Here is a 57,671-nt window from a genome sequence, read left to right on the forward strand (position 1 = left end):
GGTTCACAGATCAGGGCGCGGGCGATGGCCACCCGCTGCTGTTCCCCACCCGACAGTTCGGCCGGAAAGCGGTCGGCGGCACTGGCGGGCAGCGCCACCTTGGCCAGGGTCGCCGCCACGCGCGCCGCCGCCTGCCGCCGGTCCAGGGGGAAGAAATGCCGGGCCACCGCGCCCAGGATATCCCCCACCTTCTGACGCGGGTTCAGGGCGCGGGACGGGTTCTGGAAGATATACTGGATACGCCGCCGCTGCGCGGCATCGCGCAGGCCGCCGCGCAAGGATTGTTCCACCCCATCCAGCCGCAAGCTGCCGCCGATATCGTCCCCCAGCCCCATGATGGCGCGGGCCAGCGTGGTCTTTCCCGACCCCGACGCCCCGACCAGGGCCGTGCATTCACCGGCATGAAGATCAAGATCCACACCCGACAGCACCACCTGCCCGCCATAGCGGGCCGTGGCACCGCGCACCGACAGCAGCGGCGCCCGGTCATCGCTTGCGGATGCGGTACCGGACTGTTCGACGGCGACGGCCAATGGACCGGACACGGGGTGATGGCAGGCCACCCCATGGCCCCGCCCCTGTTCCTGCCATACCGACCTGTCCAGGCAGCGGCCGGTGGAGACCGCGCAGCGGGAACGGAAGGGGCACCCCTCCCCCCGTGCAGACGGGGCGGCGGCGTGGCCGGGCACGGCGATCAGATGGCGCCTCACCGCCACATCGGGCATGGCCGCCAGCAGGCCGCGCGTATAGGGATGGCGCGGTTGGGCGAACAGCGTGTTGCTGGCCGCCGCCTCCACCACCCGACCGGCATACAGCACGATCAGACGGTCGACCAGATCGCGCACCACGGTCAGATCATGGGAAACATACAGCGCCGCCACCCCCTGCCGCCGGCAGAGATTGCGCACGGTTTCCAGCACCTGCGCCTTGGTGACCACATCCAGGGCGGTGGTCGGCTCGTCCAGCACCACCAGGCGCGGGCGCAGCAGGAAGGCCAGGGCCAGCAGGACGCGCTGCTGCTGACCGCCGGAAAGCTGATGCGGGAAACGCTGGCGGAAGACGGGATCGGTGGGCAGGCCGACATCGGCCATCACGGCGGCAATACGCTCCGCCCGCCCATCCGCCTTCAGGGCGGGCGCATGCACATCCAGCAATTCCTCCAGATGCGCGCCGATCCGCAGCATGGGGTTGAGGGCGGCACCGGGGTCCTGCGGCACATGCGCCACCCTGGCCCCCCGCAGGTCGCGCAGGGCGACGGGGTCGGCGGACAGGATGTCCAGATCATCCAGCCGCACAAGGCCACCGCTAATCACCGCCCCCTTGCGGGTATGGCCCAGCAGGGCGGCGGCGATGGTGCTCTTGCCCGACCCGCTTTCCCCCACCAGCCCCACAATCTCCCCAGGGCGCAGGGTGAAGCTGATATCGCTGACGATATCGGCGCCACCGCCGGCCAGACTGACCCGCAGCCCCTCCACCCGCAGCAGCGGCGCGGGTTCAGGCACGATGGCGAATTCGGCGGCGAATTCGACGGCGAATTCAGCCGGCATGGCCGTTCCCCCTGGTCTGTGTACCGATACGGGCATTCAGGCGGGACACGCCCTCGGCCACCAGATTGGCGCCCAGCGCGAACAGGCCGATCAGGACCACGGGCGCCAGGGCAGCCCAGGGATGCAGCACCAGTCCCGCCCGGTTCTCATTGATCATCAGGCCCCGATCGGCGGCGGGCGGCGCAACGCCGTAGCCCAGTAAACTGAGCCCCGCTAGCATCGAAATGGCCCAGGTCAGCATGATGCCGAAATGCACCAGCAGCGGCGTGGCGATGTTGGGCAGGATTTCCCGGAACAGGATGCGCGGCGCCGGATAGCCCAGCAGACGCGCCGCCTCCACAAATTCCAGCTTCGCCACGCCCATCGTGACGCCACGCGCCAGCCGCACCACGCCCGGCACAAAGGCGATGGCCACCGTTAGCACGATCAATCCCGGCTCCCGGCCCAGCATGGACACGACCAGCAGCACCAGGATCAGGTCGGGAAAGGCCAGCAGCACATCAGTGCCCCAGACAATCGCCTGATCCGTGCGCCGGCCCGCGAACCCGGCCAGGATGCCGATGGCGGCGCCCACCAGCAGGGCGGCCAGCGCCGAGGCCAAACTCATCCACAGCACGGTCCAGCCGCCATGCAGCAGACGCGACACCACATCGCGGCCCAGATAATCATAGCCCAGCCATGCTGCCCCCGATGGCGGCGCATAGGGCTGGCCGACCAGCGCATCCTGCGCATGCGGGGCCAGGACGGGACCGGCCAGGGCGAACAGCAGAACGCCCAGCAGCAGCGCCAGGCCCAGGCGCAGTTGTCGTTCGCGCGGCAGGGCGGGCAGCGTAAAACTCATGTCCCACCCCCGCTCAGCTTCCAGGCGGCGCGCGACCCGGGCTTCAATGTCGGCCTTGCCGCCGTGCGCAGGCGCGGGGTCAGCAACACCGTGACGATATCGGCCAGCAGATTGACCAGAACGACCAGTCCCGCCTGCAGCAGGGTGATGGCCTGGATGACGGGGATGTCCCGCATCTCGATGGCGGAATTGAGCGCACTGCCCAGACCGGGATAGGAGAAGACCACCTCCACGATCACCGCCCCGCCCAGCAGGACACGCGCCGTCATGGCGATGCCCTGTACCGTGGGCACCAGGGCGTTGGGCACGGCATGCCGCCACAGCAGACGGCGTTCAGACAGTCCGCGCAGCCGGGCGGCGGCCACATAATCGGCCTCCAGCACCTCGATCACGCCCGCCCGTACCAGCCGCACCAGGAAGGGCAGGATGGACAGGACCAGCGTCACCGTGGGCAGCACGAGATAGGCGGGCTGTGCCAACGGTGACCGCGACGGGTCCAGCAGCGACACGGCCGGCAGCACGGGCAGGATATTGGTGGCGAAGATCAGGATCAGGCCGATGGCCAGGATGAAACCGGGCAGCGCCTTGAACAGGATCAGCCCCGCCATGGCGACCCTGTCCAGCCTTCCATCCCGCCGTACGGCCAGGGCCACCCCCAGCAGCAGCGACAGCGGAATGGTGACCGCCAGCACCAGCAGCATCAGGACCAGCGAATTGCCGAACCGGTCGCGCACGATGCTGACCGCTTCCACGTCGCTGTCCAGCGAGCGGCCGAAATCGAACCGCAAGGCATCGCCCAGCCAATGGGCGTACTGAACCGGCAGGGGCCGGTCCAGCCCCAATTGCCCGCGCAGCACCGCCACCGCCTGTTCCGTCGCCTCCGGTCCCAGGATCACGCGGGCCGGGTCGGACGGCAGGGCCTGGGTGGCGGCAAAGACGATGATGGTGATGGCGAACACCGTCGCCACCCCGACCAGCAGCCGGCGCAGAAGCCAGGGCAACCAGGACGGGACCGTCAGGGCGACGCGGCCCTCCAGGTCCTCCCCGATCAGCAGGCCACGGCGGGTGAAAGGCTGGCTTGTCATGCGACCAGGGCCTCCTTGGCGCCGGCCGCCGCCTTGGGTCTGGCCTGCACCTCTCCCGTGGGCTGTTTCACCCGTAGCGACGCGATGTCGAACCCATGGTCAAGGTCCAGCAGCGGGAACAGCAGGTCGGCCACCCTTTGCGCCTCCCCCACCAGCGGGAAGCCGGACAGGATGAAGGCATCGGTCCCCTGGTCGGCATATTCGCGCAGGCGGGCGGCCACATTCTGGGCACTGCCGACCAGCGTCGTGCCGGATGCGGGGCCCAGTATGTCGAAGCCGAACCAGGCCGGGCCCACCCAGACATTGGGATAGATTTCCAGATCACGGGCGCTGGGCAGCCGCCCCGCACGCAGCGTTTCAAGGTTGCGCTGCACCTGTGGATCGTCGCTGACATAGGTCTCAAATGTCTGGCCCGGTGGCAGACGCTGTTCCACCGACCGGCGGGCATGGGCGACAGACGAGCGTTGCAGCAGCCATTCGGCGTGCGCCCAGGCCTCCTCCTCCGTCTCCCGCACGATGATCTGCAGACGGGTGCCGTATTGCAGGGTCCGCCCGATCTTCAAAGCTTCCGCGCCGACACGCCGGAACTTGTCACCCAGCTTGGGCGGGGTGTTGGCGAAGGACAGATAGACATCCAGCAGCTTGACCGAATGCGCCACACCGGGGTCCGATGTGCCGGCACCCCAGAGCGGCACACCCGCCGGCTGATAGGGGCCGGCCCAGACACTCATGGGGGCGGCCCCTTCCGGGCGGGGCGACAGTTTCACGAACTGCCCGTCATAGCCGCTGCGGTCCCCCGCATAGGCGCGGCGGAACGCGTCCCAATATTCGAAGCTGAACTGATAACGCTCGTCATGGGGATAATGCACGCCCAGCGCCGCCAGACCCGCATCATTGCCGTTCACGACATTGAACAGCAGACGGCCGTTGGAGAAATGGTCGAAGGTCTGCGCATATTTGGCCAGAACGGCGGGCGACACCTCGCCCGGATGCTGGGCCACCAGGAATTTCATCCGCTCCGTGGCCGGGATCAGGGCGGCGGCCACCGCCAGGCTCTCATAGGCGCTGGTGCCCAGCAGCGCACCATAGAAGCCCAGCCGGTCGATGGTGACGGCCAGTTGCTGGAGATGGTCCAGGCCCGTGTGCCACCGCCCCTCCGGCTGCCACGGATAGGGGCCATCGGGGGCGGTCAGGTACCAGAGCAGCTTGATCGGTCGGGTCATGGATCGGGTTCCGTCGATGGGGCAAGCCCCTGAACGTGTATTATCACGCAAGGATCATGCCAATTTCACACATGATGAAATGGTAATGCAGCGCAACGATTGGACAGATCATCTGTGTTGAACTGTTGCTTTACGCGCAGGGACCGCGCACGGGACTGTTGAAATCCGTGCAGCCCGGCCCCGTCCTGTCCAACGCCGATCACACCCACAGCTTGTCGAAGCGCCAGGTGGGGAAATGGGAGTTTTCCGCCTCCGCCCCGCCCACCCGGTCGGAAATGCCGTCAAGGGTGTTGGAGAAGCCCCAGATGATCATCCCGCCCCTTTCATGCTGGATGCGCTGTGCGGCATGGACCAGCGCCTTGCGCTTTTCCAGGTCGGGCTGGGCCAGGGCCGCTGTAAACAGGCGCGCGAATTCGGGATCGCGGAAATGGGTCTTGTTGCCGGCCGATGTGGGGGCGTCGGTGTGCAGACCCGTGGGTATCCAGGACAGGCCCAGCATGCCGCTGCCCATGGCCCCGCCGCTGGAAAAACCCCAATCCAGCCGCTGTGGGCCGGTGAAGGTGGGATTGTCCACCTTGCGCACGGTGATTTCCACGCCCGCCTTCTTGGCCTGCTCCGCAAAGACCAGGGCCGCACTGGCCGCCGCCGGGCTGGCCACCAGTTCCACCTTCAGGACACCGTGCCCCGCCTCGTCCAGCAGACGTCTGGCAGCGGCGGGGTCATAGGTACGCTGCGGGATGGAACGGTCAAAGGTCGGGTCGTGGGGGGAATAGAGGTCGTTGGCAATCCGCCCCTGGCCCAGCAGGGCGCGGTCGACCAGATCCTGACGGTCGACAAGCAAGCGGAAGGCCTGGCGCACACGCACATCGTCGAACGGGGCGACCGATGTATTCATGTCAAACGATTGCCAGCCATTGGTCTGCGACACCAGAACCCGTGCACCGCTGCCCGGCTTGATCAGGCCCACCTGCTCGGGCAGCAGGGCATTGGCCAGATCAATCTGTCCGGACAGCAGTGCCGCGATGCGGCTGGTCTGGTCCTTGAACTCGATGATCTCCAACTCGTCGGCATAGGGCTTGCCGTCCTTGAAGTAATTCTCGAACCGGGTGAACAGTGCCCGCTGACCCGGCACATAATCGCCCGGATTCTTCAGCTTGTACGGCCCGGCACCGACCGGGTTGGTGACAGGGTGGTAATCCGCCGGCACGATGCCGCCGAAATTGGTCCAGGTGTCGGGCAGCGCGATGAAGCCCTGGCCGTCACGCACCGGGATGCGCACAGTCCGGCCGTCCAGCCGCTGCAGATTGTCCCGGTCGATCTGGTTGACCAGGGACCCGTAGGGAGAGGCCAGTTGCGGATCGGTCAGGCGGCGGATGGAAAAGATCACGTCATCGGCCGTGATGCTTTTGCCATTGTGGAATTCCAGGCCGGGTTTCAGACGGATGGTCCAGAGGGTGGCGTCGTCATTCACCTCCGCAAACTCGGCCAGGGCCAGATCCGGCGTCATCACCGGCGACCATTCCCACAGCTTGGCATAAAGGGCGAAGCCCCGGATGGTGCTGCCCAGGCCTACGGGCTTGTGCGCGTCCAGATTGCCCGACCGGTCGCCGTCGACGATACCCAGACGCAGGCGCCCGCCCCGGCGCGGCACCAGACCCGGTCCCGTGGCCTTGTCCTGCGACGGGCCGCAGCCCGTCAGGGCCAGCAAGCCGCCCGCACCGGCGGCGGCCAGCAGATGGCGGCGTGAAAGCTCGATCATCGTCCCTGCCCTCCGCTCAACGACCGCCGCCGGCCCGCAGGCCCAGGCGGGGAATGTCGAAACCATGGTCGATATCCAGCAGCGGGAAGACCAGATCGGCGAAACGCTGCGCCTCGCTGATCAACGGGAAGCCGGACAGGATGAAGGCCCCGCATCCTTGTGCTTCATACTCACGCAGGCGGGTCGCCACATTCTCCGCGCTGCCCACCAGGGCGGTACCGGCCAGCGGCGACAGGATGTTGAAGCCGAACAGCGATGGCCCCACCCAGACATTGGGGTAGATCTCCAGGTCCTTCGCACGCGGCAGCTTGCCCTGGCGGACAAGGTTCAGATTGTGCTGAACCCGTGGATCGGGGCTGACAAAGCTGTCGATGCTCTGTCCGCGCGGCAACTGCATCTCGATCGACTGCCGGGCATAGTCGATATGGGTGTGATCCAGCAGCCATTGCGCGTATTCCCAGGCCTCTTCCTCCGTCTCGCGCACGATGATCTGCAGGCGGGTGCCGTAATTCAGGGTACGGCCGACCTTTGCCGCCTCCGCCGCCACACCCCGGAACTTGTCGCCCAGCCTGGGCGGGGTGTCGGCAAAGCTGAGATAGGTGTCCAACAGCTTCACCGAATGCGCCACACCGGCGGGGGACGTGCCGGCACCCCACAGCGGCACGCCATCGGGCTGCACCGCCTTCAACGGTGCCTCCCGCACCCCGCGCCGGCCAAGCCCATATTCCGGCGGGGCCGGGGCCAGCTTCACATATTTGCCGGCATAGCCGTCGCGCTGCCCCTTATAGAAGCGCTGGAACGCATCCCAATATTCGAAGCTGAAATCATACCGCTCGTCATGTTCGTAATTGACGCCGAACACGGGCAGCACCGTGTCATTGCCATTCACGACATTATAGGCCATGCGCCCGCCGGAGAACCGGTCCTGGGTCAGCGCGATCTGCGCCAGCTTCACAGGGGATAGCAGCCCCGGATGGATGGCGGCCAGGAAGCGCATGCGCTTCGTCACCCCGATCATGGCGGATGAAACCGTCAGCACCTCATCCCCAAGACCAGTGCCAAGCAAGGCCCCGTAATAGCCCAGCCTGTCGATGGTGACCGCCAGTTGCTGCATATGCCGGAAATCAGTGTTCCAGCGCCCCTGCGGTTCCCAGGGAAACGGGCCGTCGGGGGCCGTAAGGTACCAGAGGATCTTGACCGCCATGATGGAGGCTCCCTTGAGAGTTCATACCAGCGGCATGGCTGATACCGCTGGAGGCCGGCGACCGCCGGTCCGGCGCCCATGCGCCGTCAGCCAAGCCGCCGGATGGCGGCGCCCGGCGTTGAGGGCACCCGCTGTTATCAGAAGCGTACGGTGAAGGTGGCCTGGAACGACCGTGGCTGCAGGGGCTGGAGGAATTCACCGCCCGTCAGCGCATTCAGGAAATTGTGCTGGTTGGTCAGGTTGATGACCCGGACCGCGACGTCATAGTCCGGCTGGCGGTAGGAAAGCGTCAGGTTCGCCTGATACCCGTCCGGCACCTCCACGCTCTGGCTCAGGTTCGTGTAGAACTTGCCCGTGTACCAAAGGGCCAGTTCCGCCCCCAGGCCGTTTTCCAGCCGGTAATCGACAAAGCCGTTCAGCGAGTATTCGGGCACGCCCGGCAAGCCGTAGCGTCCGCCGGTGCGGCCGATCAGGCGGTTGCTGTCACCGAACACGGTGGCGTTGTCGGCCACGAAACCGAAGGGGGAGAAGCCGGCCGGAATAATGAAGGTGTTGACCGCGTCCAGCTTGGTGAAGTTCAGCCCGCCCGACAGATTGGACGAATGCTGGTACCGCACCGACGCCTCGATACCCTTGATGCGCACCCGCGCCATATTGCCATTGGTGTCGGGCGACAGGTCGCGATACTGCACAAAGCCGGAGGCGGATGTGGCCAGCTTGCCGGGGATCGCGTCCCACTTCACCCCACCCTCATACAGTTCCGACAGGCTCTTGAAGGCCAGCGGGTTCAGCTTGTTGCCCGCACCCCAGGTCAGGAAGCTGCCGAACACCCCCGTATTGACGGCCTTGGACCGGTCATAGGTGGCATAGATCGTCGTCTCCGGCACCGGCTTCACGAACAGGCTGGCCTGATAGCTGGGCAGGGTATAGCTGTCCTTGTCGCTATATTGCGCGGCCGCCGTGCGATAGACGGGGTTCTGGATGAAGGCGTCGATGCGGGTGACGTTCACGCCCAGGTTAAGGCCCACGACATCGGCGAAGCGGAAATTCTGCTGGGTGAAGGCACTATATTGCCGGATATAGCCGCTGGAGGTATAGACCGCCCCCGCCGGCGGGAACCCGCCCGGTTCGGCATAGAAGCCACCCTCGACCGGTACCATCACGGGCAGGTTCAGATAGCCGAAATAGGGCGAAAGCTGGGGCACGCCGGGCGTGCCGATCCACGACCCCGAACCCTCCCCGGTCTGGCGCAGACCATAGAGAGAGGCCGGGGTGATGTTGGACGGGTCCAGCGTCAGGTCATAGGGATTGTAGTTGAAATTATTGTTGGCCGACAAAGCCTTGTAATTCAGGTTGCGGAAGGCGGCGCCGCTGTTGTTCTGCAATTCCACGGGCACGCCGAACAGGCTGAAATCGAACTTGCCACGTGCTTCCAGGCGCTGGTCGATCAGGCTGCTGCGGTTGCGATAGATGAAGGAACCGACACTGTCATTGGTGTTCACCGAATGCTGGAAGTAGGTGGATGACAGGAAGTTCCAGTTCTCCGACGCATCGAACCCGACCTGAAGCTGCGCGATCTCACGCGTGGCGGTGTTCTTGTCCTCCGCCCGACCGGAGCCGGTGGAACCGTCGATCTTGGTCAGGCCATTGCCGGGGATCGTGGGGTCATAGACCCAGCCGACAATGGTCCCCGCCGCGCCGGCCGTGGCGTTGGGCAGCGCGCCCAGGATGGTGGGGCCGGCAATATACTGCGCCTGGGCATTGCGGGTGCGCACCTGATAGCCGACGGGAGCCGATGTCGGGTTGGATGAGGTGAAGACGGGCGAGATGATGCGCCCGTCGGTCAGGCGGATCAGCGGGGTTGCGCGGCCGCCATAATAGCTGCCGAAATTGTCCACCAGTTCCTGCGTCGGCCGGTTCCAGCCGCGCGTGACGTTGAAATCATAATAATCGTCATAAGACGCATTGAAATCGACCGTCACCCGGTCCGTCGGGCGCCAGGCCAGCGCACCATAGGCGCTGTTATAATTGTTCTCGACATTGTCGTAATAGGTACCGCCGCGCTTGCCCTTCAGGCTGACGCGATAGGCCAGTTCCTCGGAAATCGGGCCGCCCGTGTCGGCGGTCAGGCTGAAATCGGAAAAGCTCTCATTCGTGCCCGGCACCCAGGTGCCCAACTCGCCGCTGACAAAGCTGCGCTGCCGGTCGAAGAAGGGCTTCTTGGTTTCGTAATTGACATAGCCGCCCGTGGCGTTGGACGGGCCGAACACCACCGATGACGGGCCGGCCACGATGTCCGCCGCCTCGAACGCGTTCAGGTTCAGCGGATGGTCGTTGCCTTCCTTGTAGATGCGCTGGCCATTCTGGAACACCTCTGACGCCAGACCGCGCAAGGTGGGGGCGGCACTGTTGCCCTGGCCGCCGCCACGGGTGATGCCGGGGGCATATTTCACGTAATCGTCCGTGCTGCGGATCGGGTCGCGCAGCAACTGTTCGGCCGACACTTCGGAGACGACACGCGGTGTATCCAGCACGCTGGCCTCGATCCCATAGATCGACCGGGGCGGGCGTTCGGGCAGGACCGAAGACTTTAGGCGCTCCCCCGTCACGACGACGGCATCCTCGGCGAGCAGGCTGGCGGTCTGGGTCGGCGGCTCCTGTGCGACGGCCGGAAACAGACCGGCCAGCAGGCTGCCGCCGAGCAGGGCGTTGCGGAAGGAATTGGGATGAAAATTCATAATATTGAGGCCCCTTTTTTGCGCCCCCTGTCGCGCGGCAACAGGGAGGCGTTCGCCGCCGGGCATGGCCCAGGGCGTGATTGGATTGGATGGTGATGGCCCGGCATTGCCAGATGCAGGGCCTTGTGGGATCAGGTGGGTTGCAGGAAGCGGCTGCGCGCCTCCGGTGCCACCGGGAAATCGATGGGCGCTACGTCGTTCAACGCATGGTCGCCGATGGCATGAAGGCGCCAGCGTATGGGATCATGCGTCGTATGGGCCCGCGCATTGCGCCAGAACCGGTCCAGATTGAACTTCTCCTGCACGGCACTGGCACCCAGCAGATCGAACAGGCCGCTTCCGACCTTCAGCGACGCCTGGTCCGACGCCACCCGGGCATGCGCCACGGCCAGAATGGCGTCGGTCGTCAGCGCCTCGTCCGCCGGGTCGGCCAGGGCGCGGTCATACAGATCCGCCGCATTGCGCAGCAGGATTTCCGCGGCGTAGACGGCAGATGTGAACTCCCCGATCTGCTTGATGACATGGGGTTCCCGGGTGATGTGATCGACGCCGCTTTCGATCCAGGCGCGGGAATGGTGGCGCAGATAATCGATGGCGGCATCCAGGGCGCTGCGTGCGATGCCCGTATCGATGGCGGCATGCAAAATCTGCGGCCGGGTCAGAACGGCCCGGTTCGCACCCCGGCTGCGCTGCGGCGCGTGATGGGGGGGAACGTAGACATCCTCAAAAATGACCGTCCCGCTCATGGTCGTGCGCTGACCGAAGGCCCGCCAGTCATCCAGCACCGTGACGCCCGGCGCATCCCGTTCCACAACGGCGAAGGCAGGCACCCCGTCGGGCGACACACAGCCGACCGACAGCCAGTCCGCCAGATAGGACCCCGTGGAATAGAATTTCCGCCCGTTCAGCAGGAAGCCGCCACCGGGCTTCGGGGCCAGCGTTGTCTTCAGGGCAAGCTTGTTCTTGCCCCCCACCTCCGCCAGGGCGTTGGCGAAGCGCTGCCCGTCCAGGATGCGCGGCGCGAAATAGTCCCGCGTCTCGGCCAGCGGTGCATTCACCAGCCCCGCGATCATCACATTATGCAGTTGCAGCACCTGACCGATGCTGCCATCCGCATGGCTGATGATGCGCACGGTTTCCACGATGGTCCGGATCGATGCGCCGATACCGCCCAGGTCACGCGGCACCGCGATGGCCGGAACACCGCTGGCGAACAGGATATCCAACTGTTCACGCGGCAGGTCGCCTTCGCGTGCCTTGTCCCGCGTGATGGGCCGGATACGATCGGCCACTTCCTGTGCGGCGGCAATCGCGGCGGCCTCATCGGTCAGGCGGGTGGCGGGTTTCCTGTCGGTCATGGCGGGCGCCTTCAATTATTGCCGCGCGCTTCCAGGCCAACGACCAGCGGTAGCGGCTGCTGATCATTGGCACCGGTGGCGGCGGCGGCGCGCTGGCGGAACCGGGGCAGCACATGCTCGCCCAGCCGGTAAATCTCCTCCAGATGCGGATAGCCATTGATGAAGAACCAGGACAGGCCCAAGGCCGCGAACTGGCGAATCTTGGCCTCCACCGCGTCATAGGACCCGACAAAGGCGAAGCCCGGTGGAATGCCGACATAACCGAAGCCGCCCCACAGGTTCGGCTCGATGAACAGATCCTCGAACCCGTTCACCTCCTTGTTGTTGTAGCGCTTGTAACGGGCCTTGTTGGCGTCCGACAATTGTTCGGAACGCTGGGCCGTGGCCTGCACGGTTCCGGCCTTCACCCCCTCGTCGAAGAAACGCTTGGCCTCACGGAACGCCTCCTCATCCGTTTCGCGGACGATGACATCCACGGACAGGCCGAAACGGATTTCGTCCGTGCGGCCATATTCGCGGGCCAGGGCCTTCACCTCGGCGATGTGGCCGGCGACGATGGCGGGGTCTTCGGCCAGCAGCAGATAATAATCCGCGTGGCGCGCGGCCAGCCGCTTGGCGGCGGGCGAGGTGCCGGCCGAGCAGATGACCGGAATGGGAGAGCGTTTCAGCGGACCGCGCAGGCCCAGCCCGTTGGCCTGATAATACCTGCCCTGGTAATGGAAACTCTCCTGCGCCCAGAAGCCCTTGACCACGTCCAGGAACTCGATGGCCCGATCATACCGGTCATCATGGGCCAGCGGATCACCCAGCGCGCGCTGCACCGTGTCCGACCCGCCCTGAATGATGTTCCAGACCAGACGCCCGCCGCTGGCGCGCTGAAAACTGGCAGCCATCTGCGTGGCTTGCCAGGGGCTGAAATGGAACGGGTGGAAGGCGTCGACGAAACGCAGCCGCTTGGTCTCCCGCGCCAGGATGGCCGAGGTGATCCACGGCTCATCCCCGAAGGGCGCATTGACCAGCAAGGCGCCGCTGAACCCGTTCAGCTCCGCCGCGCGCGCCACCTGGGACAGGTAATCGATATAGGTGAAATCATCCCCGACCCGGAAGTGGGAGACGGCACCCGTGCTGTCCGCCGGTGACCGGTTCCAGTCGCCCCGGTTCCGGTTGTCGCCCGGAATGTACTGCGTCTCCCCATGCAGGGGCAGCCGGGAAAAGAACTCAATCGCCATGTTAAATCCCCATGTTTTTAATGGGAATTAAGCAACAAGCGTGCCACATCATGGTGTGTAATGCTTACGCTTTTATGCAGGCACCGATGTTGATGATTTCCAAACAGCAATCTGTTGAAATTTCAGCATCCTGCACAGATTTGCGCAGAGGGAGCTTCACGCGGACATCCGCGTCTGGGCCAACCCGCCACGGCGTTCGTCCCGTCGGGCACAGGTGACAGGCTTTGCTTTCCCATTGCAAGTTCCGCAAAAAAGCATATGTTCTTCTTTTGTTCTATGGACGATGCCCATGTTCGAACGGAAAAACCAGGCTGCCAAGGGTCGCGGGGCCGTCAGCAACAATGATTCCCGTTTTGAAATCGAGAAGCGGGTTCTTGTCGATGATGGCTGGAGTGACGGGACAGAGCTTCCGGAGCCGATCCGAACACAGATCAATGTGGATACCGCGCGCAGCATCATCAGCCGAAACGAATCGCCCGACGTCCCCTTCAGCCAATCAGTGAATCCGTTTCGCGGATGCGAGCATGGGTGTGTTTATTGTTTTGCCCGCCCCACCCACGCCTATCTCGGCCTGTCTCCGGGACTGGACTTCGAGACCAAACTGTTTGCCAAGCGCGATGGTGCCGCGTTATTGGCCAAACAGCTCCGCGCGAAGAATTATGTTTGCGAGCCGCTGGCCCTTGGCGCCAACACCGACCCCTATCAGCCGATCGAGCGGACCGAACGGATCACACGGGCCATCCTGGAAGTCTGTCGCGATTTTAACCAGCCGGTGGGGATCATCACCAAGTCGGCCCTGGTGACGCGCGACATCGATATACTGGCCCCCATGGCCGCCGACGGGATTGCCAGGGTTGCCATTTCCATCACCACACTGGACCGCGACCTTGCCCGCAGGATGGAACCGCGCGCCAGTACGCCAGGCAAAAGGCTGGAGGCGGTGCGGGCGCTCACCATGGCGGGGATACCCGTCTCCGTCCTGGCCAGCCCGATGATCCCGGCCCTCAACGACCATGAGTTGGAAGATATCCTGGAGGCGGCGCAGGCGGCCGGCGCCGAGGGGGCCAGCTATATTCTGCTGCGCCTGCCGCTTGAGATCGGGCCGCTGTTCGAGGAATGGCTGCATGAACATTATCCCGACCGGGCCGGCCGGGTACTGTCTCTGATCCGGCAGACACGCGACGGTGCCCTTTACCGGTCCGCGTTCGGTTCACGCATGAAGGGAACCGGCCCCTATGCCGATCTGTTGCGGCAGCGGTTCCAGCTCAGCATCCGGAAATTGGGGCTGAACAAACGCAGTTGGGAAATGGATTGCAGCAAGTTTCGCGTCCCCCCATCATCCGGAGACCAGTTACGCCTGTTCTGACGACGGCAGGTCTCAGGATGGCTCGCAAAAGGTTGGGTGGATTGCAGCCGGCCAATCCCCGGCTTCCAAGACCTGCAACTGGCGAAAGCCGGTTTCCGTCAACCTGACGATCATCCGGTTTGCGTCCAGATCGATCTGATGACGCGGGACTGCGCGCAGACTTTCACCGCCGCCGCCCGGATCGTTTGTGGCAACCACCACGTAGCTGACGATACCGGAGACGCATTCGATCAGTGCCTCCACGGCCTTGCCCAGGGAGACACCGTTGACATCCTGAACGGGAGTGCCCGCGATACCGCCCGCTGTCAGCAGGGTCGGGTCCGCAGAGCGGCGGCTGGCCCGGATCGCGGACCTGGCGCCATCCTCATAGGCTGTTTGGCGCCCCAGCCACCGCCAGATACCCACCATGTTGACGGCTGTCAGAAACAGATTGGTCAACAGCAGATCATTCTGGTCAGAGGCGAAGCCGATCCATGTCCAGCAGACGGAGCCGACCGCGAACACGACAAAGCCCCAGCCCGTGACACGGGCACCAAGATTGGAAGCAGTCATCATGGCGGCGATCATGGTGCCTGCCGGCGCGATCACCCGGGCAATGGATTCAAGATCCACCGGTCCCCCCGATCCCGGTCAGCAAGCGGCTTCCACCGTCGCCCCCCGGATGGACCGGTAGCTCGGGCGTCCCTTGCCACCCCGGCCCATCGCACGGGTCCGGGTAGCTTCGGGCTTTGTACAGCCTGCGGTTTTCAGGACGGTGACAATTTCAGAGACGGAGCTTTCCAGGATTTCAGCAACCTCACGATTGGAAAACCCTTCCATCAGGATCAGCAACAAGATCTGCCGGGCACGTGCCTGGGCGGGATCTTCGCGGGTGAAAAGATTGGCATAGAGCCGGGTATAAAGCTTGAAAAGGCTGGTCTTGGCGCTGGAGGCGGCCGGCAGCACGGCGGCGTCCAAGGCCAGGATGTCCGCCATCGCCGCCATATAGGCGTCGGCGGATTCCCGACTGCCCGTCATCGCCTCGGCATGACGGCGCAAGGACGGCAAATGGGCTTTCATGACGCCGACGTCGGAACGCAGGTGCTGGAAGGGGTTCATGAGTGCAGTGCGCATGTTCCGTACTTCCCTGTGATCGGTTGAGCGCGGGCAGTGCAACCCGCCGACCCCCATCAGGACGGAAAATGACGGAAACGACAAGGAAACTTCCTGACTACGGCGTCCTTAGCCCTATCGGAATATTACCGATAGGCCGGCGTGCCTTTGGCGATAGAAAGGCGGATTGCCGGCGTTTACGCCAATACCTCAGGCCGATCCCGTTTGAAGGAACCAGACATTGGCGGCCGGCCGGCAGGTGCTGCAGCCCCGCACCATCACGCCGGGGCGTAATCACCGGCAAAGGCCCTCGCGCGTTCCAGCAGGCCCGTGCGCTTCCATTGCAGGTCGAGCGCACCGGGTGTGTAGACTTGTGCCCCGCCGATCTGGGCGGCGATGGCCTGCAGCCGGGCGCTTTCCTCGATCAGCAGGATAAGCTGCGCGGTCCTGAGGATGCCCTTGCCCCAGAAATTCGCCCCACCATTGCTTTCCAGCAGAGCCGGCGGCGGGGCCAGTTCGGGATGCTTGTCCAGCCGTTCCCGCACCACATCCAGGACAGTGCGCGTCCGTTCCAGATGGTTGGGGATTTCGCGCGCCAGCAGGTGGCGTTGGGCAGCAACATAAAGGATTGGAAACGGCTTGTGCGCCAACGACCAGGCGGCCAGATGCGGCGTGTGCGCATGGATCAGCGTATCGCTGTCCAACCGCTCCTCCGACAGGATATGGTCCTTATGGTCGGAGAATTTGGAGATGCTGATCTTCACCTCCTTGTCGCGTGTCCAGGGCGACGGGAACCGTACCGACAGCAGTGTGTCATGACCCGGAATGCGGTGGGCGATATTGAAGATCAGGCTGGCGGTCAGCGTGCCGCTCTCCTTCAGGAACTCGAACGCGAAGGTGGCGTCGGTCTTGGCCTGGGCCACATATTCGGACAGTTCGACATCAGTCAGGGCATTGGTCATTTCAATCTCCTTTCGCAGGGATGACGTAGGGGGACCCGATCAGAAACGGGCGGTGACGGTGGCCAGGACGCTGCGCGGCTTGCCGTAAAGCTGCGAGCTGTAGCCGCTGGTCACGGGCAGGGCGTGGTTCTTGTAGACCTTGTCGGTCAGGTTATTGACCGACAGGTCGAAGGACAGCGTGTCCTCGTCATTGACCGACCAGCCGACATGGGCGTTGAACAGGGCGAAAGCCTTCTGGTTCAACAGCGGGTCAGGTGCCGTGATCTGCGAGGCGATGGTCGGGTAGAAGAAATAGCGCGACCGCCAATTGCCATCGACACCATATGTCAGCGCGCCGCCACCGGGCAGGCCATGGGTATAGCTGGCGATGAAGCTGGCCGTGTATTTGGAGGTGCGCGGCGTCCGCGCACCCAGGATCGTGGCCGTCTGACCGAAATCCTCGGTATATTCGCTGTCCAGGATGCCGGCGGAACCCGACAGTTGGAAGCCCGGAAACGGCACCGAATTGAAACGCAGCTCAATCCCCTTGATCTCCGCCGCGCCGGCATTACGGAACAGAACCGTGGCATTGTTGGGCAGCGGATCGATCTGTGTCGGCACATTCACGACCAGATTCTTATAGTCGTAGTAGAAACCGGTCAGGTCAACGGACAGACGCTTGTCGAAGAAATTGCTTTTCAGACCCAGTTCATAGCTGTCGATCTTTTCCGGGTTCAGCACATAGATCTGGTTGACGCGCAGGCTGGCGGGCCGGGCGCCCGTCGCGGCCAGCGGCAGGGTCAGCGTGCCCTGGCTGGTGGCAGGGATCAGCACATTACCCGTGGTCGTGTACCCGCCCGGCAGCACGCCATGGGCGAAGCGGAAATAGGTGCGGAACTGGTCATCGAACACATATTCGGGCGTGACGTCATAGGTCCAGGAACTGGTCTTCTGCGTCGCCCGCTCCGCAAAGATCAGATCGCGGGGGAGATAGCTGGTGTAATTGACCTGCGGCAGGTTGGCGATGAAGGTCGCCTGGGTGCCCGCGATGTTGGCGGCGCTGTAGTCCCAATCGAAACTGCTGGTTTCCCGCGACCAGCGCACACCACCCGACAGCTTCAGCGCGTCCGTGAAGCTGTAACCGATATTGCCGAACCCGGCGACATTCTTGGTTTCCTGGCGATAGGTGCTGTCGGTGAATTGCGGTCCCGCCCCCCAGGCATTGCCGGTGGAGGTGGCCGATCCCGGATTGCCGCGCACGTAATAGGCCTGGACGGTCCGGTTATCCAACACGCCCTTGAAGGCATAAAGCCCGCCCAGCCAGGTCAGCGGCCCGTCATCGGTGGAGGTGACCCGCAATTCCTCGCTGATCTGCCAGCTATCATAGTCGGTATCCGCCAGGCTGAACGGAACGCCGTTATTGTAAAAGGGACTGGTGGACGGAATCGGGGCGGCACCCGTCTCCACCTTCTGCTTGTTATCTTCATAGGCGGTGATGGAGGTGATGGAGAAACCCTGGCCATCCCAGACGATCTTGGCATTCGTGCCGCGCGCCTTCAGGGTTTCCGGCGAGGTGTCGGCCCAATGCGTCTCATCCTCCTGCCCCACCACATAACCGGTGGGATAGACCGAACGCCAGGCGGGCGTGGTGGCCGTGGTGAAGGTGGACGGCGCATAACGGTAGCCCTGCTGCGTGCCGGAAAAGTCGCGGCCATGGGCATTCAGTTGGATCGACAGATCTTCCGTCGGCTTGAACAGCACTTGCACGCGGCCGGCCACATCGCGGCCGCCCGGATGGTGACCGCCGGTGAAGCTGTTCTTCTGCCAGCCATCCCAGTCATTATAATAGAAGGCGGCACGGGCCGCGACCTTGTCCCCCACCACGGGACCACCGACAGCACCTTCCAACTGCTTCTCATTGAAGCTGCCAAGGCCCAGCTTGGCATAGCCGTCCTTGTTGAAGCCGGGCGCCTTGGAGACATAATTGACGGCGCCGGAATTGGAATTCTTGCCCCACAGCGTGCCCTGCGGCCCGTTCAGAACCTCTACACGCTCCAGGTCGAACAGCGGATAACCCTGATTGGCAATGTCGGCGATATAGACGTCGTCGTAATAGATGCCCAGCGGGTTGACGGTATTGTTGCCGGTATTGTTGGTGCCGATGCCGCGCACGAACCAGCGGGCGCGTGACGGCCCGTGCGGCTGAAGCGCCTGGGCGTTCGGCACAAACTGCAACACATCGTTGGTGGTCTTGATCTGTTCGGCCTTCAACAGATCGTCACCGGTCAGCACCGACAGGGCCAGGGGCACATCGGACGCCTTTTGACCACGGCGCTGGGCATAGACGATGATGTCCTCGATGATGCCGGCTTCCGCGACTTCCGTGGCATCGGCCACCTGCTGGGCGTCGGCCCGCTGTTCCTGGGCAAAGGCAGTGGCGGGAATGGCCACCAGGGCGAGGGCGCTGACAGTGTGCAGAAGACGGCGGGAACGGGTCATTTCTTCATCCTTGGGAATTCGTTCGCGAAGGGCGCACCCGTCCCGGCGGCGCCACGATGGCGGCGCTCCTTTGCCCTGGCGGGTGCGGTCGATCTGGGTTTGTTTGCGGGGAACCGTGGCGGCGCGCGTGATCGGCGCCGGCAATCAACGGGTCCCTATCGACAGGTCTGCAAAGCCATTGTGGCGATGGCGTTCATCACATCCACCCTCTATCGGAAGCCACCGCCCCATTGGCGGCACCGGCTTACACCAAGAGCCATGGATCATGGCTCTTGGTGTGTGCACTTGCCCTCAGCGCCGGGCGCCGCCAGTCGGCGGCCTCCAAGGGTCATGGACCATGACCCTTGTTACACTATCCCGTCACCTCAGGATGACAGATGCATGTCTAATATATTAGATAACGCGCCGCAATAGCATCTTCGTGGAAATCTTGAAAAATTTTACAGAAACAACATTTTTTATGTGTTGATATTGCCGACAACATATTGTCACCCGGCCGGACGCCACGTGGCAGACAGGCATGGAACGCCATAGGGGTAACACTTGGTAACGGCCCTGTCGTCTGTTATAATGGACATCATTCGTACATTATATTTGCAATGTGTCTGTTATCTTGTCATTCTCTCCATCGACACCGCCAAGGCCGAATTGGTGAGCTGCGGCGGTATCCGATGGAGATGGATGATGGTTGAGTTTCACTGGCGCCTGCCCACGCATGGCGACCGCGCCGATGTTTCCTTGGCCCATGACACGCGTGGCGACTGGGGTCCGCTGAAGGCGGGCAATCAGGCGCCCGGTCTGGCGCAGGGTGAACCGGACGGCATCCCCTATCACGATCATCTGCTGGAAATTGCCCGCGCCGCCGAACTGGCTGGCTTCGATGGCGGGCTGGTCCCGTCCTTTCCCAACACCGACGATCCCTGGGTGATCAGCGCGGCCATCGCGCGGCGGACCAGGGCATTCAAATTCATGATCGCGTTCCAGCCGGCCTGGATCGACCCGGCCTATGCGGCCAAGGCAGCGGCCAGCCTGCAGCGCCTGTCGGGCGGGCGGCTGAATTTCAACATCATCACCGGCGGCGGCGGCCCTGCCCAGCTCTGGTGGGGTGACCGCATCGCCCATGATGACCGCTACGCCCGCACCACCGAATTCCTGGACGTGTTCAAGGGCCTGTGGGACGGTAAGCCCTTCAGCTACCAGGGCAAGTTCTTCCAGCTCGACAATGCGCAACTGCCGGCCCCGCTGGCGGGTCAGGCCTTCCCCAGCCTCTATTTCGCCGGGTCGTCCAACGCGGCGCTGGAGGCACAGGGCAAGCATGCCGATTTTAACCTGACCCATATGGAGCCGCTGGAAAGCCTGCGCATCAAGTTCGACCGGGTGCGCGAACTGGCCTCCAAGGAAGGACGCAAGGTAAAACCCGCCGTGCGCTTCAACATCCTGGCGCGCGAGACGGAAGAGGAGGCCTGGGACGAGGTGCGCCGCGCCTGGGCCAACGTTGATTGGGACGAGCGCGACCGGCAATTGAAGGCGCGCGGCCGGGGCGATGGCATCGGTTCCCCGCTGCCGCCGCACCTGATCCCCTCGCGCGACAAGGACCCCAGGGATTTGCAGATCGACGGCTTCTTCTCCGGCCTGGGTGTGCTGGGCGGCCAGGGCACGCCGCTGGGCGTGGTTGGTTCCTACGAAACGGCGGCCGAACGCATCGACACGCTGATCAATCTGGGGGTCGAAGGTTTCATCCTGGCCGGCAGCCCGCATCTGGAGGAAGCCTACCGCATCGGCGAGGAAGTGATCCCCTTGGTCCGTGGCCGCAAGGCACAGTACGCCGCGGCAGCGGAATAACAACCGCCTTGGTGGCGCGGATCAGCGCAAGCGTGATCCGCGCTACGTCTTCAAGACATGGACATATTATGGCGACCACCAAATCCTTCCTGGCCGCCTCGCCCCTGCTGCGCCTGCTCGCCATTTACCGCGAGATGCCGTTCCGCTTCACCGCCACCGCCGTCCTTTACGCCATCGTCAACGGCTCCCTGGCCTGGCAGCAATGGCTGATTGGCCATGCCGTGGATGAGGTGCGCAATGGACAGGTGGTGGTGCGTGCGGCGGATGGCGGCCTGGATGCCGACCGCGCCTGGTTCTGGCTGGCGGCCCTGATCGGCCTAGCCGGCGCGCGTGCCATTGTGCAGTACGGGGCGGGCGTGTTGGCCCTGATCATCGGCCAGGAACTGCTGACCATCATCCGTGAACGCATCCTGGCACAGGTGCAGCGGCTGGATCTGACCTACCACTGGCGCCACGGCATCGGCGAACTGATCACCCGCACCACGCGCGACAGCGACAAGGTGCGTGACGCGCTTGTCGGCTTCTGGCGGCAGGTGGTGGAGATGGGCATGGTCGTGGTGGCCTCCATCGCCATCCTGTTCTGGTACGCGCCCAGCCTGGGCATCGTGCCGCTGCTGGCCATGCTGACCGGCCTGACCGTGTTGATGCGACAGACCGACCGGCTGGTGACACTGGATCGCGCCGTGGGCGAAGCCTATGACGCGGTGAACCAGGACCTGTCAGAAGGCATCAATGGCGTGCGCGTGGTCAAGGCCTTCGGGCTGGAGGCTGTGCGCATCGACCGGTTTCAGCATCAGGTGACCCGTTTCACCGATGCCGCCCGCGATGCGCTGGCCTATGCCACCCGCAACATCCCCGTGCCACAGACCATCGTCGCCCTCTCCCATGTCTGGGTGCTCGGGTATGGTGCGCTGCTGGTAGGGGCGGACCAGTTGACGGTGGGCGGTCTGGTGGCGGCCCTGCTGGCGGCCAACACCCTGGTGCTGCGGGTGGAAAGCATCGGTACCATCATCCAGACCTTTGCCGATGCCCGCGCATCGGCCGCCCGCATCTGGGACCTGCTGGATGAGGAGCCGGCAATCCGGTCCGGCGACCGGCTGTTGGCCCCCGGCCCGCTGGGTCTGCGCGCAGAGCGGGTCCGGCTGGCGGCCCCCGGCGGCGGCCGCGACATCCTGCACGACCTGTCCTTTCAGGCCGCACCGGGGGAGATCGTGGCCATTGTCGGCAATACCGGATCGGGCAAAAGCGCACTTCTGTCCCTGCTGCCGCGTCTGGCCGATATTGATGGCGGGTCGATCCTGGTCGGCACCGACACACGCGGCTGGACCGATATCCGCGCCCTGGATACCGGCTCGCTGCGCCGTCAGGTGCATGTCGTGCCGCAGGAAAGTTTCCTGTTCTCCGACACGCTGGCCGCCAACCTGCGCTTTGCCCGGCCCAAGGCAACCGAGGATGAGTTGCGCCATGCGCTGGCGCTGGCGGCCGGTGACGAGATCCTTGACCATCTTCCCGACGGGTTCGACACGAAACTGGGCGACCGGGGCGCGACCCTGTCGGGCGGACAGCGGCAACGGCTATGCCTGGCCCGCGCCCTGCTGTCGGGTGCCGCCATCCTGGCCCTGGATGACGCCACCAGCGCGCTGGACGCCGCCACAGAACGCCGGGTGCTGGAGAATATCAGGGGCCTGCGGGACCGGGGTTCACCCGTCACGCTGCTGATCGTGTCCTCCAAACTGTCGACCATCCTGATGGCAGACCGTGTGCTGCTGCTGTCCGGCGGGCGCATCGCGGCCAGCGGCACCCATGCCGTTCTGGCGCAATCCAGTGAAGCCTACCGTGACCTGATGGGGATCTGACGATGCCACCCAACCGCAGCCTGAAGGCCCTGTCCGATATCGAGATTGAGGAACATCTGGCCAAGCAGGCGCTGAACCGGTCCATGGCCAAACGCCTGCTGCCCCTGCTGGCCCCCGTCCGCCACCGCGTCGCCGCGGTGATCGGGATCGAGGCGTTGCTGGCCATCGCCGTATTCCTGCGCCCCTTCTTCATCGGCTATGTCATCGACCATGGCTTCATCAAGGTCGGCAGCCATTGGCAAGCGGAAACCCAGGTGGTGCTGTGGGCCAGCCTGGGCCTGTTCGCCACATGGACGGTACGTTTCGCGCTAGGCGGCCTCTCGCGCTATCTGGCCAGCACCGCGGCGCTGCGCGTGCTGAACAGCCTGCGTATCCAGGTCTTCGCCCATGTGCAGGGGTTAAGCGTCGGCTATTTCGACCGGACCAAGGCCGGTCGCATCATTTCCCGCGTCGATCGCGATGTCGACACTCTGGAACCGCTCCTGATCCAGGGGCCGCCGGAATTGCTGTCGGCCCTGCTGCGCTGTGGTCTGGCGGGCCAGCTGCTCTGGTCGATCAGCCATGACCTGTTCCTGTCTTTGGCCGCCATCGTGCCGGTGCTGGTCGGCGCCACCTGGCTGTTCAAGCATATCTCGCAAAGCCGCTGGGCACGGGTGGCCGAAGCCCGTAGCCGCTTCACGGCCCATCTGGTCGAAAGCGTTTCCGGCGTGCGGCTGATCCAGCAGATGGTGCGGGAAAAGCAGAACGGGGACCGCTATTCCTGGCTGGTGCGGGATTTCTCCTGGGCGCTGGTCAGCGGCAATATCAAGACAGGCTGGTTCGCCCCCTTCACGGCCCTGCTGACCACAACGGGCATGGCGATCATGCTGGTGGTCGGCGCGCGCGGCATGGCGCTGGGCGAAATCACGGCGGGGCAACTGGCACAAAGCCTGTTCTTCGTGTTTCAGTTCTTAGGGCCACTGCAGGAACTGAACGACCTGTTCGAACGCTATGCCAATGGCTCCGCCTGCGCCCAGCGCATCTTCCTGACGCTCGACACCAAGCCGGATATTGTGGACGCGGAAGACGCTGTCGATCTGCCGGCGGTGCGTGGCGATGTCGGTTTCCACAATGTCCGGTTTGCCTATGATCCGCGCCGTCCCGAACCGGTGATCCGGGAACTGGACCTGCATATCCAGGCCGGCGAAGTGCTGGCCATTGTCGGCCCTACCGGTCACGGCAAAAGCACGCTGGTGCAGTTGCTGACCCGTTTTTACGACGCCAATGGCGGGGCGGTCACCATCGACGGCCATGATGTCCGCCACCTGTCACAGCGCAGCCTGCGCCGGCATGTCGGCGTGGTGTTGCAGGACAATGTCCTGTTCGGCGGCACCATCCTGGACAATCTGCGCCTGGCCCGGCCCGACGCGACCGACGCCGACCTGATCGAAGCCGCCCGTGACCTGGGCGCCGATGAGGTGCTGGAAGCCCTGCCGCTGGCCTACCACACGCCCGTCGGCCCCATGGGCAGCCATCTCAGCCTGGGTCAGCGTCAGTTGGTCTGTCTGGTGCGTGCCTATATCGCCGACCCGGCCGTGCTGGTGCTGGATGAGGCGACGTCGGCCGTGGATGTCCATACCGAACGCCGCATTCAGCGGGCGCTGCGCCGCCTGTGCGAGGGCCGCACCTCCATCATCATCGCCCACCGTCTGGCCACCATCCGCGATGCCGACCGCATCGCGGTCATCCGCCAGGGCCGCGTGGTGGAAATCGGCAGCCATCAGGCCCTGATCGGTGCCGGTGGGGCCTATGCCGGGCTGTACCGGGCGTATGAGGCCAACGCGCTGGGCCTCACGTCTGGACCGTTGCCAGCGGCGTGACGTCGCCAGAACGCATTTTCCTAGAGCTGGTGCGGCACCCCGGCTATAATGAAATGGTAACGATTATCTCTCAACAGGATTGAGAATGAAGACGATCCGGACAGCCATGGTCGACAAACATGAACTACGGATCGTCTTGAAGAATGATATCCATGTCGGACTGATCTTCGGTCCTGATAAGACCCGGCTTGCGATGATCGAGGGCCTCTCGGCCGATGAGGTCTGGCAAATTCTTCTGAACAAGCTGGCACAATCCAGTCCGCGATATTTCGGTTTCGATGGGGCCATCACCCATTTCCAGAAATTCTTTCCAAACGGTTTTAAGGATGCTGCCTTCCTAGACAAGGAGCGCAACTACAAGGAGGGGGCGCTCAAGCTGCTGGGCGACGCGCTGCCGCTCGCGCAGGCACTGGAGAGCCAGGACATGGGTGAGAAGGTGCTGCGCGTGTTCCAGCGCACCAACCTTCTGTCCCCGTTCGAGAAGACGCGGCTACAAGAACTCTTGCGCGGGAAGTCCGCCGATGCGTTCATCCGCGCCGCCGCCGGGTTTGCCCAAGGTGACCGGTCGATGCTCGGTGTCCTGGAGCGCATCCTGAAGCCGCATGATTGCGCCAAATGGACCATTGTTACCTATCTTCCCTTCCTCTGGTGCCCCAAGGCACACATGTTCCTAAAACCGGAAGTCACCAAGGACTTCGCGGAACGGGTCGGGCATCGTTTCGCCCATGATTACAGTCCACGCCTGGAAACCGGCGTCTATGACAGCCTGCTCGACCTGGCCCGGCAGACCGACGCCGCGCTGGCGCCGTTGGCCCCACAGGACTGGATCGATATCCAGAGTTTCATCTGGGTGGTGGGCGATTATCAGGCCCCTGCCGACTTGCCCAGGCCGGTATGAGGAACAGGGCGGTCGCGTCTTTTCCCTTGCCCTGATAATTCCAATATATTAGAAATTTGTTCGTTAAGTTATCCGATCCTCCGCACAGCCTTGCCCGCCCCTTCGTCCGCGATGCCGCCGACGTTGCCGGTCCCCCTGTGCCCGCCTTGCAGCCATAAGGAAACGACCATGCCCGACATCCATACCCCGGCCAGCGGTGCCGACGCCGCAACCACCCTGGACAAGATCTGGTTCACCCGCTGCCCCGTGCCCACGGCCACGGGCCTCGCCTATAAGCTGGGCTGGCTGGGTGAAGAATTCGCCGGGGACAAGATCGACCTGGAAACGCTTCAGGAAACCGGCCAGCATCAGCTTCGCCGCCATCATTACGACCATGCCCTGACCTCCCTGATCCGCGAGGGGGGCAATATGTTGGCACTGGGGACCCGTGCGCAGGGGGCCCCGACGCGCCTGATCGGCCTGACCTGGATCGATGAATGGCAGTCTATCCTGGTCCGCCCCGACAGCGGCATTACCGAAGCCAAGCATCTGAAGGGCAAGCGTCTGGCCCTGCCCTCCTATAATGAAAACCCCATCCCCGACCATGTGCGCGGTACCTCCATCGCGCGCGGCATGTCGCTGCACGGCTACAAGGGCGCGCTGTCCTATGCCGGCCTGACCTTTGACGATGTCGAGTTCGTGGAGGTCGCGTCGGGTCGCGGCAATGGCCGGGGCGATCTGGCCGGCGGGGATGACCGCGTCGGCGCGCTGGGCGGGCTGTGGGCGCTGGATGCGCTGGTGGCGGGCAAGGTTGACGCCATCTATGTGAAGGGTGCTTCGGCCGTGGATGCGGCGCGGCAGCATGGCGTCGTCGTCGGCATTGATCTGGACCGGCTGCCGGAACGCCGCTTCCGCGTCAATAATGGCACGCCGCGCCCCATCACGGTGAACAACCACCTGCTGGAAAACCATTTCGATCTGGTGGTGCGTTTCCTGGCCCAGACCCTGCGCGCCGCCGACTGGGCAGCGGGTAACCTGGACGGGGTAAAGGATATCCTGCAATCCGAAACCCGCGGCAGCCGCGATGCCGTGACCGAGGCCTATGGCCCCGATTTCCACAAGAACCTGCATCCGGACCTGTCGGATGAACGTCTGACCCTGTTCGAACAACAGAAGAAGTTCCTCTGGGTCCATGGGTTCCTGGACCATGATTTCGACCTGCGCGCCTGGGCCGATCCGCGCCCGCTGGAAGCGGCGCGAAAGCTGCTGAACAGCCGGGCGTAACAAAGGGGGGGCCGCCCGCGCGACGGCCCCCCTTCCCATTCAACTGCCCCCATTATCACGCTGTCGCGAAGCGGCCTTCCGCCACGATCCGATCCAGCGGGAGACGGTCGGTCAAAATCTCGCGCGCCCGGTACTTCTCCGGCAGGTCATCGACCGTCCCACGCCGTCCGATGACAATGGCGACATTGATGCTGTAATCATCGGGCACGCCCAGAGCCGCCTTGGCATCGGCACGGTTGATGCCGCCGACGGTACGGGTGTTCCAGCCCAGGATGCTGGCTTGCAGCGACAGGCTGAACGCGGCGGCACCGGTATCGAAAGCGTGGGACGTGCTGTCATGCCATTCTCCATTGCGTTCAAACCGCTTTTCCGACAGCACGAACACGATGGCCGCCGCCTTCTCCGCCCAGGGCCGGTTGGTTTCGGCCAGCAGGTTCAAGAACAGCGGGAAATGGTCGGTATCCCGCCTGGCATAGACAAAGCGCCAGGGCTGCTGATTGAACCCGGACGGTGCCCAGCGCGCCGCCTCGAACAGGGTCAGCAGATCCGCCTCGTCAATCGCCTCCCCCGTCAGGGACCGGGCCGACCAGCGCTCCAGAAACAGGGGGGAGACAGGATGCACAGCGGTGCGAACAGCATTCGACATGAAATGGCTCCGACGGTTGGGAATGTGGGGGGATGGCTTGAAAAACCCCGGCCGGCTGGGTACACCGCAAAGCGGCGGAAGGGCCGGGGTCATGCTGCTATATTGAACGGATGCTATAGCATACGTCTGTAAAATATAGTGGACGTTTTTGCATCCTGTGCCATGCTGTCCTTACAACCCTTACTGCGTGGAAGGCTGTGCGCCATGGCCAAGGACGAGATGCTGGACGATACGCTGGAAGCCGTGAAGCCCGACGCCAGCGCGGATGAGCTGGGGGAGCTGATCGGCGCCAACCTGAAGCGCATCCGAACCAAGCGCGGCCTGTCGCTGGAGGCGCTGGCCAAGGCCGCCGGGGTCAGCCGTGCCATGATCGGACAGATCGAAACCGGCCGGTCCATGCCGACCATCGGCCTGTTGTGGAAGATCACCTCGGCGCTGGACATCCCCTTCTCCACGCTGATGGGTGGGGGCGAACGCGCCAATCTGCGCGTGATGCGGGCCGCCGACGCCAAGCTGCTGACCTCCAAGGATGGCAGCTTCACCTCGCGCGCCCTGTTTCCCTTCGAGGGCGACCGCAAGACGGAATTCTATGAACTGGTGGTCAAGCCGCGCAGCCTGGAAAAGGCCAGCGCACACGCACCCGGCACGGTGGAGAATATCGTGGTCACCAAGGGCCGCATCGAAATCAGTGTCGGGACCGAACATGTGACGCTCGACGCTGGCGACGCCACCTGGTTCAACGCCGACCTGCCCCATTCCTACGCCAATCCCGGGGATGAGGAAGCGGTGATGTACATGGTCATCACCTATGCCCAGGCGGTCGGGTGAAATTATGAAATCCAACATAACAACGGACTGTAAAATATATTGACACACCATCCGCGATGGTGTGAATTTAGCGGACAGTTTCTCCAATATAACGGAAGCCGCGCTGGAGGTCCAGGGGACCGGAGGCGGGCTGGATGGAGTGTCCGCGATGAGCATCGAGTTCTATTGGCGCCTTCCGCCCCAGGGTGATGGCCGCGCCGCCGACCGCCAGGACTGGAACCGGGGCGACTATGCCCATCCCGCCGGTCACCAGCGTGACTATGCCCGCACCGGCACGGGCCGCGACGGCTTCACCTATTATGACCTGCTGGTGCAGGTGGCCCGTGCGGCGGAACTGGCAGGCTTTGACGGGCTGTCGATCCCGCAGACATCGGGCGGGGAAGAGCCGCTGATCGTGGCAGGCGCACTGGCGCGGGAGGTCGGGCGGCTGAAGCTGCTGCCCTCCTTCCCCGCACAATTCATCGCCCCCGTCTATGCCGCCAAGATCGCCACCAGCTTCCAGCGCCTGACCACGGGCCGCCTCGCCTGGCACCTGCATATCGATGATGGCGAGGAAGGGGCCTGGCACGGCCGCAGCCGGTCACGCGAAGAACAGGTGGCCCGCACGGGAGAATTCCTGGACATCGTCAAGGGCTTCTGGAACGAAGCGCCCTTCGATTACAAGGGCACCTATTACGAGGTGGAAAAGGGCGGTTTCGCCGGTCCGCTGGCCGGACAGAAGCTGCCGGAAATCCACCTGTCCGGCGATACGGAGGGTGAGTTGGCTCTGGCCGGCCGCCATGCGGATGTCTATCTGCTGACCCCGGCGCCGCTGGACGAGTTGAAGGCCCGGATCGCCGATGTCCGCACCCGCGCGGATGGGCGCGAGGTGCGTTTCGCGCTGGCCGCCGACATCATCACCCGCCATTCGGACGAGGCCGCGTGGGAGCATCTGCGCCGGCAGTGGGAAGCGGCGGGCCGGCGGGTGCAGCGCCTGTCCGGGGAACAGGCTGAACGGCCCAGCTTCGACAGCTTCCGCCGCAGCGATGACCAATGGGCCGGCTTTGCCGCCCTGCGCGGGGAGGAAGGCGTGGGTCTGGTCGGCGGGTATGACACCATTGCCGCCACCATCGCCGACTATGCACGCGCCGGCATCGACCGTTTCATCCTGGGCGCCAACCCTCATCTGGAAGAGGCGTACCGCGTGGGTGAGCATGTGATCCCCCGCATCCGCGCCCTGCTCGACGCCGCCAAAGCGGCCTGACATCTACGCTCATCGGAGATCAGAATGACCGACACCGTCGCCACCGGCCTGACGGCCGAACAGCTTGCCTTTGTCACCCAGGCCCAGAAGGATGCCCGCAAGGCCTTCCGCGTCCTGCGCGAGACGCGGACCATCTCCCCGTCCGGCACATTAGGCTTCACCATCCGCTTGCCCGAAAGCCAGATCCTGGTCAATCTCAACTATGCCGGCCCCTGGGGCGATGATCTGGACGAGGTTAAGACCAGTGTCGTCGGCTTCGACGGCACCGTCTATCTGGGTAAGAGCGCAGGTCCCGGCGGTGGGCGCTACACCAAGCTGTTCCGCACCCATGACGATGTCGTCGTCATCAGCCATGTCCACACCCCGCATCTGGGGGCCTATTCACAGGCACATCTGGAACTGCCGCTGCTTTACGTGCCCAACCGCCGCTTCCGCAAGACGGAAAGCCTGCCCGTCTATATCAATCGCCGCCAGGCGGAGGTGGATTTTATCCTGGACAGCATCGCCAAGGATACAGAAGTCCCCGGCATCATCGAGGCCAATGGCGGTGCCACCGTGTGGAGCCGGAAAGGCATCATCGATCTGGCCAACACCATCCTGTTCCTGGAGGAAGGGGCACATTTCCAGATCCTGGCCGCCGCTGCCCTGGGCGGGTCAAAGCCCTTCGGCCCCGGCGTGTTGCAGCAGCAATGGCGCATGGGCGGCCTGATCCCGTCCACCGCCACCGTGGACGATGATGGCACCATCCATCTGGCTGCGGCGGAATGATAGGATAGAGGGTCGCGCGGCCGACTCTGTTGGAACAGCGCAGATATCAAGGGTCGTGGCATACGGTCCTTGATATCCGCGCCTTTCTTGTCGCAGCGGCCGCCGATCGCCCCTGAAGCTTGTCAAGGCTGGGCGCGCGCCAGAACGGCATGCGCCCGCAAAACGACGGGCCGGTCGATCATGACGCCGTCCAGTGTGGTTACGGCCCGTCCCTCAGCCTGCGCCGTCTCCCACGCCGCAACGATGCGGGCCGCCTGCACCTGCTCAGCGTCGGACGGGCGGAAGACGGCGTTGGCGACACGGACCTGATTGGGATGGATGCACAGCGCGCCGGTGACACCAAAGGCCGCCGCCTGACGCGCCGCAGCCTCATAGCCCTCGACATCCCGAAATACGGCGATGGAGAGCGGAACCGCCAGTGCCATCTGCCCCCGGCTGGCGGCGGCCAGCGCCAGTTGCCGGGCGGGCAGGTCCAGCAGGATCGGGCTCGGGGCCACGCCGAGAGACACGGCCAGATCTTCCGGCCCCAACGCCAGACCGATGACACGCGGACAGGCGGCAATCTCCGGAAGGGCCATCAGGCCGGCCGGGCTTTCGATCAGGGCGATCAGGCTGGTATGGCCCACAGGCAATCCGCGTTCCGCCTCCAACTCTGCCAGCATCTCTGCCAGGACGATCAGGCGGGAGGCGCTTTCCGCCTTCGGTACCATGATGGCCCGGACGGGCGCGGACACGGCGGCACGCAGATCGTCCATGGCGGTTTGCCAATTGCCGTTGATCCGCACCACGCAGTCCGGTCCCGCCGCGACGACGGCCGCCGCCGCCGGGGCCACGGCCGCCCGCGCATCCGCCTTGTTGGCAGACCCGACCCCATCCTCCAGATCCAGGATGACGGCGTCGGCCCCGGCCCGGGCCGCCTTCTCCCGCCGCACCGCATCGTCGGCGGGCACGAACAGCAGGGAACACCAACCTTGCCGCACCATCAAACCGGATCCTTGCGCTTGCGGGGCGGGGTCACCTGAGCGGCGGCGATCTCCGCCGCGCTAAGGCCAATGGCGGCCAAGACATCGTTGGTATGTTCGCCCAGCAGCGGGGCCGGTATTTCCACACCGCTATGCTGCCCGTCGATGATGGCCGGATAGCGCACATAGGTGAAGGGGCCGGCGCGCGGATGGTCGCCATCGAACAGGATGCCACGTGCCCGGTTGTGCGGGTCGGTCGGCACCTGATCCAGCGTATTGGCTACGGCCAGCGGCACATTCTTTTCCAGCGCGATGCGCATCCATTCATTGGCATCGCGTTCGCGGAAAATCTCCGCAAGCACGGCACGCAGCCACGGCTTGTCGATACCGTAATCGACGGGGATGTCGGTGCGGATGACATCGCGCAGGTCGGCACGGCCGATCGCGTCGCAGAAATTGTACCAGAATTTGGGCTCGATGGCGCAGAACATGATGAAGCGGCCATCCTTCGCCTCATAGAGCGCGTAAAGGATGGAGCCGGCGGGCCAGCCGTCATTGGGCGTGCCGCGCGGGGCCATGCCCGTCAGGTCGGTGATGCGGTCATAGTTCAGGTTGGTGACGGCGGCCATCCAGCTTGTCGCCAGATTGGCATCCGACGCTGCCACGTCGATATAGGCACCCTGCCCCGTCTGCTGTCGCCGCCACAGGGCCGCCAAGCCGGCCATCACGGCATAGGGGCCGCCCGGCCCGCCCTTGATGCCGCCGAACAGGTCCCCCTCGTTCCCACAGCGATCAACGAAGCCGTCCGCATCCTTCTTGGCCGGCAGGCCGCCGACGATGGCCAGCATGGAATAACCATGCGCACCCAGCCGTGCATAGGGGCCGGTCATGCCAAAGCCGGTATTAGCCATATAGATGATGTCGGGCTTGACTGCCTTCTGCGCCTCGTACCCGATACCCATGGCCTCGCACGCGCCGCCGCGCAGCCCGTCGGCGAAGATGTCGACCGTCTTCAACAACTCGAAGAAGGCATGCTTGCCCTCCGGGGTGTTGACATTGATGGTGACGCTTTTCTTGTTCTTGTTGACCTGCAGATGCGCCGGGCTGTGGTGGGGCGTGATGATGCCCAGCATGTCGCGGATATAGTCGCCCTTCACGGGCTCCTCGACCTTGATGACCTCGGCCCCCAGGTCGGACAGAAGCATGCCCAGCAGGTCGCCGTTCAGCAGGATGCCGAACTCCAGCACGCGCACGCCCTTCAGAAGATCGAACATGGTCTGGTCCTGTTTATGACGGGAAAGATGGGGGAGCAGCGCCCCCTCAGATGCTTGCCCCGTGCAGCAGGTCAGCCAGCCGCTTCAGCGCCTCGATATGCTCGACCGCATTGTCGCCCGGCAGGCTGAAATTGATGTGGGTGCAGCCGAAATCGCGGCGGGACTTCACCTCGTCCAGGATCTGGTTCGGGGACAGGCCGGCCGTTTCCACCGTCATTTCCATGATGATCGATTTCGGGTCGCGCCCGGCCTCGATGGCCGCATTCTCCATGGTTGCCACGGCCTTGGCCCCTTCCGCCCCCGGCGCGAAGATGGGCAGCCAACCATCGGCCATGCGGCCCACACGCTTCAACACCACATCGGGCGGGATCGGCGCGATCTTGCGGCCCAGGCCGAAGAACAGCGGGATCGGCCGCTGGATGGGGCGCGGCGACAGGCTGACATCGTCGAACTTGTGCCATTCGCCATGGAAGGTGACGTCGTTTTCCTGCCAAAGACGGCGCAGGACCACCACCTGTTCCTCGAACCGCTTGCCGCGATCGTGGAAATTCATGCCCATGGCATTGAATTCAGGCTCATTATAGCCGACAGCCACGCCCAGCGTCAGCCGCCCGCCCGACAGGATATCGACCTCTGCCGCCTGCTTGGCGACCAGCACGGTCTGACGCTGCGGCAGGCCCAGCACGCCGGTGACGAAATGGATCTTCGTGGTGACGGCCGACAGATAGGCCATCAGCGTGAACACTTCCCGGATCGTGCTCTGGTCCGTATAGGGGGTCTGGGCGATGCCGCCATGCTTTTCGGCATTGATGCCGACGACATGATCCAGCAGGCGCAGCCGGTCGAAGCCCAGCGCTTCCGACTGTTTCACGAATTCGATCAGCGGCGCCACATCGGGGCCGAATTTCGGGAAGCGGTACAGGTTGGTGCCCAGCTTCAGACCGGCGATCATGTTCTATCCTCCCAGCGGTGGCTTTTGATTTCGGCGGGCGGCGCCGGGCAAGCCTGTGGATTCCCGGAGCGGATACCGCCCTAATTCATTTGGATAATGCGCTTGACGCAGGTTGATGGCAATGGAATTCTAACCTGGATGGCAATTTTTAGAAAATGCCAAGCCCAGAATATCCCATAAAATGCAGTGAGGAAGTGACCGATGGCTGAAGCATTTATCGTCGCCGTGGCCCGCAGCGCCGGCGGCAAGCGGGGCGGCCGGCTGGCCGGGTGGCACCCAACCGACCTGGCCGGCGCCGTGCTGCGCGGGCTGGTGGAACGGTCCGGCGCCGACCCGGCCGCCATCGAGGATGTGATCATGGGGTGCGCCTGCCCCGGTGGCGAACAAGGCGCCAATATCGGCCGCTATGCCGCCCTGTCGGCCGGGTTGCCGGAAAGCGTGCCGGGCACCACTGTAGACCGGCAGTGCGGATCGTCGCAGCAGGCGCTGCATTTCGCTGCGGCCACTGTCATGGCCGGGCAGATGGATATCGTCATCGCGGCCGGTGTGGAAAGCATGACCCGCGTGCCCATGGGCCTGCCCTGGACCCTGCCGGCCCAGCATGGCTATGGCACCTATCGCAGTCCGGGGCTGGAGGCGCGTTATCCCGACACGCCGTTCAGTCAGTTCAAGGGTGCAGAGATGCTGGCGAAGAAATATGGCTTGAGCCGGGATGACCTGGACCGTTACGCCCTGCAAAGCCACCAGCGCGCCAGCGCCGCCACCAAGGCCGGCCTGTTCAAGGATGAGATCGTGCCGCTGGCCGTGACGCTGGCCGATGGCAGCGTGGTACAGCATGACATGGACGAGGGCATCCGCCATGACGCGACGCTGGAAGGCATCGGGTCGGTGAAACTGCTGCAAGAGGGCGGGGTGATTTCGGCCGCCAATGCCAGCCAGATCTGTGACGGGGCCGCCGCCCTGCTGGTGGTGAACGAAGCCGGGCTGAAGCGGCTGGGCGCCAACCCCATCGCCCGCATCCATCAGATGAGCGTGCTGGGCCATGACCCCGTGATCATGCTGGAAGCTCCGGTCCCGGCCACGGAAAAGGCGCTGACGAAGGCTGGGCTGTCCATCGCCGATATCGACCTGTACGAGGTGAACGAGGCCTTCGCCCCCGTACCGCTGGCCTGGGCCAAGGCGTTCGATGCCGACCCCGCCCGGCTGAACATGCATGGTGGCGCCATCGCGCTGGGCCACCCGCTGGGCGGCAGCGGCGCCAAACTGATGACCACCCTGGTCAGCGCGCTGCACACCCATGGCAAGCGTTACGGCCTGCAAACCATGTGCGAGGCCGGTGGCATGGCCAACGTGACGATTATAGAGCGGCTTTAAAAAAACGGTGGAGTTTGTTCCCCCTCCCCCGGCGAAAACGGGCGAGGGGGAGGGAGTGCCAGGCGGAAACGGCGCCGATCAGGCCCTTACCAGGGGCAGGCGCGTCACCGGCTTGCCCGTCAGGGCCAGGATGGCATTGGCGACGGCGGGGCCGATGACGGGGGTGCCGGGTTCGCCCACGCCTGTCGGCGGCTGGGTTGAGGGCAGGATATGCACCGTAACCTGCGGCGCCTCCTCCATCCGCAGCACGCGATAGCTGTCGAAATTGGTGCGTTCCACCACGCCATCGACGATCTTCACCTCGCCATAGAGGCTGTAGGACAGGCCGTACATCAGCCCACCTTCCATCTGGGCCTGCACCTGATCGGGGGCGACGGCCGTGCCGCAATCCACCACCACCGTCACCCGGCGCACACGCGGCTCACCGTTTTCCAGCGATACTTCCGCGACATTGGCCACCGTTGACCCGAAACAGGCATGCACGGCCAACCCGCGCGCCCAGCCCGATTCAAGGGGGCTGCCCCAGCCGGATTTTTCCAGCGCCGCCTCCAGCACCGCCAGATGCGATGTCGCATTGGCGCGGGTATAGAGTGTGCGGCGATAGGTTGCCGGGTCGATGCCGGCCTGACGGGCCAACTGGTCGACCATATGTTCCATGGCCATGGCGGTATGGGTGGCGCCCACCGACCGCAGCCATAGCACGGGGATCTTTTCCGGCGGGTGGAAGACACGGGCATCCACGGCCGGAACGGCAGCCAGATAGGGGCTGTCGATCACCCCTTCCACACCGTGCCGTTCCACCCCGTTCTTGATCGCCGCCTCGAACATCGTGCCGCGCAGCAGGGAAGCGGTGACCAGCCGGTGTTCCCAGGCCGTGGGATAGCCATCCTTGTCCAGCGCCACACGGGCGCGGTGATGGGTCAGCGGCCGGTAATAGCCGCCGGCCATATCATCCTCCCGCGTCCAGACCAGCTTCACGGGCCGGAAGCCGCCGACATGGCGGGCGATCGATACCGCCTCCTTCTGGTAATCCGACGTGGCAACGGAGCGGCGGCCGAAACTGCCGCCGGCCGGCAGGGTGACGATCTCCACCTCTTCCGGCTTGCCGCCCAGCAGGCGGGCGATGTTGCGCTGATCCGCCGTGTGGCTTTGCGTACCAAAGGTCAGGCGGCACCGCGTGCCATCGACCTGCGCCACACAATTCATCGGCTCCATGGTGGCATGGGCCAGGAAGGGCATGGCGACATCCAGGGTGACGATGCGCCCCTTACCGGACAGCGCCGGGGCCACGTCTCCCTTGGTGACGAAGGGGGCCCAATCGGCCTTTGCCTGCCCCGCCGCCATGGCCTGATACTGGGCCTGGATGGCGTCGGATGACCGGGTTTCGGCTTGGGCGTCATCCCATTCGACGCTCAGCGCCTCCCGCCCGGTCTTTGCCGAAAAGGTATCGCGGGCGACAACCGCCACGCCGGACGGGATCTGGAAGATATCCACCACGCCCGGCACGGCGCGGGCGGCCTTATCGTCGAACGACTTCACCACGCCGCCGAAACGCGGGGAATGGGCGACCATGGCGACCAGCATGTCGGGCAGGCGCACATCCTGGGTGAAGATGGCCGTACCGTTGGATTTGGCGCGCGCATCCAGGCGGGTGACCTTCTCCGTCCCGATCAGGCGGAACTGGTCCGGCCGCTTCAGCACGGGATCGGTGGGCGGCGTCAGTTTCGCCGCCGCCTCCAGGAACTGGGCGAAGGGGGCGCTGCGCTTTGATGCGGCATGGGCGATGGTGCCGTTGGTCACCGACAGGTCGGCCACCGGCACCCGCCATTGCGCCGCCGCCGCCTCCAGCAGGACGGCGCGGGCCGCGGCCCCCGTACGACGCAGTTCCAGCCAACTGTCGCTGATGCTGGCTGATCCGCCCGTGATCTGCATCTTGAAGGCCGGGCGGCCATAGGTGATGGGATCGGCCGGGGCCGTTTCCACCCTCACCTTCGACCAGTCGGCGTCCAGTTCGTCCGCCACCAGGGCCGCCATGCCCGACTGCGCGCCCTGGCCCAACTCGGCATATTTGGCGATGATGGTGATGGTGCCGTCACTGCCGATACGCAGGAACGGGCCGAAATCAGCGAAACGAGCGGGTTTGGCCGCCGCCAGTCCGGGCACGGTGCGCCCGACCAGCAGGGCGCCCCCGGCCAGAACAGTGGAAAAGATCAGGGTGCGGCGGGACAGGTCCAGGCTCATGACTTCACCCCCGCCGCATCCTGAATGGCCGCGATGATGCGGTTATAGGTGCCGCAGCGACAGATATTGCCCGACATGGCGGATTTGATCTCCGCCACACTGGGCTTGGGCGTTTCAGCCAGCAGGGCCGCCGCATTCATGATCTGGCCGGACTGACAGTATCCGCACTGGGGCACATTGTGCTTTTCCCAGGCCACCTGCAGCGGATGGGTGCCGCCCAGTCCCTCGATCGTCGTGATCTTCGATCCCACGACGCTGTCGATGGGGGTGACACAGGATCGGGTGGCGACACCGTCGACCTGAACCGTACAGGCCCCGCACTGGGCCATGCCGCAGCCGAACTTGGTCCCCGTCAGACCCATATGGTCGCGCAGCGCCCAGAGCAGGGGCGTGTCCGGGGCGGCGTCGACCACACTCTCCTTGCCATTCACATGCAGCGTCACGCCCATGGCCTCAACCCCCGTTCAATTCGGCCAGCAGCGCGTAAAGCGGGTCTTCCGGCTTGCGCTTGCCAAAACTGTCGGGGGCGGCTGTGGCGAAGGTGCGGTCGGCGCGCGCTTCCACCCGTTCCAGGTCGTTCAGACCGCGCCTTGCCGCGATCTTCCACACACCGTCACGCTTTTCGAACCGGTCCAGATAGCGGCCGGACAGGAAGTAATCCTCCTCGTCCGTGCCGTCCTTGTTCATGCGGCGGTGATGGGCAGCGAAATAGCATTCGGCCACGGCCTTATCGCCCTTCACCTCGATTAGCACGTTGCTGATGGCGTGCGTGGTGCTTTTCACCTTGGCGACCATGGGGAAAGCCTTGGTGATGAAATCCTGCGACAGGCCCTTGAACCCGCCATGCTGGTGCTGCGCATCGGCGAAGAAGCAGGAACGCAGTGTTTCCTCATCCAGCCGGTCCCAGCCGCGGGCGTAGCGGTAGAGAACCTCCGTGATCTCCTGCTTGGCTTCCAGCAGGGCCAGACGATCGGTCCCCTTGTCCCGGGCGGATGCAGCACCGGCAACGGTCGCAACGGCCACCATCCCGGCGGGAACGGCAAGCAGGCTGGTCAGGGCGCGGCGGCGTTCGGTGGGGTTCATGGGCTTCCTCCTGGGCTTGTCGTTCTGTGTCAGGTCGGCGGGAAAGGGAGGTGGATCACATGACCCCACCCTGCTTCAGCGCCGTGATCGCGGCCACCGGGATGCCCCAGTCGGCCAGCGCAGCCTCATTATCCGCCCCCACATCGGGGGGCGGTCCCTGTACGGCGCCGGGGGTGGCTGAGAAACGGGGCGCGGGCGCAGGCTGTACCACACCCGCCACCTCCACAAAGGCCTGGCGCGCGACATTGTGCGGATGGTGCGGCGCTTCCGACATGCTGAGCACGGGCGCAAAACAGGCATCCGTGCCTTCCAGCAGGGCGCACCAGTCGGCGCGGCTGCGCGTGGCGATGACAGCGGCCAGCTTGTCGCGCAGTTCCGGCCATTGCGTGCGGTCCATCTGCAATTTGAATTGCGGGTCGGTGATGCCGGCCTTGTCCAGCAGCAGGGCGTAGAATTGCGGCTCAATCGGGCCCAGGGAAATCCAGGTGCCATCGGCGCATTGATAGGGGTTGTAGAAATGCGCGCCGCCATCCAGAGCGTTCACCCCGCGCGCATCCTTCCAGCGGCCCGTCACCTTCAGCCCATAGAACATGGACATCAGCGACGCCGCCCCTTCGGCCACGGCGCAATCCACCACCTGCCCCTGCCCCGTGGCGCGGGCATTCAGGATGCCGGCCAGCAGACCCAGCGCCAGATACAACGAACCGCCGCCAAAATCCCCCACCACATTCAAGGGCGGGGTCGGCCGGTCGGCGGGGCCGATGGCGTGCAGAGCCCCGGAAATGGCGATATAGTTGATGTCATGCCCCGCCGCCTGCGCCAGCGGACCCGTCTGGCCCCAGCCCGTCATGCGGCCATAGACCAGCTTCGGATTGCGGGCCAGCACCACATCCGGCCCCAGGCCCAGCCGTTCCATGACACCGGGCCGGAACCCTTCGAACAGGGCGTCGGCCTGATCCAGCAGCGTCAGGCAGGTTTCCACCGCCTCCGGCCGTTTCAGATCCAGCGCCACCGACCGCCGGCCGCGCGCCGTCACATCGGTCGGTCCGCCCGACTTCGCCCCCTTGCGGTCGATACGGATGATATCGGCCCCCAGATCGGACAGCAGCATGCCGCAGAACGGCCCCGGCCCGATGCCGGCGAACTCCACGATCCTCAACCCGCTGAGCGGTCCCTGTCGCACTTTGGCTGCCCTCCCTCTGGGCCTTGGTGTTTTTATGCATCGTTGCAGAATATTACACGGCAATCGTGGCGCCCGTCACCGTCCCGTCAGTTGCCGCCATCCAGCAGGCGTCGGGCAATGACCTGGGCCTGGATTTCGCCCGCCCCTTCAAAGATGTTCAGGATGCGGGCATCGGCCAACAGTCGGCTGACGCCATATTCCATCGCGAAACCGTTGCCACCATGGATCTGCAGGGCATTGTCCGCCGCCGCCCAGGCCACGCGTGCCGCCACCAGCTTGGCCATGCCGGCTTCCAGATCGCAGCGCTTGCCGCCATCCTTCTGCCGGGCCGCAAAATAGGTAAGCTGGCGGACACCCAGCAATTCCGCCGCCATCATCGCCAGCTTGTTGGCGACGCGCGGGAAATCGATGATGGGCCGGCCGAACTGAATACGGTCCAGCGCATAGGACAGGCCGGTTTCCAGCCCCGCCTGGGCCACGCCGACGGCACGCGCCGCCGTCTGGATACGCGCACTCTCGAACGTCGCCATCAATTGCTTGAAGCCCTGGCCTTCCACACCACCCAGCAGGTTGGCGCGGTCGACGCGGAAACCGTCAAAGCCGATCTCGTACTCCTTCATGCCGCGATAGCCGATGACGCCGATCTCTCCGCCGCTCATGCCTTCGGCCGGGAACGGGTTCGCCTCCGTCCCGCGCGGCTTGGGCGCCAGCAACATGGACAGGCCGCGATAATCGCTGGTCGCCGGGTCGGTGCGGACTAGAAGGGTCATCACATCGGCGCGGGCGGCATGGGTGATCCAGGTCTTGTTGCCGGTCACCAGATATTGCTCACCCTCGATCACTGCGCGGGTGCGCAGCGCCCCCAGGTCGGAACCGGTATTGGGCTCGGTGAACACGGCGGTGGGCAGGATGTCAGCCGCCGCGATCTTGGGCAGCCATTCGCGTTTCTGCGCCTCCGTCCCCCCGCACAGGATCAGTTCGCCCGCGATTTCAGACCGGGTGGCCAGCGATCCGACGCCAATCCAGGCGCGCGACAATTCCTCCGACACCACGCACATGGCCATCTTGCCCATGCCGTGACCGCCATATTCCTCCGGAATGGTCAGGCCGAAGACGCCCATTTCCCCCAATTCGTTCACCAGTTCGATGGGGATCAACTGGTCTTTCAGGTGCCAATCATGGGCAAAGGGGGTGATCTTTTCCTCACCAAAGGCATGGAACTGGTCGCGGACCATTTCCAGCGTCTCGTCCAGGCCGGTCCGTTCGATGGTGGGCCGGCCGCGCGCGGCGATGATCAGTTCGGCGATGCGGGTCTTTACCGCCTGCGTCGTGCCGGCCCGTGCCAGCCGGACCAGGGCGGGGGACTGCAAGGCCGCAAGCGTGGCCGGATCGTCGGTCAGGTCGGTGGGGCGGATCACCTCCCCCTGGTTCATGGGGATGCCGCCGGCCAGTTGCGCGGCATATTCGCCGAACAAAAGCTGGGCCAGCAGCGCCTCGGTTTCCCCGAACAGCCCGTCGGCCTCCAGCCGCTCCGCCCAGCCCGCCACCTGATTGAGCAGTTCGGCATAGGCGGCAAACCAGCCATAGCCATGGACGACATGCTGTTCCAGATCGGCCAGCCGCCGGTCGACCTTGCCACCCTGGGCGATACGGGCCAGGACGGGCACACGGGCGGCGGTGACGAAGCTTTGCGCGGCACCGGCGGCACTGCGCAGCAAGCCGGTCAGGTTGGGCAGCCGCACGGCATCGGTCTTTGTCTGGATCATGGCCGCCATGGTTACGCCTTCCCGCCTTCGCCGGCCGCCGCCTTGTTGGCCGACGACATGGCCTTGGCGTCCATGCCGCCGACCAGATTGCCGGTGACAAGCTGGTTATGGGCATGGGCCAGATGATGGATGTGGAACAACGCATCCATCGAGGTGCGCTTGCCCCGGATATTCTCGATGAAATTCATCGCCTGCTTGGCCAGCACCATGCCGAAGGCCGGCTGTTTGGCCAGATCGGCAGCGATGGCGGCCGTCTGTGCCTCCAGATCGGCGCGCGGCACGACGCGGTTGATGACACCGAAATCATAGGCGCGCTGTGCCGTCAGGCGCTGGCCCAGCATCAGGAATTCCCGCGCGATGCGGGGCGGCAGGTCGAACAGGTGCGGGGTATATTCCACGCCCGGCACACCCATGCGCAGCACCGGGTCCTGGAAATAGGCATCGTCGGAAGCGACGATCATATCGCACATCATGGCCAGCATCACGCCACCGGCAATACAGGCCCCCTGCACCATGGCCACGGTCGGCTTCGGTACTTCCTGCCAGCGCCGGCACAGCCCCAGATACGCATCCTGTTCAAGCGCATACTGCGCCTCCGCCCCGCCGCGCGTCAGATGATCGGGCCAGAGATGGATACGCTCACGGGGCAGATGCTTGTCCTTGTCCGGCGTGCCCAGATCATGGCCGGCGGAAAAATGCTTGCCTTCCCCACCCAGAACGATGGCCCTGACCGCGTCATCCTCCACCGCACGGCGGAAACAGCCGTCCAGTTCGTTCAGCATCCGGTAATTCTGGGCGTTGGAATATTGCGGACGCGCCAGCCAGATCCAGGCGACGGCATCCTTCACCTCGTACCGGACGAACTGGTCCGGATTCTGCTCCTGGGGGGCGCTGTCCATGTCCCGATCCCTTTCCTGCCGGGGCTCTGCATCGCGCCGGCTATATTTGCACTGTAGTGCAGTTTTATGGCAAAGCCAAGCTCAGCGGGGCGCCATGCGGATGGCACCGTCCAGGCGGATATTCTCGCCGTTCAGATAGGTGTTGGCGATGATGGACAGGGCCAGCGCCGCATATTCCTCCGCCTTGCCGAACCGCTTGGGGAACGGGACCGAGGCGGCCAGCGACTGTTTCACGGCGTCTGCGGCCCGGCTCATCAGCGGTGTGTCGAAGATGCCGGGCAGGATGCCATTGACACGGATGCCGTCATTCATCAGGTCGCGCGCCACGGTCAGGGTCAGCGACGTGATCCCGCCCTTGGACGCGGCATAGGCCGCCTGTCCGATCTGCCCGTCCTGGGCCGCGACGGAAGAGGTGTTGATGATGACACCCCGTTCTCCATCCTCCAGCGGGGCCAGATCCAGCATGCCCTGAGCCGATTTGGCCACACAGCGGAAGGTGCCGACCAGATTGATCTGGACGATACGGTCGAAGGCGTCGATGGGGAAATGCCTGGTTTCCCCCGTCGCCTTGTCGCGGCTGGCCGTCTTCACGACATTACCGGTGCCGGCGCAATTGACCAGGATACGTTCCTGCCCGTGGGCGGCGCGGGCCTTGGCGAAGCCGGCATCCACCGCCGCCTCGTCCGTGACATTGACGGGGCAATAGACGCCGCCAATCTCCGCCGCCAGCGCCTCGCCGGTCTGTTCATTCATATCGAAGATGGCGACCTTCACGCCCCGGGCCGCAAGGGCGCGGGCCGTGGCGGCCCCAAGGCCGGAAGCACCACCGGTGACGATGGCGGCGATATCGTTGCCGAGCTTCATTTCTTCATCCTCCCTGATCGGGTGTTCATCAATCGCGGTCGGCGATCACGCCGGCCTGTTTCAGGGCGCCCAGTTCGTCCGGGGCCAGACCCAGCCAGTCGGCAAGCGCCGTATTTGTATGTTCGCCCAGGCGCGGCGGCGGATTGTCATAGCGGGCCGGTGTAACGGACAATTTGCCGGGATAGGCCACGGTCGGCACCGCAACCCCATCCTCCCGCTCGAACCGCTGCACAACGCCGCGTGCGGGCACAAACGGGTCTTCGAAAATCTGGCCGATGGTGTTGACCGGCCCGGCGGGCACGCCCTTGGCCGGGAACTGTGCCATCAGATCGGCCACCTTGTACCGGCCAATGATCTCCTGGAGCAGCGGCTCCAGTTGCGCCCGGTTCACCACCCGCTTGGCATTGGTGTCGAAACGCGGATCGGTCGCCAGTTCCGGCACATTCAGCACGGCACACAGCGCCGCATACTGGCCGTTATTGCCCACGGCCACGACGATGGGGCCGTCGGCGGCATCGAACACACGATAAGGCACGACCGTCGGATGCGCGTTGCCCAGCCGACCCGGCGACTTGCCCCCCACCAGATAGGACAGCGCCTGGTTCGCCAGCATGGAAATCTGCGTATCCAGCAGGGAGCAGTCGATATGCTGTCCCTGTCCCGTCCGCTCCGCATGGCGCAGCGCCATCAGGACGGAGACGGTGGCATACATGCCCGTCGACACATCGGCCATGGCCACGCCGGGCTTGATGGGCGGGCCGTCCGTCTCCCCCGTGATGCTCATCATCCCGCCCATGGCCTGGGCCACGAAATCATAACCGGGACGGTCGGCATAGGGGCCGGTCTGGCCGAAGCCGGTGATGGAGCAATAGATCAGCCGGGGGTTCAGGGCCGACAGGCTCGTATAATCCAGCCCGTATTTCTTCAGGCCCCCGACCTTGAAATTCTCCACCACAATGTCGGCTTCGACCGCCAGCCGGCGGATCAGCGCCTGTCCGTCGGCCGACGCCAGATTGACGGCGACCGAACGTTTGTTGCGGTTGCAGGACAGGTAGTAGGCGCTTTCCCCTGCCCCGTCCCATCCGTCCTCCCGCGGCAGGTCGGGCGGGCCCCAGCTACGGGTATCGTCCCCGACCCTCGGCGCCTCGATCTTGATCACATCGGCGCCGAAATCCGCCAGGATCTGGGTGCACCAGGGCCCGGCCAGCACGCGCGACAGGTCCAGGACCTTCACGCCGGCCAGAGCCATCGGGGACGGGGCGTTACCGCTCATCGCTGCCTCACGCCCGCTCGAACACGGCTGCCAGCCCCTGGCCGCCACCGATGCACATGGTTTCCAGACCATAGCGCCCGTCGCGGCGGTGCAGCTCACGCGTCAGGTTGGCCAGGATGCGCCCGCCCGTGGCCCCGATCGGGTGGCCCAGCGAGATGCCGGAACCGTTGACATTCAGCTTGTCACGATCGTCCCAGCCCCAGCCCTTCAGCACGGCCAGCACCTGCGGCGCGAAGGCCTCGTTCAACTCGACCAGATCGATATCCTTCCAGGACAGGCCTGTGCGGGCGAACAGCCGCTCCACCGCCGGCACCGGGCCGATACCCATGCGCGACGGCTCGCAGCCTGCGGCTGCCCAGCTATGGAACCAGGCGATGGGCTCCAGTTGCAGTTCCGCCAGCTTGTCTTCGGCCACCACCAGACAGGCGGCGGCGGCGTCATTCTGCTGGCTGGCATTGCCGGCGGTGACGATACCGCCCTTTTCGATGGGGCGCAGGGCGCCCAGCGTCTCCATCGACGCATCGGGGCGATAGCCTTCGTCATGGGCGAACAGGACGGGATCGCCCTTTTTCTGCGGGATCGGCACGGGCACCAGTTCGTCGGCGAACTTGCCCTCCTTCCAGGCCTGGGTCGCACGGCTGTGCGACATGACGGCAAACTCGTCGGCCTGTTCGCGGGTGATGCCGTAATCCTTGGCCAGATTCTCCGCCGTTTCGATCATGCCGGTGATGATGCCGAAGCGGGAAATGGGCTGTGACATCACCCGGCCACGCGTCAGCCGGTCATGCATGGTGACGGAGCCGGAGCGGGCGCCACGGCGCATGTCGGTGGAATAATATTCCACATTGCTCATGCTCTCCACGCCGCCCGCGATCACCACGTCGGCGGCCCCGGTCTGCACCATCATGGCCGCATCGATAACCGATTGCAGCCCCGACCCGCAGCGGCGGTCAAGCTGATAGCCCGGCACGCGGATGGGCAGATCGGCAGCCAGGGCCGACCAGCGGGCGATGCAGGGCGCCTCGCCATTGCCATAGCCCTGGGCGAAGACGACATCGTCGATCCGTTCCGGATCGATGCCGGTGCGCGCGACCAGCGCCTTGATGATGACGGCACCCAGGTCGCCGGCCTGGAGAGTGGCCAGAGCGCCGTTGAACTTGCCCACCGCCGTGCGCAGCGGGGAAACGATGGCGGCTTTACGCATGATATGGGTTCCTTCCAGGCCTTATGCCTCGGCGCCACGCAGCATTTCGCGGGCGATGATGATCTGCTGGATCTGGGACGTGCCCTCATAGATGCGCAGAAGGCGGACATCGCGGTAGAAGCGTTCGACCTTGTATTCCGCCATGTAGCCGGCGCCGCCATGGATCTGCACGGCGCGGTCAGCCACGCGTCCCACGGCCTCGGTCGAGAAATATTTCAGCACGGAGCAATCCAGGCTGACCTTCTCGCCCGCATCGAACTTGGCGGCGACGGACCGCATCAGCGCCTCTGTCGTCAGCGTATCGACCTTGCTGTCGGCCAGCAGGGCCTGGACAAGCTGGAAGTCGGCGATGCGCTGGCCGAACTGCTTGCGCTCCATGGCGTAGCGTAGGCTCATGTCAATCAACCGGTCGCACATGCCCAGCGCCACGGCAGCGATATGGATGCGGCCGCGGTCCAGAACCTTCATGGCCGTCTTGAAGCCACGACCCGGTACGCCGCCGATAATGTTGGCGGCCGGCACCTTCACATCGTCAAAGATGACGTCGCAGGTGATGGAGCCCTTCTGCCCCATCTTCTTGTCGGGCTTGCCAAAGCTGATGCCGGGCGTGTCGGCCGGCAGGATGAAGGCGGAAATGCCACCGGCCCCCTTCACGTCGGCTTCGGTGCGCGCCATCAGGGTGAATACCGAGGCGCGCGGGGCGTTGGTGATGTACCGCTTGGTGCCATTGATGCGGTAGAAATCGCCCTCGCGCACGGCAACGGTGCGCAGGGACGCCGCGTCCGACCCCGCTTCGGGTTCGGTCAGGGCAAAGCTGGCGACGGCTTCACCGGTTGCCAGACGCGGCAGCCATTCACGCTTCTGCTGCTCCGTCCCGTCCATGACGATGCCTTGTGAGCCGATGCCGACCGTGGTGCCGATGACGGAGCGGAAGACCACCGAGGCGCGGGTCAGTTCCCGGATGATCGCGGCCTCCTCGCTCATGGTCAGACCCAGGCCGCCATATTCCTCCGGGACCGACAGGCCGAACAGGCCCAGGTCGCGCATTTCCTGGATGATGGCGGGCGGCACGGCATCGTCATGTTCGACCTGATCCTCTGCCGGGATCAGGCGTTCATCGACGAAACGGCGCACCGTGTTGCGCAACAGATCGAAGGTTTCGATATCCATGGGTCTGCCTCTCAAAACCGGGCCGTGGCATTCATGGCCACCGTGCCGTCGCAACGGATGGCGCGGACCCCGCCGGGGGCCGCGTCGGGTGCCAGACGCACCCCTTGTCCAAGGAAAAGCGGGGCCGCAGCCCGGAATTCGAAGCCCGCCGGCGGCCGGCCAGCACGATGCCGGGCAAAGCCGAACAGCCTCACCGCCGTGAACGGACCGTGGATGACCAGGGCGGGATACCCCTCCTCCTGCATCGTGTAGGGGAGGTCGTAATGGATACGGTGGCTGTTGAAGGTGACAGCGGAGAAGCGGAACAGGTCCACCGGAGTGGGGTGCCACGTCACTTCCCCCGCCTCCACCGTCAGGTCCGCATCCACCACGGGCATCGTGCGCTCCCCGGCGGCGCGATAGACGATGCTCTGTCGTTCCTGCACACGCGTGACGCCGTGCTGGGCGATGGTGCGATCCACCTCCACGAAGACCAGATCACCGGACTTGCCGGACTTGTGCTTCACCGAAGCGATGGTCTGGGTCAGCAAGGCGGCTTCGCCCAGGGCCAGCGCGCCGTCGAACCGCATGCTGGACGCCGCGAACATACGCCGGGCAAGCGTGATGGGCGGCAGGAAGCCCCCGCGCCGGGGGTGACCGTCGGGGCCGATCTCATCGGCGGCGACGGTGGGCAGGAAGAAGGCCCAGTGCGCCAGTGACGGCTGTACCGCCTCGACATCCAGGCTTTCACCGATGGTGGCGGCGAAGCGGCGCAGCGCCTCAGCATCCAGCACCTGCTCGCGGGTTTCCTGCCGACCGGTCCAGCTTTGCCAATGGGCCAGTTCCTCGGGCGTGACGGCCATGGTTCAATCCCCCTGTGCCGGGCCGGCGACGATGCCGGCATCATGCAGACGGCCGATCTCCCTACTACCCAGGCCCAACAGGGTTGCCAGCACCTCATCCGTATGCTGGCCCAGCCGGGGGGCCGGCAGCAGGGCGCCACGATCCAGCCCCGCCAGGGTGGCGGCCGGTCCGGACACCGGATAGGTCAGGCCCGACGGGTGGTCGGACAGGGTCTGGAAAATCGGGTTGGCCTTGAACAACCTGTCATCGCCCGTCACCGCTTCATGAAGGGTCTGGTACTTGCCCCAGGTGACGCCGGCCGCATCGAAGGCCGGTGCCAGGCGATCCAGCGGCTGTGCCGCCACGGCCGGCGCCACCAGTGCGAACAGACGCTCGCGATGCCGGAAGCGTACCCCTTCATCGGCGGCGAAGCTGACGCCCAGTTCCCCTTCCAGTGCGGCCACCTTTTCCTTCAGCGACAGGACCTTGACCAGGCCCGACCATTGGCGGGGCGTGATGGCGACAAGCATGACGCGTTCCCGGTCGGCCGTGATGAAATCCCGGCCAAAGGCGCCGAACAGGTCATTGCCCATGCGCGGCCGGTCCGTGCCCGTCGCCAGCACCTCTGCCACGGACCCGATATGCGACAGGCTGGACGCCACCAGATCGGAGAGCGGAATACGGATATCGCGCCCCCGGCCCGTCAGCCGGCGGGACCGTTCGGCCGCCAGCAGGGCGAAGGCGGCATAGGCGCCGCCCAGCAGGTCCCAGGCCGGCAGCACATGGTTCACCGGTCCCGCCGCTTCTACCGGCCCCGTCATGAAGGGGACGCCGGCGGCGGCATTGACGGTATAGTCCACGGCGGGCGCCCCATCGGCCCAGCCCATGATCCGGGCGCAAATGATGTCCCGCCGGCGGGTGGAAAGCGCCTCGAACGACAGGAAACCCTCGACCGGGTAATTGGTCAGGAACAGGCCGGCATTGTCACCGGGTGCCGTCGCCAGCGCCAGCGACAGTTCCCGCCCCTCTGGCGAGGACAGGTTCAAGGCGATGGATTTCTTGCCCTTGTTCAGCCCTTCCCAATAAAGGCTGTCACCCTTTTCGCTAACCGGCCAGCGCCGGAAATCCGGGCCACCGCCGATATTGTCGAAGCGGATGACCTCCGCCCCCAACTGGGCCAGATGCAGGCCGCAGGAAGGTCCGGCGATGAACGCCGCCCCTTCCACCACGCGCAGTCCCGACAGAATGTCGTACATTCCCGCCCCCTTCAGGCCAGCTTGACCAGCATGCGGCCCAGATTTTCACCCCGGAACAGGCCGAAAAACGCGTCCAGGGCATGGTCGATGCCCTCATGCACCGTCTCCGCACTGTCCAGCTTGCCTGCCCGATGCCATTCGGTGACCTGGGCCAGGAACTTTTCCTCCAGATGCAGGTAGTTCAGCGCGATGAAGCCCTGCAGGCGCAGGCTCTTGACCACGACCTGCATCAGGTTGCGCGGGGCGGCCGACGGTTCGGTGGCGTTGTACTGGCTGATCATGCCGCACAGGGCGAAGCGGGCGAACGGCTTGGCCACCGCGATGGCCGCCTGCAGATGGTCGCCGCCGACATTGTCGAAATAGACGTCGATACCGTCCGGCGCGGCCTTGGCCAGGGCCTTTGTCAGGCTGGGTTCAGCCTTGTAGTCGATGACAGCATCCAGCCCCAGCGTCTCGCGCAGGAAGGCGGCCTTGCGTTCACCCCCGGCCGAACCGATCACGCGGCAGCCCATGATCTTCGCGATCTGGCAAACCACGGACCCAACCCCGCCCGACGCGGCGGAAACAAAGACCGTCTCCCCGCCCTTCAGGCCCGCCACCTCGAACAGTCCGGCATAGGCGGTGAGGCCCGTCATGCCGGCAAAGCCCAGATAGGCCTGGGGCGGCAAAGCACCGGCATCCCGCTTCTTCAAGGCGGCGGCAGGGGCGTTGACGTACTCCCGCCAGCCCAGCCGCGACCAGACCAGATCACCTGCGGCAAAACCCGGATCGTTGGAGGCGGTGACGATGCCGATGCATGGTCCCTCCATCGCCGCGCCCAGGGTGAAGGGCGGGACATAGCTTTTGGCGTCGTTCATCCGGCCGCGCATCGCGGGGTCAACGGCCATCCAGTGATTGCGGACCTGCACTTCTCCCGGACCGGGGTCGGGCACGGTGACGGTGGCCAGTTCGAAATTCTCCGGCACGGGCATGCCGGCGGGGCGGCTGACCAGACGGACTTCACGCGATTGCGGCATCGGTTTCCCCCGCCTCTCAATAGCCATTCAACAGGGCATAGCGTTCGCGATGGAACGCGACGTCGCCATAGGACATGTCCAGCACGCGGCCGCGTTTCAGATACAGTCCGGCATCATGTTCATCGGTCATGCCGATACCGCCATGGAGCTGGATCATTTCCGCCCCCATGCGGCGCACCAGATCGCCGGCCAGCGCCTTGGCCACGGACACAAGCGACGCTGCATCGGGGGCAGCATCATCCAGGGCCGCCAGCGCCGCCTCCACCGCCGACCGGGTCAGTTCCAGTTCGCCATAAAGGGCGGCCGCGCGATGCTGAAGCGCCTGGAACCGGCCGATGATCTGGCCGAACTGCATGCGTGTCTTCAGATAATCCAGGGTGGTATCGAAGGCCTGGGCGGCTGTGCCCAGCATTTCCGCCGCCACGACCGCCCGGACACGGTCCAGCACGCCGTCCAGCAGGCCGGGGGTCGACAGGCGTGCATCTTCCGCCACCATGACCCCGTCGAAATGGCATAGGGCCGCCCCCCGGACGTCGATCTCCTTCAACGGCGCGATGGTCAGGCCTGGCGCCCCGGCATCGACCAGGAACAGCGCGACACCATCCGGCGTGGCCGCCGATACCAGAAAGGCATGGGCGGCCAGACCATTGATCACGGGCCGTTTGGCCCCGGACAGGCGCCAGCCCCCGCCCTCACGCGCGGCGGTCAGGCCGGGGGCGGCCGGATCATGGCGGGGACCTTCATCAATGGCCAGCGCCAGCACGGCCCGGCCTTCCACGATGGCGGGCAGCCATTCATCGGCCAGCACCGGCGCGCCACCCAGCCGCAAGGCGGATACCGCCCCCACGCCTGAGGACACCAGCGGTGAGGTCACCAGATGACGCCCCAACTGTTCGGCAACGATCCCCATCGTCAAAAGGCCCAGGTCCGATCCGCCGTGATCCTCGCCGGCCAGAATGCCTGTCCACCCCATCTCCGCCATCTCGGCATAGAGCGCCGGATCATGGCCGGGGGCGGGAGTGCCCTGACGCAGGGCGCGCAACGCCGTGACCGGCGCGCGGTCGCGCACCCAGGCCTCGGCCGCATCACGCAGCATGCGCTGTTCTTCATTGAGGACAGCCATATCGACTCCTCCCGCAACCTTCTTGGGTTTTATTGGTGATCGAGCAGACCCAGGGTCTGCTTGGCCGTGATGTTGTTCTGTATCTCGTGGCTGCCGCCATAGATGGAGAAGGCGCGGCTATGCAGCCAGGCCCGCGTCGCCTCGATCTCTTCCGCCGTGAAGCCCTGGCCTTCCCAGCCCAGGCCGGCATTGCCCATGATCTCCACAATCAGGTCGGCCCGTTCCTGCGACACCTCAGCGCCAAGGTTTTTCAGGGCCGACACGGCGATGGTCTTCAATCCCGCCTTCGTTTCAGCGCCTGCCCGCCGCACGGTGTGCGAATAGGCCTGGGCGCGGATGCCGTTGCGGATCAACCGGGCGCGCAGATCGGAATTGGCGATGCGCCCCTGGCCGTCGGTGCCGACATAGTGACGGGCCAGCTCGGTCAGCGGCGTTGCCTCCGCGCGGTTACCGGCCAGACTGTCGCGTTCGAACTGCAACAGGCGTTTGCCGACCGTCCAGCCGCCATTCAACGCGCCGACCATATTTTCCTTGGGCACCTTCACATCGGTCAGGAACACTTCGCAGAAATGCGTGGTGCCGGAAATCAGGGTGATGGGCCGCGCCTCTACCCCGGGCGTCGCCATGTCGATCAGCAGGAAGCTGATGCCCCCCTGCTTGCGCGTCGTGTCGGTGCGGACCAGGCAGAAGCACCAATGGGCGTGGTTGGCGCCTGAGGTCCAGATCTTCTGACCGTTCACCAGCCAATGGTCGCCCTGGTCCACACATTTGGTCTGCAGCGAGGCCAGATCGGACCCGGCACCGGGTTCGGAAAAGCCCTGGCACCAGCGCGCCTCGCCACGCGCGATGGGCGGCAGGAAGCGCAGTTTCTGTTCCTCGCTGGCAAATTCCAGCAGGGTCGGACCCAGCATCATCATGCCGTAGCTGCGATTGGGGTTGAAGGCACCGATCCGCGCCATCTCCTCCCCGATGATCCTTTCATGCGCCACCGTCAGGCCGGCACCGCCATAGATCACGGGCCAGGTGACCGCCCCCCATCCCTTGTCCGCGATCCGGCGCAGCCACAGGCAGAAATCCGCGTCGGCGTCGGCATAGCCGCCATCGGTCAGATAGGGCTGCGGATTCTTGAAGGCCAGCGCCGGCGGGAAATTGGCGGCAAGCCACCCCGCTGCTTCCTCCCGGAAACCGGACGCCATAATGTCATCCAAGCCAGCCAATTCCCGTCCCTCTCATTTTTCCGCTGGTGACGCCGGCCCGCCCATTCCCGGCCACGATGGGGCGACAGGAGGGCACCGCAAGGAGGCGCGATACGCCACCGGCAGCAATCTTGATTGGGTTGACCTTAATTCAGCGGGCCGGGCTTTGCACGTCAAAAATTGCATCACAGGTTATTTTCTGGAAGCCACCCAACCCTGCACCCGGCAGATATCACCAGCACCGGGGCCGGCGCGGACCTCGACGGGCTGGCGTAAAGTTCTCCATATGTGCAATGTTAACTCTGAAGCGGAGCCGGCCGGTCCATCGCTGGCAATGGGGAGTTCAAAGCACGTGTCGCGGATCGAGCCGGAAAAAGCCCTGATCTATTCCAGTCCCGCCATCCATGCGCGGCGGCGACGCATTCTGGATGAAACACGCAAGCTTATCGCCGAAAAGGGCCTGATCCATTTCAGCATGGATGAGATCTGCAAGCGCGCGGATGTGTCCAAGCGCACGCTCTACAACGCGTTCCAGACCAAGGAACGTATGATCGCCATGGCGATCCATGAATATTTCGACCGCTATATTTCCCGCCTGCCCTATACGCATCCGGCCGGAACGCTGCAGCGGAACATCGAGCGCATGGTGTTCGTGATTCAGCGAAATCGTCAGATCCGCAATTATATCAGTGCGATCATGACGATTTATTTCTCCCTGGATGCAGACAGCGATATCTGGACGACCATGCATTCCATGGCCGTGACCCCCAACCTGCAATGGATCGAGGTGCTGCGCGCCAAACGGCAGTTGCAGCCCTGGATCGATGCCAAGCGGTTGGCGGATGACATCGTGCGATTCGAATATACGATCATCTATGATTGGTGCCGGGGCCATATCGCCGACGATCAGATCATTCCGCATCTGATCACCACCTACCTGTCCTTCATGGCCGGGGCCACACGCGGCGCGGCACGCAAGGAAATCGAAACGGTTCTGTCGGATTTCCATGAGAAAGGTGTGTCCCTCTCGCCGTCCGGCGGCCCCCCGATGGACGGCGCGACCCCGCAGGGATGACGATTTAAAATTAACCTGTCGTGTAGTTTTAGGGCGTGATATAACCACCCCGCAATGATGATGCGCGGGGTGGACAACCCCGCCCGAACGACGGAATTCCCGATGGCAGACAAAGACACCGCCCCGCAGGCGGGAACGATGCGGCTGCTTGTTGACCGGCGCGACGGCGACGTGGTGCTGGTGACACTGAACCGGCCGGAGGCGCGCAACGCCGTCTCCTTCGAGATGTGGGAAGCCTTTTCCACCCTGCTGGACGGGCTGGAACGGGAGACGCCGGCCCGTGCGCTGGTGATCACCGGGGCCGGCGGGCATTTCTCCTATGGCGGCGACATGAAGATCCCGCCGGCACGGGGCGAGGGCGCGTTGTCCGCGGCCGCACGGCTGGAATGGGGACAGCGTATCATCGCCCGCCTGCGTCGGCTGCCCATGCCCGTCATCGCGGCGGTCGAGGGCGGGGCCTTCGGCATGGGGTGGAGCCTGGCACTGGCCTGTGACCTGATCATCGCGGCGGAAGGCGCCAGCTTCGGTGCCCCCTTCGTCAATTTCGGCCTGACACCGGATGGCGGGGCCGCCTGGCTGCTGGCCCGTCAGATCGGCCGTTACCGCGCGGCGGAACTGGTTATGTCGGCCCGCACCCTGCCGGCGGCCGAGGCGTTGGGCATGGGGCTGGTCAGCCGCCTGTGCCCCACGGGCACCGCACTGGAAACGGCGCTGGCGTTCGCCGGCACGCTTGGCAACGGCAACCGCCAGGCGGTGGAGTTGACCAAGCGCCTGCTGCACAATGCCGAAGGCAGCGACCTGGATGCAAGCCACGCCCTGGAACTGGTCTATTGCGCGCATCTGCAGAGCGGGGATGAATTGCGTCGTGCCCGCGACGCCTTCATCAATGCCCGCAAGCAAGGCTGAGGACGACGAAAATGCAGTTCGACATGCGCGCCCTGCCCCTGCCGGCTCGGTACAAGATCATCAATTCCACCGTCACCCCCCGGCCCATCGCCTGGGTAACGACGCTTTCCACCGACGGGGTGCGCAACGCCGCCCCCTACAGCTTTTTCAACGCCGTGGGCGATGATCCGCCACTGCTGGTCCTGGGCCTGCTGAAGCATCCCCGCCATGGCGGCATGAAGGACACGGCCAGCAACATCATGGCCACCGGTGAATTCGTGGTGAACCTTGTGTGCGAGGCCGACGCCGAGCGCATGAACCGGTGCAGCGTGGATGCCCCGCCCGAGTTGGACGAGATCGAGTATGCGGGGATCGAGACGGCACCGGCAAGCGTGGTCAAGCCGCCGCTGATCGCCACGGCACCCGTCAGCTTCGAATGCCGCAAGGTGGCGGCGCTGGATATCGGGCCGCGCCAGACGGTAATCCTGGGCGAAATCCTGATGGCCCATATCAAGGATGAATTCGTGATCGACGCGGCCAAGGCCTATGTCGACAATCCCGCCATGAAGCTGATTGGCCGCACCCATGGCAGCGGCTGGTACCTGCGCAATGGCGACGCGTTCCAGATGGACCGTCCCACCTACGACCCCGACTGGCGCGAACGGCAGTAATGCCAGGGTCGGAATTTATCGGCACTGGTATAAGTGACCTCATCCCCCGCGTGCGGGGCCTGCCTCAGCCCCAGTGTGGCAGGGGCAGGCCCGGGATGGGTGTGCGCAGGGTGAGAACCGCGCCATTGCGGCGGGACACGATCGACAGATCGCACAAATCCGCGCCGCCCCAGGCCAGACTGGTAGGCATCTGCATCACCTGCCCCTCCGGATCGGACAGGATGGTCACCACCTGCCCAGTGGGGGTAATGGCGACGACGCGGTTGGCGAAGGGCAGCGTCACCCAGAGATTGCCGGCAGCGTCCAGCGCAACACCATCGGGATGGCCCAAGGCAGCGCGTTCCGCCGGCGCCATCCGTCCATAGATATCACCGGCCGACAGGTTGTCGGGCGCCAGACCCAGGACCGGGCCATATTGCACGGGATCACGATAGGAACCGTCAGCGCCACGGCGATAGCGCAGGATGGTGCCCGCTGCCGTCTGCGCCACATAGAGATGCCTGAAATCCCGGTCGAAACAGATACCATTGGCCCCCCGGATGCCATCGCAGACACGCGACACTCGCCCATCCGCCGCCACCTTGTAAACAAATCCCGCCGGATCGGTCGTCCCGATATTGGCCGGGTTCGCCCAGGTGGAATGGCTGCAATAGACCTCCCCACCGGGGCCGATGGCGGGCGCGTTGGAGGCGACAAGACGCCGTCCATCCAAACTGTCGGCCAGGGTTTCAACCGCCCCCGTGCCCAGGTCCAGCCGTTGCAGGGGTCCGTTTCCGTCGGCCAGCAGGCCGAAATTGGCGATGATGACGCGACCCTGCCGGTCCATGGCCAGCCCCGTGGCGGCAGGGGCCTTGCCGATGCGGGAAATACCGCCGTCCGGCGACAGGATCGCCACAGCACCATCCGGGTCCGACACGATCAGCCGGCCGTCCGGGGTGGTGACCACACCTTCGGGCTTGGTCAGGCCGGAAAGACGGCGGGCCTTGGCCAGCGGCAGGGGGGATGGGAGATTTCCCCCCGATGATACGCACGCTGTCATCGCCAAGGCCCAACCGCCCGCCGCCACCCGCGTCAGCAGGTGGCGGCGGGAAAGGGAGAGTGCCCCGGTCACAGGACGCCGATGCGCCGGCTTTCGGCCAGCCGCGAGATTTCCGCGTCCTCATAGCCCAGTTCACGCAGTACCTCACGCGTGTGCTGGCCCAGGCCGGGCGCCGTGCCCCTGACCACACCGGGCGTGCCCTTCAGCCGCGTGAACAGGCCGATTTCCTGGATGGGGCCATGCAGGGAGGTGGGCTGGTCCAGCACACGCTGGCTGTCCAGCGCCCAATCCTGCTTGAAGAAGTCGGGCAGCCAATGCGTCTCCGTGGGGATTTCGCAAGGGGCGCCGGCGGCGTCCAGGATGGCGAAGGCGTCAGCGCTGGTATGGGCAGCGAAGAACGGCTCCAGCGCTGCCGACAGGGCGGCGTCATGGGCGCTGCGGTCACGCGGTGTCGCGAAACGTGGATCGCTGGTCAGTCCCGGCTGTCCCACGGCCCCGGCCAGGGCCGCAAACCGTTCATCGGTTTCACAGGCGATGCAGATCCACCCGTCACGGGTTGGATACAGCCGGTCCAGCGCGCCGAAGCCCATCTGGTCCTTACCCATCTTCAGGCTGAGCGTGACCTGACGGTCGGCATCCAGGAAATGTTCGGAGGTGGTGAACAGGCTGGAATGAACCTGGGGACATTCCAGATAGTCGCCCTTGCCGGTCCGGTACCGGTTCTCCAGCGCCATCAGCACGCCGACGGCCCCCAGGAAGCCGTTATTGTAATCCTCGTTGCCATAGACGCTGGGCACGGGGGCGTTGCCCTCCCCCGCCCCTTCATACAGCAGGCCGCAGAAACCGGAGATCAGCGGGGCGAAGCTTTTCAGCTTGGATTTCGGTCCCTTGGAACCATAGCCGGGCAGGTAGGCATAGATCAGCTTCGGGTTGATCGCCGACAGCGCGGCATAACCTATGCCGGCCTTGTCCGCCTTGCCCGGCCGCCAGTTATGCATGACGATGTCGGCGGTCTTGACCAGTTTCTGAATGATCTCGATGCCTTCCGGTGTCTTGATATTGACCACAATGCCACGCTTGCCACGCTGACAGGCCTCGAACGGGTCGGGCAGCGGCCGCATCTGGTCGCCGCCATCGGTTTCGATCTTAATGACGTCCGCCCCCATGTCGGACATCATGCGCCCGGCATAGCCGCAGGCGAAGAAGGAGCTGAAATCCAGCACCCGGATGCCTTCCAGTGCCGCCTTCACCGGACGCACGGCGGCACAGGCCACGCGTACCGGCCGCGAGAGGAACGCCGGCAACCGGTCATTATCCTGCCCCACGGCGGGCGCCGGGCTGACGGTGATGCCGGGCGTGGCGGCGAAGCGTATGGCGGGGCCGGCCTGATGGATGGTGCCGAAATCGGCATCCTGCACCTCCACCCGCTGGCCGACAAATTCCACCTGCTCATCCAGCAGCGCCTCTGCCGGGCGCAGCACGGGCAGGGCCGCGATGTCGGCCTCGTGGAACAGGCGCAGCCATTCGGCACGCGGCTTCTTCTTCATCGCTTCATACAGTTCGACACGGGCGATGCGGTATTCATCCTCTGACAGCGGTACGGCCATTTCCGGCCCGTCGACCGCCTTCACCCGGTCGCCGAAACCCAGCAGGTCCATGGTGCGCTTGAAGCCGCCGGGTCCACCGGTGTGAAGCTGCAGATACTCGCCATCGCCACACTGGGCCAGACCGGTGACCAGGCGGGTATGGCCGAACGGCGTGCCCTTGGTGGACGCCTTGGCTTCCCGCTTGATGTAGGAGATGTTTTGCGGGTGAGACCACCAGTTCATAGGCGACTGGGCCAGGAAACTGTCCAACAGCGAGGCTTCCACCCCCTGCCCGACCCCGTTCTCATGCCGGGCGCGCAGGGCCGCCAGGATGTCAATCACCGCCACGAAGGCCTGGCCATAATGCAGCGCCGGATGGCCCAGATAAAACGGCCCCTCGCGATGGGGATTGCCCTTTTCGATCATGGCGCCCAACCGCGCGGCAGCCAGGCTTTCGCCATAGGGCCGGTCGGCCAGCGGCGTGTCGGCACCATAGGCGGTCAGCGCACAGACGATCAGCGCCGGATGCGATTTGGCAAGCATTTCGGCATCCAGGCCCAGCGCCCGGGCCTCCGCTTCCTCCAGGGAATGGATCAGGATGTCGGCGCGGGCCGCCAGGACCAGCACCTGCGCCCGCTCCGCCGCGTGCCTTATGTCCAGCTCCACAGCGCG

At 64.8% G+C, this 57,671-nt stretch carries 47 protein-coding genes (1 of these 47 running past the window's edge); 13 read left to right on the top strand and 34 right to left on the bottom strand.

Annotated features, from left to right (window positions below; genetic code table 11):
* The 9 genes from KBA48_RS10460 to KBA48_RS10500 form a co-directional block, all read right to left on the bottom strand.
* Nucleotides 1–1,547, bottom strand: a 1,547-nt coding sequence (locus KBA48_RS10460) for an ABC transporter ATP-binding protein (protein ID WP_292905963.1), incomplete at its 3' end; no start/stop codon positions are given.
* Nucleotides 1,537–2,388 (bottom strand): ABC transporter permease, encoded by an 852-nt coding sequence (locus KBA48_RS10465; RefSeq protein ID WP_292905965.1) that lies wholly within the window; start codon nt 2,386–2,388, stop codon nt 1,537–1,539. The genes KBA48_RS10460 and KBA48_RS10465, both read right to left, overlap by 11 nt.
* Nucleotides 2,385–3,473, bottom strand: coding sequence for an ABC transporter permease (locus KBA48_RS10470; RefSeq protein WP_292905967.1), 1,089 nt, complete (start codon nt 3,471–3,473; stop codon nt 2,385–2,387). The genes KBA48_RS10465 and KBA48_RS10470 overlap by 4 nt, the downstream gene beginning before the upstream one ends.
* On the bottom strand, nt 3,470–4,696 hold the full coding sequence (locus tag KBA48_RS10475) for an LLM class flavin-dependent oxidoreductase (RefSeq protein WP_292905969.1): 1,227 nt from the start codon (nt 4,694–4,696) through the stop codon (nt 3,470–3,472). Before KBA48_RS10475 ends, KBA48_RS10470 begins: the two co-directional genes overlap by 4 nt.
* Before the next feature lie 199 nt (nt 4,697–4,895).
* Nucleotides 4,896–6,455: an ABC transporter substrate-binding protein gene (locus KBA48_RS10480; RefSeq protein ID WP_292905971.1), complete on the bottom strand. Its 1,560-nt coding sequence runs from the start codon at nt 6,453–6,455 to the stop codon at nt 4,896–4,898.
* 16 nt (nt 6,456–6,471) lie between these two features.
* Entirely contained in the window at nt 6,472–7,659 is a 1,188-nt protein-coding gene (locus KBA48_RS10485; protein ID WP_292905973.1) for an LLM class flavin-dependent oxidoreductase, read from the bottom strand.
* 137 nt (nt 7,660–7,796) lie between these two features.
* On the bottom strand, nt 7,797–10,397 hold the full coding sequence (locus KBA48_RS10490; RefSeq protein WP_292905975.1) for a TonB-dependent siderophore receptor: 2,601 nt from the start codon (nt 10,395–10,397) through the stop codon (nt 7,797–7,799).
* A gap of 131 nt (nt 10,398–10,528) precedes the next feature.
* Complete coding sequence (locus KBA48_RS10495; protein WP_292905977.1) at nt 10,529–11,755, bottom strand: acyl-CoA dehydrogenase family protein; 1,227 nt, start codon at nt 11,753–11,755, stop codon at nt 10,529–10,531.
* An 11-nt stretch (nt 11,756–11,766) separates the two neighbouring features.
* Nucleotides 11,767–12,984: an LLM class flavin-dependent oxidoreductase gene (locus tag KBA48_RS10500; protein ID WP_292905979.1), complete on the bottom strand. Its 1,218-nt coding sequence runs from the start codon at nt 12,982–12,984 to the stop codon at nt 11,767–11,769.
* Between the two features lie 289 nt (nt 12,985–13,273).
* Between KBA48_RS10500 and KBA48_RS10505 the strand changes: the two genes are divergently transcribed.
* Nucleotides 13,274–14,350 (top strand): PA0069 family radical SAM protein, encoded by a 1,077-nt coding sequence (locus tag KBA48_RS10505; protein WP_292905981.1) that lies wholly within the window; start codon nt 13,274–13,276, stop codon nt 14,348–14,350.
* Nucleotides 14,351–14,362: 12 nt separating this feature from the next.
* Here KBA48_RS10505 and KBA48_RS10510 read toward each other — a convergent pair whose 3' ends face one another.
* The 4 genes from KBA48_RS10510 to KBA48_RS10525 all read right to left on the bottom strand — a co-directional run bounded on the left by KBA48_RS10510 (nt 14,363) and on the right by KBA48_RS10525 (nt 18,882).
* Nucleotides 14,363–14,917, bottom strand: a complete 555-nt coding sequence (locus tag KBA48_RS10510) for a PRC-barrel domain-containing protein (RefSeq protein ID WP_292905983.1) — start codon at nt 14,915–14,917, stop codon at nt 14,363–14,365.
* A gap of 63 nt (nt 14,918–14,980) precedes the next feature.
* Nucleotides 14,981–15,547: a hypothetical protein gene (locus KBA48_RS10515; protein WP_292905985.1), complete on the bottom strand. Its 567-nt coding sequence runs from the start codon at nt 15,545–15,547 to the stop codon at nt 14,981–14,983.
* Between the two features lie 173 nt (nt 15,548–15,720).
* Nucleotides 15,721–16,404, bottom strand: coding sequence for a class II aldolase/adducin family protein (locus tag KBA48_RS10520; RefSeq protein WP_292905987.1), 684 nt, complete (start codon nt 16,402–16,404; stop codon nt 15,721–15,723).
* A 39-nt stretch (nt 16,405–16,443) separates the two neighbouring features.
* The gene (locus tag KBA48_RS10525; protein ID WP_292905989.1) at nt 16,444–18,882 is read right to left on the bottom strand and encodes a TonB-dependent receptor; all 2,439 of its coding nucleotides are present in this window, start codon (nt 18,880–18,882) and stop codon (nt 16,444–16,446) included.
* Nucleotides 18,883–19,563: 681 nt separating this feature from the next.
* On the opposite strand from KBA48_RS10525, the gene KBA48_RS10530 reads away from it, so the two are divergent.
* From KBA48_RS10530 to KBA48_RS10550, 5 genes are all read left to right on the top strand, one after another.
* Nucleotides 19,564–20,724: an LLM class flavin-dependent oxidoreductase gene (locus tag KBA48_RS10530; protein WP_292905991.1), complete on the top strand. Its 1,161-nt coding sequence runs from the start codon at nt 19,564–19,566 to the stop codon at nt 20,722–20,724.
* Nucleotides 20,725–20,792: 68 nt separating this feature from the next.
* Nucleotides 20,793–22,580 (top strand): ABC transporter ATP-binding protein, encoded by a 1,788-nt coding sequence (locus KBA48_RS10535; RefSeq protein ID WP_292905993.1) that lies wholly within the window; start codon nt 20,793–20,795, stop codon nt 22,578–22,580.
* Between the two features lie 2 nt (nt 22,581–22,582).
* Entirely contained in the window at nt 22,583–24,439 is a 1,857-nt protein-coding gene (locus KBA48_RS10540) for an ABC transporter ATP-binding protein (RefSeq protein ID WP_292905995.1), read from the top strand.
* 85 nt (nt 24,440–24,524) lie between these two features.
* Nucleotides 24,525–25,337 carry a hypothetical protein gene (locus KBA48_RS10545; RefSeq protein ID WP_292905997.1) on the top strand — a complete coding sequence of 271 codons (813 nt, stop codon included), beginning with the start codon at nt 24,525–24,527 and terminating at the stop codon, nt 25,335–25,337.
* A 168-nt stretch (nt 25,338–25,505) separates the two neighbouring features.
* Nucleotides 25,506–26,600 (top strand): hypothetical protein, encoded by a 1,095-nt coding sequence (locus KBA48_RS10550; protein ID WP_292905999.1) that lies wholly within the window; start codon nt 25,506–25,508, stop codon nt 26,598–26,600.
* A gap of 55 nt (nt 26,601–26,655) precedes the next feature.
* On the opposite strand, the gene KBA48_RS10555 is transcribed toward KBA48_RS10550, so the two are convergent.
* The gene (locus KBA48_RS10555) at nt 26,656–27,246 is read right to left on the bottom strand and encodes a nitroreductase family protein (protein WP_292906001.1); all 591 of its coding nucleotides are present in this window, start codon (nt 27,244–27,246) and stop codon (nt 26,656–26,658) included.
* 204 nt (nt 27,247–27,450) lie between these two features.
* Here KBA48_RS10555 and KBA48_RS10560 point away from each other — a divergent pair, with 204 nt between their 5' ends.
* The 3 genes from KBA48_RS10560 to KBA48_RS10570 all read left to right on the top strand — a co-directional run bounded on the left by KBA48_RS10560 (nt 27,451) and on the right by KBA48_RS10570 (nt 30,085).
* Complete coding sequence (locus tag KBA48_RS10560) at nt 27,451–28,074, top strand: helix-turn-helix domain-containing protein (RefSeq protein WP_292906003.1); 624 nt, start codon at nt 27,451–27,453, stop codon at nt 28,072–28,074.
* A 148-nt stretch (nt 28,075–28,222) separates the two neighbouring features.
* On the top strand, nt 28,223–29,317 hold the full coding sequence (locus tag KBA48_RS10565; protein WP_292906005.1) for an LLM class flavin-dependent oxidoreductase: 1,095 nt from the start codon (nt 28,223–28,225) through the stop codon (nt 29,315–29,317).
* 24 nt (nt 29,318–29,341) lie between these two features.
* The gene (locus tag KBA48_RS10570) at nt 29,342–30,085 is read left to right on the top strand and encodes a class II aldolase/adducin family protein (RefSeq protein WP_292906007.1); all 744 of its coding nucleotides are present in this window, start codon (nt 29,342–29,344) and stop codon (nt 30,083–30,085) included.
* A 122-nt stretch (nt 30,086–30,207) separates the two neighbouring features.
* Here KBA48_RS10570 and KBA48_RS10575 read toward each other — a convergent pair whose 3' ends face one another.
* Genes KBA48_RS10575 through KBA48_RS10585 form a run of 3 tightly spaced genes read right to left on the bottom strand, consistent with a single transcriptional unit; the run spans nt 30,208 to nt 33,273 of the window.
* Nucleotides 30,208–31,068, bottom strand: coding sequence for a CoA ester lyase (locus tag KBA48_RS10575; RefSeq protein ID WP_292906009.1), 861 nt, complete (start codon nt 31,066–31,068; stop codon nt 30,208–30,210).
* A complete protein-coding gene (locus KBA48_RS10580; RefSeq protein ID WP_292906011.1) occupies nt 31,068–32,321 on the bottom strand; it encodes a CaiB/BaiF CoA-transferase family protein in 1,254 nt (417 codons plus the stop codon). Before KBA48_RS10580 ends, KBA48_RS10575 begins: the two co-directional genes overlap by 1 nt.
* Nucleotides 32,322–32,367: 46 nt before the next feature.
* Complete coding sequence (locus tag KBA48_RS10585) at nt 32,368–33,273, bottom strand: LLM class F420-dependent oxidoreductase (RefSeq protein WP_292906013.1); 906 nt, start codon at nt 33,271–33,273, stop codon at nt 32,368–32,370.
* Between the two features lie 201 nt (nt 33,274–33,474).
* Here KBA48_RS10585 and KBA48_RS10590 point away from each other — a divergent pair, with 201 nt between their 5' ends.
* Nucleotides 33,475–34,647 carry an acetyl-CoA C-acetyltransferase gene (locus tag KBA48_RS10590; protein ID WP_292906015.1) on the top strand — a complete coding sequence of 391 codons (1,173 nt, stop codon included), beginning with the start codon at nt 33,475–33,477 and terminating at the stop codon, nt 34,645–34,647.
* Between the two features lie 78 nt (nt 34,648–34,725).
* Here the strand turns inward: KBA48_RS10590 and KBA48_RS10595 are convergent, their stop codons facing one another.
* From KBA48_RS10595 to KBA48_RS10665, 15 genes are all read right to left on the bottom strand, one after another.
* Nucleotides 34,726–36,888 carry a xanthine dehydrogenase family protein molybdopterin-binding subunit gene (locus KBA48_RS10595; protein ID WP_292906017.1) on the bottom strand — a complete coding sequence of 721 codons (2,163 nt, stop codon included), beginning with the start codon at nt 36,886–36,888 and terminating at the stop codon, nt 34,726–34,728.
* Complete coding sequence (locus KBA48_RS10600) at nt 36,885–37,337, bottom strand: (2Fe-2S)-binding protein (RefSeq protein ID WP_292906019.1); 453 nt, start codon at nt 37,335–37,337, stop codon at nt 36,885–36,887. Before KBA48_RS10600 ends, KBA48_RS10595 begins: the two co-directional genes overlap by 4 nt.
* Nucleotides 37,338–37,341: 4 nt before the next feature.
* A complete protein-coding gene (locus tag KBA48_RS10605) occupies nt 37,342–37,971 on the bottom strand; it encodes a nuclear transport factor 2 family protein (protein WP_292906021.1) in 630 nt (209 codons plus the stop codon).
* A gap of 55 nt (nt 37,972–38,026) precedes the next feature.
* Nucleotides 38,027–39,154, bottom strand: coding sequence for a CaiB/BaiF CoA-transferase family protein (locus KBA48_RS10610; protein WP_292906023.1), 1,128 nt, complete (start codon nt 39,152–39,154; stop codon nt 38,027–38,029).
* A gap of 86 nt (nt 39,155–39,240) precedes the next feature.
* Nucleotides 39,241–40,929: an acyl-CoA dehydrogenase family protein gene (locus KBA48_RS10615; protein ID WP_292906025.1), complete on the bottom strand. Its 1,689-nt coding sequence runs from the start codon at nt 40,927–40,929 to the stop codon at nt 39,241–39,243.
* 2 nt (nt 40,930–40,931) lie between these two features.
* Nucleotides 40,932–41,819: an enoyl-CoA hydratase gene (locus KBA48_RS10620; RefSeq protein ID WP_292906027.1), complete on the bottom strand. Its 888-nt coding sequence runs from the start codon at nt 41,817–41,819 to the stop codon at nt 40,932–40,934.
* 81 nt (nt 41,820–41,900) lie between these two features.
* Complete coding sequence (locus KBA48_RS10625) at nt 41,901–42,683, bottom strand: SDR family NAD(P)-dependent oxidoreductase (protein WP_292906029.1); 783 nt, start codon at nt 42,681–42,683, stop codon at nt 41,901–41,903.
* A 28-nt stretch (nt 42,684–42,711) separates the two neighbouring features.
* Nucleotides 42,712–43,956: a CaiB/BaiF CoA-transferase family protein gene (locus tag KBA48_RS10630; protein WP_292906031.1), complete on the bottom strand. Its 1,245-nt coding sequence runs from the start codon at nt 43,954–43,956 to the stop codon at nt 42,712–42,714.
* A 7-nt stretch (nt 43,957–43,963) separates the two neighbouring features.
* Nucleotides 43,964–45,160: an acetyl-CoA C-acetyltransferase gene (locus KBA48_RS10635; protein WP_292906033.1), complete on the bottom strand. Its 1,197-nt coding sequence runs from the start codon at nt 45,158–45,160 to the stop codon at nt 43,964–43,966.
* Between the two features lie 21 nt (nt 45,161–45,181).
* A complete protein-coding gene (locus KBA48_RS10640; protein ID WP_292906035.1) occupies nt 45,182–46,330 on the bottom strand; it encodes an acyl-CoA dehydrogenase family protein in 1,149 nt (382 codons plus the stop codon).
* A gap of 11 nt (nt 46,331–46,341) precedes the next feature.
* A complete protein-coding gene (locus KBA48_RS10645; protein WP_292906037.1) occupies nt 46,342–47,172 on the bottom strand; it encodes a MaoC family dehydratase N-terminal domain-containing protein in 831 nt (276 codons plus the stop codon).
* 3 nt (nt 47,173–47,175) lie between these two features.
* Nucleotides 47,176–48,408 carry a CoA transferase gene (locus KBA48_RS10650; protein WP_292906039.1) on the bottom strand — a complete coding sequence of 411 codons (1,233 nt, stop codon included), beginning with the start codon at nt 48,406–48,408 and terminating at the stop codon, nt 47,176–47,178.
* 11 nt (nt 48,409–48,419) lie between these two features.
* Nucleotides 48,420–49,424: an NADP-dependent oxidoreductase gene (locus KBA48_RS10655; protein ID WP_292906041.1), complete on the bottom strand. Its 1,005-nt coding sequence runs from the start codon at nt 49,422–49,424 to the stop codon at nt 48,420–48,422.
* A gap of 16 nt (nt 49,425–49,440) precedes the next feature.
* Nucleotides 49,441–50,547 carry an acyl-CoA dehydrogenase family protein gene (locus KBA48_RS10660; RefSeq protein ID WP_292906043.1) on the bottom strand — a complete coding sequence of 369 codons (1,107 nt, stop codon included), beginning with the start codon at nt 50,545–50,547 and terminating at the stop codon, nt 49,441–49,443.
* A 29-nt stretch (nt 50,548–50,576) separates the two neighbouring features.
* Entirely contained in the window at nt 50,577–51,743 is a 1,167-nt protein-coding gene (locus tag KBA48_RS10665; RefSeq protein ID WP_292906045.1) for an acyl-CoA dehydrogenase family protein, read from the bottom strand.
* On the opposite strand from KBA48_RS10665, the gene KBA48_RS10670 reads away from it, so the two are divergent.
* The 3 genes from KBA48_RS10670 to KBA48_RS10680 all read left to right on the top strand — a co-directional run bounded on the left by KBA48_RS10670 (nt 51,673) and on the right by KBA48_RS10680 (nt 54,374).
* The gene (locus KBA48_RS10670) at nt 51,673–52,818 is read left to right on the top strand and encodes a TetR/AcrR family transcriptional regulator (RefSeq protein ID WP_292906047.1); all 1,146 of its coding nucleotides are present in this window, start codon (nt 51,673–51,675) and stop codon (nt 52,816–52,818) included. The genes KBA48_RS10665 and KBA48_RS10670 overlap by 71 nt on opposite strands.
* A 102-nt stretch (nt 52,819–52,920) precedes the next feature.
* Nucleotides 52,921–53,724: an enoyl-CoA hydratase/isomerase family protein gene (locus tag KBA48_RS10675; RefSeq protein ID WP_292906049.1), complete on the top strand. Its 804-nt coding sequence runs from the start codon at nt 52,921–52,923 to the stop codon at nt 53,722–53,724.
* A gap of 11 nt (nt 53,725–53,735) precedes the next feature.
* A complete protein-coding gene (locus tag KBA48_RS10680; RefSeq protein ID WP_292906051.1) occupies nt 53,736–54,374 on the top strand; it encodes a flavin reductase family protein in 639 nt (212 codons plus the stop codon).
* 64 nt (nt 54,375–54,438) lie between these two features.
* On the opposite strand, the gene KBA48_RS10685 is transcribed toward KBA48_RS10680, so the two are convergent.
* Nucleotides 54,439–55,413, bottom strand: coding sequence for an SMP-30/gluconolactonase/LRE family protein (locus KBA48_RS10685; protein WP_292906063.1), 975 nt, complete (start codon nt 55,411–55,413; stop codon nt 54,439–54,441).
* A 68-nt stretch (nt 55,414–55,481) separates the two neighbouring features.
* Nucleotides 55,482–57,671: the 3' portion of a CoA transferase gene (locus KBA48_RS10690; RefSeq protein WP_292906053.1), read on the bottom strand. The gene runs 171 nt beyond the window's last position; 2,190 of the gene's 2,361 nt are visible here — the last part of the coding sequence; the start codon falls outside the window, past its right edge; the stop codon is at nt 55,482–55,484.

Source organism: Niveispirillum sp. (assembly GCF_017996735.1).
GTDB lineage: Bacteria > Pseudomonadota > Alphaproteobacteria > Azospirillales > Azospirillaceae > Niveispirillum.

Coding starts and splice junctions, on each gene's coding strand:
- KBA48_RS10630 (WP_292906031.1), bottom strand. CDS start 43,956: ATGAGCGGTAACGCCCCGTCCCCGATGGCTCTGGCCGGCGTGAAGGTC.
- KBA48_RS10490 (WP_292905975.1), bottom strand. CDS start 10,397: ATGAATTTTCATCCCAATTCCTTCCGCAACGCCCTGCTCGGCGGCAGC.
- KBA48_RS10525 (WP_292905989.1), bottom strand. CDS start 18,882: ATGACCCGTTCCCGCCGTCTTCTGCACACTGTCAGCGCCCTCGCCCTG.
- KBA48_RS10590 (WP_292906015.1), top strand. CDS start 33,475: ATGGCTGAAGCATTTATCGTCGCCGTGGCCCGCAGCGCCGGCGGCAAG.
- KBA48_RS10510 (WP_292905983.1), bottom strand. CDS start 14,917: ATGATCGCCGCCATGATGACTGCTTCCAATCTTGGTGCCCGTGTCACG.
- KBA48_RS10620 (WP_292906027.1), bottom strand. CDS start 41,819: ATGGACAGCGCCCCCCAGGAGCAGAATCCGGACCAGTTCGTCCGGTAC.
- KBA48_RS10650 (WP_292906039.1), bottom strand. CDS start 48,408: ATGTACGACATTCTGTCGGGACTGCGCGTGGTGGAAGGGGCGGCGTTC.
- KBA48_RS10505 (WP_292905981.1), top strand. CDS start 13,274: ATGTTCGAACGGAAAAACCAGGCTGCCAAGGGTCGCGGGGCCGTCAGC.
- KBA48_RS10680 (WP_292906051.1), top strand. CDS start 53,736: ATGCAGTTCGACATGCGCGCCCTGCCCCTGCCGGCTCGGTACAAGATC.
- KBA48_RS10595 (WP_292906017.1), bottom strand. CDS start 36,888: ATGAGCCTGGACCTGTCCCGCCGCACCCTGATCTTTTCCACTGTTCTG.
- KBA48_RS10535 (WP_292905993.1), top strand. CDS start 20,793: ATGGCGACCACCAAATCCTTCCTGGCCGCCTCGCCCCTGCTGCGCCTG.
- KBA48_RS10560 (WP_292906003.1), top strand. CDS start 27,451: ATGGCCAAGGACGAGATGCTGGACGATACGCTGGAAGCCGTGAAGCCC.
- KBA48_RS10520 (WP_292905987.1), bottom strand. CDS start 16,404: ATGACCAATGCCCTGACTGATGTCGAACTGTCCGAATATGTGGCCCAG.
- KBA48_RS10585 (WP_292906013.1), bottom strand. CDS start 33,273: ATGATCGCCGGTCTGAAGCTGGGCACCAACCTGTACCGCTTCCCGAAA.
- KBA48_RS10475 (WP_292905969.1), bottom strand. CDS start 4,696: ATGACCCGACCGATCAAGCTGCTCTGGTACCTGACCGCCCCCGATGGC.
- KBA48_RS10685 (WP_292906063.1), bottom strand. CDS start 55,413: ATGACAGCGTGCGTATCATCGGGGGGAAATCTCCCATCCCCCCTGCCG.
- KBA48_RS10470 (WP_292905967.1), bottom strand. CDS start 3,473: ATGACAAGCCAGCCTTTCACCCGCCGTGGCCTGCTGATCGGGGAGGAC.
- KBA48_RS10570 (WP_292906007.1), top strand. CDS start 29,342: ATGACCGACACCGTCGCCACCGGCCTGACGGCCGAACAGCTTGCCTTT.
- KBA48_RS10575 (WP_292906009.1), bottom strand. CDS start 31,068: ATGGTGCGGCAAGGTTGGTGTTCCCTGCTGTTCGTGCCCGCCGACGAT.
- KBA48_RS10645 (WP_292906037.1), bottom strand. CDS start 47,172: ATGGCCGTCACGCCCGAGGAACTGGCCCATTGGCAAAGCTGGACCGGT.
- KBA48_RS10540 (WP_292905995.1), top strand. CDS start 22,583: ATGCCACCCAACCGCAGCCTGAAGGCCCTGTCCGATATCGAGATTGAG.
- KBA48_RS10640 (WP_292906035.1), bottom strand. CDS start 46,330: ATGGATATCGAAACCTTCGATCTGTTGCGCAACACGGTGCGCCGTTTC.
- KBA48_RS10545 (WP_292905997.1), top strand. CDS start 24,525: ATGAAGACGATCCGGACAGCCATGGTCGACAAACATGAACTACGGATC.
- KBA48_RS10660 (WP_292906043.1), bottom strand. CDS start 50,547: ATGGCTGTCCTCAATGAAGAACAGCGCATGCTGCGTGATGCGGCCGAG.
- KBA48_RS10565 (WP_292906005.1), top strand. CDS start 28,223: ATGAGCATCGAGTTCTATTGGCGCCTTCCGCCCCAGGGTGATGGCCGC.
- KBA48_RS10580 (WP_292906011.1), bottom strand. CDS start 32,321: ATGTTCGATCTTCTGAAGGGCGTGCGCGTGCTGGAGTTCGGCATCCTG.
- KBA48_RS10465 (WP_292905965.1), bottom strand. CDS start 2,388: ATGAGTTTTACGCTGCCCGCCCTGCCGCGCGAACGACAACTGCGCCTG.
- KBA48_RS10675 (WP_292906049.1), top strand. CDS start 52,921: ATGGCAGACAAAGACACCGCCCCGCAGGCGGGAACGATGCGGCTGCTT.
- KBA48_RS10615 (WP_292906025.1), bottom strand. CDS start 40,929: ATGGCGGCCATGATCCAGACAAAGACCGATGCCGTGCGGCTGCCCAAC.
- KBA48_RS10665 (WP_292906045.1), bottom strand. CDS start 51,743: ATGGCGTCCGGTTTCCGGGAGGAAGCAGCGGGGTGGCTTGCCGCCAAT.
- KBA48_RS10625 (WP_292906029.1), bottom strand. CDS start 42,683: ATGAAGCTCGGCAACGATATCGCCGCCATCGTCACCGGTGGTGCTTCC.
- KBA48_RS10555 (WP_292906001.1), bottom strand. CDS start 27,246: ATGTCGAATGCTGTTCGCACCGCTGTGCATCCTGTCTCCCCCCTGTTT.
- KBA48_RS10495 (WP_292905977.1), bottom strand. CDS start 11,755: ATGACCGACAGGAAACCCGCCACCCGCCTGACCGATGAGGCCGCCGCG.
- KBA48_RS10485 (WP_292905973.1), bottom strand. CDS start 7,659: ATGGCGGTCAAGATCCTCTGGTACCTTACGGCCCCCGACGGCCCGTTT.
- KBA48_RS10635 (WP_292906033.1), bottom strand. CDS start 45,160: ATGCGTAAAGCCGCCATCGTTTCCCCGCTGCGCACGGCGGTGGGCAAG.
- KBA48_RS10500 (WP_292905979.1), bottom strand. CDS start 12,984: ATGGCGATTGAGTTCTTTTCCCGGCTGCCCCTGCATGGGGAGACGCAG.
- KBA48_RS10655 (WP_292906041.1), bottom strand. CDS start 49,424: ATGCCGCAATCGCGTGAAGTCCGTCTGGTCAGCCGCCCCGCCGGCATG.
- KBA48_RS10550 (WP_292905999.1), top strand. CDS start 25,506: ATGCCCGACATCCATACCCCGGCCAGCGGTGCCGACGCCGCAACCACC.
- KBA48_RS10600 (WP_292906019.1), bottom strand. CDS start 37,337: ATGGGCGTGACGCTGCATGTGAATGGCAAGGAGAGTGTGGTCGACGCC.
- KBA48_RS10605 (WP_292906021.1), bottom strand. CDS start 37,971: ATGAACCCCACCGAACGCCGCCGCGCCCTGACCAGCCTGCTTGCCGTT.
- KBA48_RS10480 (WP_292905971.1), bottom strand. CDS start 6,455: ATGATCGAGCTTTCACGCCGCCATCTGCTGGCCGCCGCCGGTGCGGGC.
- KBA48_RS10530 (WP_292905991.1), top strand. CDS start 19,564: ATGATGGTTGAGTTTCACTGGCGCCTGCCCACGCATGGCGACCGCGCC.